This is a genomic window from Bartonella birtlesii IBS 325, from assembly GCF_000273375.1.
Taxonomy (GTDB): domain Bacteria; phylum Pseudomonadota; class Alphaproteobacteria; order Rhizobiales; family Rhizobiaceae; genus Bartonella; species Bartonella birtlesii.
This window is the reverse complement of sequence record NZ_CM001557.1, coordinates 1,185,144-1,242,814: the sequence shown is the minus strand read 5'-3', so window position 1 is coordinate 1,242,814 and position 57,671 is coordinate 1,185,144. Positions and strand designations below refer to the sequence as shown.

The 57,671-nt window shown below is 35.5% G+C and carries 37 protein-coding genes, 3 tRNA genes and 7 pseudogenes (1 of these 47 only partly in view); 21 read left to right on the top strand and 26 right to left on the bottom strand.

Going from position 1 to position 57,671, the window contains the following annotated elements:
• Nucleotides 1-1,089 precede the first annotated feature (1,089 nt).
• Nucleotides 1,090-2,346, bottom strand: a complete 1,257-nt coding sequence (locus QWU_RS06030) for an aspartate kinase (RefSeq protein WP_006589449.1) — start codon at nt 2,344-2,346, stop codon at nt 1,090-1,092.
• A 188-nt stretch (nt 2,347-2,534) separates the two neighbouring features.
• On the opposite strand from QWU_RS06030, the gene ubiG reads away from it, so the two are divergent.
• The gene (gene ubiG / locus QWU_RS06025) at nt 2,535-3,281 is read left to right on the top strand and encodes a bifunctional 2-polyprenyl-6-hydroxyphenol methylase/3-demethylubiquinol 3-O-methyltransferase UbiG (RefSeq protein WP_006589448.1); all 747 of its coding nucleotides are present in this window, start codon (nt 2,535-2,537) and stop codon (nt 3,279-3,281) included.
• A 7-nt stretch (nt 3,282-3,288) separates the two neighbouring features.
• Here ubiG and grxC read toward each other — a convergent pair whose 3' ends face one another.
• Together grxC and QWU_RS06015 are read right to left on the bottom strand one after the other, a co-directional pair.
• Nucleotides 3,289-3,552 carry a glutaredoxin 3 gene (gene grxC, locus QWU_RS06020; RefSeq protein ID WP_006589447.1) on the bottom strand — a complete coding sequence of 88 codons (264 nt, stop codon included), beginning with the start codon at nt 3,550-3,552 and terminating at the stop codon, nt 3,289-3,291.
• A gap of 48 nt (nt 3,553-3,600) precedes the next feature.
• The gene (locus tag QWU_RS06015) at nt 3,601-4,386 is read right to left on the bottom strand and encodes a ComF family protein (RefSeq protein WP_006589446.1); all 786 of its coding nucleotides are present in this window, start codon (nt 4,384-4,386) and stop codon (nt 3,601-3,603) included.
• A 183-nt stretch (nt 4,387-4,569) separates the two neighbouring features.
• On the opposite strand from QWU_RS06015, the gene QWU_RS06010 reads away from it, so the two are divergent.
• Complete coding sequence (locus QWU_RS06010) at nt 4,570-5,448, top strand: methyltransferase domain-containing protein (protein ID WP_006589445.1); 879 nt, start codon at nt 4,570-4,572, stop codon at nt 5,446-5,448.
• 11 nt (nt 5,449-5,459) lie between these two features.
• Here the strand turns inward: QWU_RS06010 and QWU_RS06005 are convergent, their stop codons facing one another.
• Entirely contained in the window at nt 5,460-6,815 is a 1,356-nt protein-coding gene (locus tag QWU_RS06005) for an L-cystine transporter (protein ID WP_006589444.1), read from the bottom strand.
• A 1,741-nt stretch (nt 6,816-8,556) separates the two neighbouring features.
• Nucleotides 8,557-8,706: pseudogene (locus tag QWU_RS09255) on the bottom strand (single-stranded DNA-binding protein); the annotation flags it as partial.
• Nucleotides 8,707-8,893: 187 nt separating this feature from the next.
• Between QWU_RS09255 and QWU_RS10360 the strand changes: the two are divergent.
• The 3 genes from QWU_RS10360 (at nt 8,894) to QWU_RS05975 (ending at nt 9,780) form a co-directional block, all read left to right on the top strand.
• A complete protein-coding gene (locus tag QWU_RS10360) occupies nt 8,894-9,121 on the top strand; it encodes a hypothetical protein (protein WP_017196389.1) in 228 nt (75 codons plus the stop codon).
• 133 nt (nt 9,122-9,254) lie between these two features.
• Nucleotides 9,255-9,327 (top strand) — tRNA-Thr (locus tag QWU_RS05985).
• A gap of 363 nt (nt 9,328-9,690) precedes the next feature.
• Nucleotides 9,691-9,780 (top strand) — tRNA-Ser (locus QWU_RS05975).
• A gap of 101 nt (nt 9,781-9,881) precedes the next feature.
• On the opposite strand, the pseudogene QWU_RS09780 reads toward QWU_RS05975, so the two are convergent.
• Nucleotides 9,882-10,251 (bottom strand): annotated as a pseudogene (locus QWU_RS09780) (XRE family transcriptional regulator).
• An 83-nt stretch (nt 10,252-10,334) separates the two neighbouring features.
• Between QWU_RS09780 and QWU_RS05965 the strand changes: the two are divergent.
• Nucleotides 10,335-10,607: a type II toxin-antitoxin system YafQ family toxin gene (locus tag QWU_RS05965; RefSeq protein ID WP_026017315.1), complete on the top strand. Its 273-nt coding sequence runs from the start codon at nt 10,335-10,337 to the stop codon at nt 10,605-10,607.
• Nucleotides 10,608-10,667: 60 nt separating this feature from the next.
• Here QWU_RS05965 and QWU_RS10355 read toward each other — a convergent pair whose 3' ends face one another.
• Nucleotides 10,668-10,886 (bottom strand): membrane protein, encoded by a 219-nt coding sequence (locus QWU_RS10355; protein WP_026017314.1) that lies wholly within the window; start codon nt 10,884-10,886, stop codon nt 10,668-10,670.
• 163 nt (nt 10,887-11,049) lie between these two features.
• Between QWU_RS10355 and QWU_RS05955 the strand changes: the two genes are divergently transcribed.
• The 5 genes and pseudogenes from QWU_RS05955 to QWU_RS05935 all read left to right on the top strand — a co-directional run bounded on the left by QWU_RS05955 (nt 11,050) and on the right by QWU_RS05935 (nt 17,798).
• Nucleotides 11,050-11,658, top strand: a complete 609-nt coding sequence (locus QWU_RS05955; RefSeq protein ID WP_017196384.1) for a fumarylacetoacetate hydrolase family protein — start codon at nt 11,050-11,052, stop codon at nt 11,656-11,658.
• A gap of 1,135 nt (nt 11,659-12,793) precedes the next feature.
• Nucleotides 12,794-13,021, top strand: a pseudogene (locus QWU_RS10350) (YqaJ viral recombinase family protein); the annotation flags it as partial.
• 182 nt (nt 13,022-13,203) lie between these two features.
• A pseudogene (locus QWU_RS10020) lies at nt 13,204-13,422 on the top strand (Arm DNA-binding domain-containing protein); the annotation flags it as partial.
• A 1,611-nt stretch (nt 13,423-15,033) separates the two neighbouring features.
• Nucleotides 15,034-16,248: an NADP-dependent isocitrate dehydrogenase gene (locus QWU_RS05940; RefSeq protein ID WP_006589436.1), complete on the top strand. Its 1,215-nt coding sequence runs from the start codon at nt 15,034-15,036 to the stop codon at nt 16,246-16,248.
• A gap of 122 nt (nt 16,249-16,370) precedes the next feature.
• The gene (locus QWU_RS05935; RefSeq protein WP_006589435.1) at nt 16,371-17,798 is read left to right on the top strand and encodes an MFS transporter; all 1,428 of its coding nucleotides are present in this window, start codon (nt 16,371-16,373) and stop codon (nt 17,796-17,798) included.
• Nucleotides 17,799-17,842: 44 nt separating this feature from the next.
• On the opposite strand, the gene QWU_RS10345 is transcribed toward QWU_RS05935, so the two are convergent.
• The 8 genes and pseudogenes from QWU_RS10345 to ssb all read right to left on the bottom strand — a co-directional run bounded on the left by QWU_RS10345 (nt 17,843) and on the right by ssb (nt 27,200).
• Nucleotides 17,843-18,007, bottom strand: coding sequence for a hypothetical protein (locus tag QWU_RS10345; RefSeq protein ID WP_240532145.1), 165 nt, complete (start codon nt 18,005-18,007; stop codon nt 17,843-17,845).
• Nucleotides 17,991-19,040 (bottom strand): MFS transporter, encoded by a 1,050-nt coding sequence (locus QWU_RS09250; RefSeq protein ID WP_240532144.1) that lies wholly within the window; start codon nt 19,038-19,040, stop codon nt 17,991-17,993. Before QWU_RS09250 ends, QWU_RS10345 begins: the two co-directional genes overlap by 17 nt.
• Before the next feature lie 711 nt (nt 19,041-19,751).
• Nucleotides 19,752-20,870, bottom strand: a complete 1,119-nt coding sequence (gene tgt / locus QWU_RS05925; protein ID WP_017196381.1) for a tRNA guanosine(34) transglycosylase Tgt — start codon at nt 20,868-20,870, stop codon at nt 19,752-19,754.
• A gap of 1,141 nt (nt 20,871-22,011) precedes the next feature.
• Nucleotides 22,012-22,524 carry a peptidylprolyl isomerase gene (locus tag QWU_RS05915; protein WP_006589432.1) on the bottom strand — a complete coding sequence of 171 codons (513 nt, stop codon included), beginning with the start codon at nt 22,522-22,524 and terminating at the stop codon, nt 22,012-22,014.
• A gap of 19 nt (nt 22,525-22,543) precedes the next feature.
• Nucleotides 22,544-23,137 (bottom strand): peptidylprolyl isomerase, encoded by a 594-nt coding sequence (locus tag QWU_RS05910; protein WP_017196379.1) that lies wholly within the window; start codon nt 23,135-23,137, stop codon nt 22,544-22,546.
• Nucleotides 23,127-23,644 (bottom strand): annotated as a pseudogene (gene coaD / locus QWU_RS09245) (pantetheine-phosphate adenylyltransferase). Before coaD ends, QWU_RS05910 begins: the two are co-directional and overlap by 11 nt.
• A gap of 24 nt (nt 23,645-23,668) precedes the next feature.
• Nucleotides 23,669-26,449: a DNA gyrase subunit A gene (gene gyrA, locus QWU_RS05900; protein WP_006589429.1), complete on the bottom strand. Its 2,781-nt coding sequence runs from the start codon at nt 26,447-26,449 to the stop codon at nt 23,669-23,671.
• A 232-nt stretch (nt 26,450-26,681) separates the two neighbouring features.
• Nucleotides 26,682-27,200 carry a single-stranded DNA-binding protein gene (ssb, locus tag QWU_RS05895; protein ID WP_017196378.1) on the bottom strand — a complete coding sequence of 173 codons (519 nt, stop codon included), beginning with the start codon at nt 27,198-27,200 and terminating at the stop codon, nt 26,682-26,684.
• A 337-nt stretch (nt 27,201-27,537) separates the two neighbouring features.
• On the opposite strand from ssb, the gene uvrA reads away from it, so the two are divergent.
• The 4 genes from uvrA (at nt 27,538) to QWU_RS05875 (ending at nt 33,250) form a co-directional block, all read left to right on the top strand.
• Nucleotides 27,538-30,453 carry an excinuclease ABC subunit UvrA gene (gene uvrA, locus QWU_RS05890; protein WP_006589427.1) on the top strand — a complete coding sequence of 972 codons (2,916 nt, stop codon included), beginning with the start codon at nt 27,538-27,540 and terminating at the stop codon, nt 30,451-30,453.
• A gap of 262 nt (nt 30,454-30,715) precedes the next feature.
• Entirely contained in the window at nt 30,716-31,054 is a 339-nt protein-coding gene (locus QWU_RS05885) for a P-II family nitrogen regulator (RefSeq protein ID WP_006589426.1), read from the top strand.
• 62 nt (nt 31,055-31,116) lie between these two features.
• Nucleotides 31,117-32,526 carry a type I glutamate--ammonia ligase gene (glnA, locus tag QWU_RS05880; protein ID WP_017196377.1) on the top strand — a complete coding sequence of 470 codons (1,410 nt, stop codon included), beginning with the start codon at nt 31,117-31,119 and terminating at the stop codon, nt 32,524-32,526.
• A 154-nt stretch (nt 32,527-32,680) separates the two neighbouring features.
• A complete protein-coding gene (locus QWU_RS05875) occupies nt 32,681-33,250 on the top strand; it encodes a hypothetical protein (protein ID WP_006589424.1) in 570 nt (189 codons plus the stop codon).
• Nucleotides 33,251-33,265: 15 nt separating this feature from the next.
• Here QWU_RS05875 and QWU_RS05870 read toward each other — a convergent pair whose 3' ends face one another.
• Nucleotides 33,266-34,048 carry an ATP12 family chaperone protein gene (locus QWU_RS05870; protein ID WP_017196376.1) on the bottom strand — a complete coding sequence of 261 codons (783 nt, stop codon included), beginning with the start codon at nt 34,046-34,048 and terminating at the stop codon, nt 33,266-33,268.
• A gap of 426 nt (nt 34,049-34,474) precedes the next feature.
• Between QWU_RS05870 and QWU_RS05865 the strand changes: the two genes are divergently transcribed.
• Nucleotides 34,475-35,407 (top strand): DMT family transporter, encoded by a 933-nt coding sequence (locus tag QWU_RS05865; protein WP_081486155.1) that lies wholly within the window; start codon nt 34,475-34,477, stop codon nt 35,405-35,407.
• 12 nt (nt 35,408-35,419) lie between these two features.
• Nucleotides 35,420-36,679: an ATP-grasp domain-containing protein gene (locus QWU_RS05860; RefSeq protein ID WP_006589421.1), complete on the top strand. Its 1,260-nt coding sequence runs from the start codon at nt 35,420-35,422 to the stop codon at nt 36,677-36,679.
• 1,041 nt (nt 36,680-37,720) lie between these two features.
• On the opposite strand, the gene QWU_RS05855 is transcribed toward QWU_RS05860, so the two are convergent.
• From QWU_RS05855 to QWU_RS05835, 3 genes are all read right to left on the bottom strand, one after another.
• On the bottom strand, nt 37,721-39,097 hold the full coding sequence (locus QWU_RS05855) for an amino acid permease (protein ID WP_006589420.1): 1,377 nt from the start codon (nt 39,095-39,097) through the stop codon (nt 37,721-37,723).
• Between the two features lie 1,167 nt (nt 39,098-40,264).
• Complete coding sequence (gene hutH / locus QWU_RS05840; protein WP_006589419.1) at nt 40,265-41,803, bottom strand: histidine ammonia-lyase; 1,539 nt, start codon at nt 41,801-41,803, stop codon at nt 40,265-40,267.
• A 658-nt stretch (nt 41,804-42,461) separates the two neighbouring features.
• A tRNA-Arg gene (locus QWU_RS05835) sits at nt 42,462-42,538 on the bottom strand.
• A gap of 253 nt (nt 42,539-42,791) precedes the next feature.
• Between QWU_RS05835 and QWU_RS05830 the strand changes: the two genes are divergently transcribed.
• Both QWU_RS05830 and QWU_RS05825 read left to right on the top strand, forming a co-directional pair.
• The gene (locus QWU_RS05830) at nt 42,792-43,565 is read left to right on the top strand and encodes an NAD kinase (RefSeq protein ID WP_006589418.1); all 774 of its coding nucleotides are present in this window, start codon (nt 42,792-42,794) and stop codon (nt 43,563-43,565) included.
• A gap of 121 nt (nt 43,566-43,686) precedes the next feature.
• Nucleotides 43,687-45,090: a DEAD/DEAH box helicase gene (locus QWU_RS05825; protein ID WP_006589417.1), complete on the top strand. Its 1,404-nt coding sequence runs from the start codon at nt 43,687-43,689 to the stop codon at nt 45,088-45,090.
• A 59-nt stretch (nt 45,091-45,149) separates the two neighbouring features.
• Here QWU_RS05825 and gltX (QWU_RS05820) read toward each other — a convergent pair whose 3' ends face one another.
• The 7 genes and pseudogenes from gltX (QWU_RS05820) to QWU_RS10480 all read right to left on the bottom strand — a co-directional run bounded on the left by gltX (QWU_RS05820) (nt 45,150) and on the right by QWU_RS10480 (nt 55,449).
• Entirely contained in the window at nt 45,150-46,529 is a 1,380-nt protein-coding gene (gltX, locus tag QWU_RS05820; RefSeq protein WP_006589416.1) for a glutamate--tRNA ligase, read from the bottom strand.
• Between the two features lie 11 nt (nt 46,530-46,540).
• Complete coding sequence (locus tag QWU_RS05815) at nt 46,541-48,202, bottom strand: NAD+ synthase (RefSeq protein WP_006589415.1); 1,662 nt, start codon at nt 48,200-48,202, stop codon at nt 46,541-46,543.
• Between the two features lie 126 nt (nt 48,203-48,328).
• Nucleotides 48,329-49,708 (bottom strand): class II 3-deoxy-7-phosphoheptulonate synthase, encoded by a 1,380-nt coding sequence (locus tag QWU_RS05810; RefSeq protein WP_006589414.1) that lies wholly within the window; start codon nt 49,706-49,708, stop codon nt 48,329-48,331.
• 73 nt (nt 49,709-49,781) lie between these two features.
• Nucleotides 49,782-51,173 carry a glutathione-disulfide reductase gene (gor, locus tag QWU_RS05805; RefSeq protein ID WP_017196373.1) on the bottom strand — a complete coding sequence of 464 codons (1,392 nt, stop codon included), beginning with the start codon at nt 51,171-51,173 and terminating at the stop codon, nt 49,782-49,784.
• 193 nt (nt 51,174-51,366) lie between these two features.
• The gene (locus QWU_RS05795; RefSeq protein WP_006589412.1) at nt 51,367-51,924 is read right to left on the bottom strand and encodes a DUF2059 domain-containing protein; all 558 of its coding nucleotides are present in this window, start codon (nt 51,922-51,924) and stop codon (nt 51,367-51,369) included.
• 73 nt (nt 51,925-51,997) lie between these two features.
• Nucleotides 51,998-52,734: pseudogene (gene rpiA / locus QWU_RS05790) on the bottom strand (ribose-5-phosphate isomerase RpiA).
• A 433-nt stretch (nt 52,735-53,167) separates the two neighbouring features.
• Nucleotides 53,168-55,449: pseudogene (locus QWU_RS10480) on the bottom strand (ComEC/Rec2 family competence protein).
• A gap of 114 nt (nt 55,450-55,563) precedes the next feature.
• Here QWU_RS10480 and gltX (QWU_RS05780) point away from each other — a divergent pair.
• Together gltX (QWU_RS05780) and gltA are read left to right on the top strand one after the other, a co-directional pair.
• Nucleotides 55,564-56,991 carry a glutamate--tRNA ligase gene (gltX, locus tag QWU_RS05780; RefSeq protein ID WP_006589409.1) on the top strand — a complete coding sequence of 476 codons (1,428 nt, stop codon included), beginning with the start codon at nt 55,564-55,566 and terminating at the stop codon, nt 56,989-56,991.
• Nucleotides 56,992-57,251: 260 nt separating this feature from the next.
• Nucleotides 57,252-57,671: the 5' portion of a citrate synthase gene (gene gltA, locus QWU_RS05775; RefSeq protein ID WP_006589408.1), read on the top strand. Its footprint extends 876 nt past the window's final position; the window shows 420 of its 1,296 coding nt (coding positions 1-420); its start codon is at nt 57,252-57,254; the stop codon falls past the right edge of the window.

Below are 57,671 nucleotides of genomic sequence, written 5' to 3'. Positions count from 1 at the left end.
AAAACATTAAGAATTTTCTTTTGTTGTTTCATTTATCAGAAGTCAAAATATCAAATTTCAAAAAAAGTATGTTGCGGTTTAATGATCACCAGTCGTCTAATTTAAATATTAGGCTATTTAACATAAATGGATATATTTTATTTCTCATTAAAACAAAACTTATCTATATAGTATCGTGTTTTATTATGGATTAAGGAAACCGAAGAGATTCCATCGATAACAATAAATCATTCATCTATTTCTGATAAAAAAGTTAAATCATTCCTTTTTTGCAATCTTTCAATAATAGCAGCAAACGGCAAATGAAGATAAAATATGATATAAGGCCTTGGAATAGATTGATTTAATCATACTCTTAAGAGAAAATCCTCGAGCATAGAAATAAGCAAAACTAGAATAAACATATCCATTACTGATTAATAAATTTTTTAGTGAAATTAAAGACGTTTTGATAATTTCAAGCGTATGCTTTCATCTATTTGTTGCTGCTAAGAGCGCTAAAAGCAATGGGTTAATTGGTTTTCCATATTAAGATACATTTCTTTCTCCATCCATAATTTACGTCATTTTGCATCTAAAATTTTCTTGTGTGCAGATAGATCATTTTATCTCTTGGCATCACAGGTAGATATTAAGAGCATCTCCCTTTCAACATAAAAGCTTGAAATTTTTATAAATTATTTACTGCTAGGATAACATTTTTAATTTTTAACCAACTAAAAAGCAAATTCTATAAGCTCTATGATGTTTTTTCTGAAGTATAATTCTCCTTTCAGAACATACAAAGATGCATTCTTCTTCTCTCCCAGACACTTACTTACAAACAATTTTCCTTTCCCTTTATCTTATATCTGAATGCTTTATAAGAAATATTTTGTATTGTCTCCGAAATAGTTTTTATCCCTATGCCAATCTTGCTTATAATACGCAAGCAAACAGTTTTTTTCTTCATTATAAGAAAATTTAAATGAGAGAATTTAACCGAATCAATGAATCTTATTTAAACTGAACGTATAAATTATGCTTATAAAGTAAATTATTCATACATATTAAAACTTTATGTTCTTGAAATTGAGAATTAAAAAATACTTAATTTTTATCCAATCCATAAACAGCATGTAATGTTCTAACCGCAAGTTCAGTATAAGCACTATCAATCAAAACAGAAATCTTAATCTCGGAAGTCGTGATTGCTTGAATATTAATACCTTTTTCAGCCAAAGCCTTAAAAGCCGTAGCAGCAACACCTGCATGGCTGCGCATTCCAATGCCAATAACAGATATTTTGGCAAGATCGCTTTCAAATTGGATAACATCAAATCCAATCTCTTTATGATTCTTCTCAAGCAGTGAAACGGCTTTATGGATATCTGCCGACGGAACAGTAAAAGTCATATCAGTTTTTGAACCATCTTCAGAAGTATTTTGCACAATCATATCAACATTAATGCGCTCTTCAGCCAAAGGGCCAAAGATAGCTGCAGAAATCCCAGGACGATCTGCAAGCCGACGCAACGAAATCTGTGCTTCATCCTTAGCAAAAGCAATACCAGTAACATTCTGTTGTTCCACAATTTCATCCTCATCGCAAATAAGTGTTCCAGAAGAGTTCATTGGATCCCCCATACTTAATGCATTGGGATCTTCAAAACTTGAACGCACAAAGGTACGGACTTTATGAACCATAGCCAATTCAACAGAACGAACCTGTAAAACTTTTGCTCCAAGAGAAGCCATTTCCAGCATTTCTTCAAAAGCAACTTTTGGTAAACGGCGTGCCTTAGGCTCTATGCGTGGATCAGTTGTATAAACACCATCCACATCTGTATAAATATCACAGCGATCAGCTTGTACAGCTGCCGCAATTGCAACAGCTGTTGTATCTGATCCACCACGCCCTAAAGTAGAAATCCGATTATCTGGAGCTACCCCTTGAAAGCCAGCAATAACTGCAACCTGGCCTTCTTGAAAGCGTTGTATCAAAAATGATCCATCAATATTTGTAATACGCGCATGACTATGTGCATTATCCGTATTAATAGGAATCTGCCAACCAAGCCATGAACGTGCATTCACCCCCATAGCTTGAAGTGTAAGAGCCAACAACCCTGCTGTTACCTGCTCACCAGAAGCAACTATCACATCATATTCGTAAGCATCTTTATGTATTGGTGAAGCATCACATGTCCACTGAACTAACTCATTGGTTTTACCAGCCATCGCAGATACTACAACGGCAACATCATGACCTGCATCCACTTCTCTTTTAACATGCCGCGCAACATTATGGATACATTCAATGTTTGCTACAGATGTTCCGCCAAATTTCATGACAATGCGCGCCATCAACAATACTCTTAACTTTTATATTTCTTATCAATGGGAATAGGATCCCACTATCGTATCAATAAACCACCTATCCACATACAGAATATCTATCATTTGTGCAAGTTTAGCTATATTTATATTAATTTCTCTTGACTTTAAGATAAAATCCACTTGACTTGAGCACTTAAAATTACAAGGAGAGCGATATGATAAATGAAAAACGTACCACCATTGATCAAAATGAAATTGATCATTTTTCACGTATCGCTGCCGAATGGTGGAATCCACAAGGAAAATTTCGCCCCCTTCATCAATTCAATCCAACACGTCTTGCTTATATTAGAGAAAAAATCTGTTCAGAATTTAATCGTGATCTTGTTTCACTTATGCCCTTCGAAAATCTTAGAATTCTTGATATTGGTTGTGGAGGTGGCCTGTTATGTGAACCAATGGCACGCCTTGGTGCTACGATTGTGGGAGCTGATGCGGCATACACAAATATTGAAGTCGCAAAAATCCATGCAGCACAAAATAACCTTTCAATCGATTACCGTGTCACAACTGCAGAAGAACTTGCCAATAACGGGGAACAATTTGATATTATTCTTAATATGGAAGTTGTTGAACATGTAGCTGATGTTAATCTCTTTATAAAAACCACAGCAAAAATGCTTAAACCACAAGGACTAATGTTTGTCTCGACCCTCAACCGCACATGGAAATCATGGGGGCTTGCTATTATAGGTGCTGAATACATCCTACGTTGGCTTCCAAAAGGAACCCATGATTATAAAAAGTTCCTAAAACCTCAGGAACTTAAAAACCTTTTATTCCAAAATACTCTCACTGTCATTGACGAGATTGGCATAACTTATAATCCATTAAATGACAGCTGGAATCGTTCAAAAGATATGAGCGTTAACTATCTTCTTCTTGCAAAAAACATGCGATAAACACATTCTATAATTTTTTTATATCTTGCAATAAAGAATTAAGCTTCCCCTCATCTTCTAAGGCATACAGATCATCGCAACCACCAACATGATAATCGCCTATAAAAATTTGTGGAAATGTATTACGCCCATTTGCTCGCTGCACCATTTCTTGGCGAAGAGAAGTTGATGCATCAATATCTGTATATTTTACCCCTTTTTTATCAAGTAAAACACGCGCTTTCGTGCAATAGGGACAATTAGGACGTGTATAAATTATGATCTTTTTCATTGTATTATTCTCCAATATTTTCAAAATAATTCCTACTCTAAGCTTCTCTCACGAAACAGGAAATGTAGAAGCCTCTTTTAATACACGAGAAAATGTTAATACATCAACTTGGCGTGCCCCTGCACGTTTTAATGTCGCAGCCGCTGCTGTAACTGTCGCACCAGTTGTGAAAACATCATCGATTAATAAAATAGAACGTCCCTTTAGATATTTTTTAATTTTATATGGTACTTCAAAGGCATTTGTGACATTCAGTTTTCGCTCCTTAGCAGATAAATTCACCTGCGGACGCGTATGTCGGCAACGCACAAGCCAACCAGGTTTAAAAATTTTTTTCTGCGCTTCTGCAACATAACGAGCAAGTTCCGCAGATTGATTGTAACGCCTCTTCAAAAAACGACGAAAATGCAAAGGAACGGAAATAATAACATCACAATCATCAATAATTTCGCGTCCAGCCGATATCATCCAATTTGCCATAAAAGATGCCAATTCTATATGATCACTATATTTCAACCGTGTTACGAGAGTTTGTGCCACCCCTTTATGAACAATAGCTGAGCGAACACGTGAAAAAGGATAAGAATTTGTAAGAGCTTCACCACTGAGAAAACCATCTCCCATATCACAAACAAAAGGGGTTCCCATAACAGGACAATAAGGTTTTGTAATAAATTGAAGGCCTTTCCAACATTCAGAACAAATCGTACCGCAGGCAGAAACTCTTTGCTTACATCCAGGACACATCGGCGGATATAAAATTGCTAGCAAGCGCTCAATGAACTTATTTAATATATTCCCGCCATTTAAAGCCACTTCTTGTAAAGATAACATCATGAATTCCGGCTTTTATAGTTTTCCTGTACAAAAAATCCTTTTATATTCTCTAACTTTAATTCCTTTAAAAACTCTTACTTCTTATAAATTTATTTTTTTTACATCATAAACTTGACAGAGCTTACGCAAAAATGAACTTTCTTAAAATATAAGCAGTACAAATCGAGAGATTTTAATAATATGTCGCATCTTTTCATTTTTGATCACAACCGCATTGAACAATTCCGTAAACGTGCTTTCAAAAAAGCAAAAGAAGGTTATGACTTTTTATTATCTCACATGGCTGAAGATCTCTATAAGCGCCTCAATACTGTTGATCGTCTCTTTACATTAGCTCTGGATTTACACAGCCATACAGATCTTGCTACACAAGCTCTCCTAAAATCTAGAAAAGTTTATTCCATAGAACGTGTTGAAACTGATATGCTTTATCAAAGTCATGATAAAAAATTTCATTTACGTTCTCGAGAATTTCTTGATTTTCCTCAAAATTATTGTGATCTTATTGTTTCACTTCTCTCGTTGCAGTTGACCAATGATACCCCTGGCGTTCTTAGTCAAATAAAAAATATCCTTAAACCAGATGGCTTATTTCTAGCTGTTATGGCAGGAGCTGGTACACTCACAGAGTTACGTGAATGTCTCCTACAAGCTGAAATTGAGATCTATGGTGGGGCAAGCCCTAGGATCTATCCTTTTGTCGATATTCGCGATGCAGGGATTCTTTTACAACGTGTTGGTTTTGCTTTCCCTGTAGCAGATATTGAAGATATCACAATACGCTACAATACAATGTTTGATCTCATGCACGATCTTAAAGCTATGGGCATGCAAAATGCGCTTATCAATCGCTCACGACGCCCTGTATCTAAGCGATTTTTTCTTCGTGCTGCTGAAATCTACGCACAACGATTTAGCGATCCCGATGGCCGTATTCGCGCACATTTTTCTTTCATTTGGCTCTCTGGTTGGGCTCCTCACCCAAATCAGCAAAAACCCATACAACCAGGATCAGCACAAATATCCCTTATAAAGGTTCTACAGTCGAAAACAATATAGTTTCATAAAAATTATTTTTCAAAAATACTTTTATCGGTTGTTCGTAATATCTGACTGGTTATGGTTCCAGCTAACATTGAATCACTTACATTTAAGGCTGTACGCCCCATATCAATGAGCGGTTCAATAGACATAAGTACAGCGACCAAAGAAACTGGAAGCCCCATAATGGGTAATACTATTAATGCCGCAAAAATAGCACCACCACCGACACCAGCGACACCAATAGAACTCAATGTTACAACACCAACAAGAGTAGCAATCCACATAGGATCAAGAGAATTAATCCCTACGGTTGGTGCTATCATAGCTGCAAGCATTGCTGGATAAAGGCCTGCACAACCATTTTGTCCAATTGTTGCTCCAAAAGAGGCTGCAAAACTCGCAATAGATTGTGGTATACCGATCCATTGTGTTTGTGCTTCAATATTCAAAGGAATACTTGCAGCACTTGAACGACTGCTAAAAGCAAATGTTAAAACCGGCAACACCTTTTTGAAAAAACGGAAGGGATTAATTCCTGATATACCGAGCAACACGCCATGAATTACAAACATAAGGATAATTCCAACATAGGAAGCGATGATAAAAACCAATAAATTTAAAATATCTGTAACATGCGAGGTTGCTCCTACTTTTGTCATAAGTGCATAAATACCATAAGGAGTTAAAGCAATCACAATACGAACTAACCGCATAATCCAAGATTGTGCCACTTGAATAAATAAAAGTGCTTTTTCGCCTTTTTCTGGATCATCTTTCTTTAAGACAAGAACTGCAGCTCCTAAAAAAGATGCAAAAATAACAACACTGATGATTGATGTACGCTTGGCTCCGGTTAACTCAGCAAAGGGATTTTTAGGAATCAAAGACAAAATCATTTTTGGGACGCTCATATCACCAAGTTGAGAAATACGATCCCCGAGAACAACAGAAACATTTTGTCCTTCATGTACCAAACCATTTGCCGTTAATTCAAAAACATTAACGACCAAAACACCAACCAACGCTGAAAGAGCAGTTGTAAAAAGCAATATTGAAATTGTCATTATACTCATTTTACCAACAGCATAAATAGAATGCAAATGAGCAACCGCTGAGACTATAGAGACAAAAACCAATGGCATAACAATCATTTGTAGTAATAAAATATAGCCATTACCAACAATGTTAAACCATTCAACGGATTTCAACAAAGTGGCCTCACCTTCTCCATAAATAACTTGTAAAATACTTCCAAAAATCAAGCCAAGGATAAGTCCTAGCATAACACGCAATGAGAGGCTCCATTTCATTCTCTTACTTTGGACAAGCCATAACAAAAAAATAACAAATAGAAATAAATTAATGAAGAAATTAAATGTCATTGTTTATGCTCACTTTTATGCCCACTATTGTTATGATTGGTATTAAATAATATGCACAATTAAAGATAAATGTGCGATATTTGAAAGTGAAATATAAAGCTTACAATGCTTTTACGAAATCATTATTTTTTAATTTATAGGCTAAAAGAGAAATTTTTGTCTACTAATCATAATTTAAAGAAGATAAAAAATTAAATGGGATGATTCTTCTTTTATCTATAAAATTTATGGATAAAAGATAATGTTTTTTATTATAATGTAACACTAAAAAACGATTGCAATATATGTTATTGTATAAACATTTTTAATATTTTTTCTGTTATTGTAATAAATAACATATTTATTAAATTATTATTTATAAATTTATTATAAATTTTTCTAAACTATTCTATTAATAATTTTTTATAATATACATTATTTATTTAAATAACTTATACATTTTTTGTTTGCATAGAATACTATTTTTATATAACAAAAAATATGAATATAAAAAAAATATTGAATTTATACAAACGTATTAAAATATATAGGAAGAGTTATTATATTACGATTTTGTTTATTCTATTTTATAAATGAATGCACGCTCTCACGAAATACAAAATAGACCTTCATTGTGTTGCGAATTCATACGTATATTTAAAAACAATACCTCTCAGTATTGCAGAGATTTAATGCAGCGTCGTACAAAACAGCAGCGCCGCCACTTCAATCACTACTAAGATTACATGACAAATGGAAACTTTATCAAGATTCGCAAGAGTTTCCCGCTGGTTATCCCGCAACAATATTAGTAGGAAAAGTGCCAAGATGTTGCAGATTTGCTAAGCTCTGCATAAAAGATGTGATCATCAAACCGCGTTTTGGTGAAAGAGGTAGAAATAAAATCAAGGTACGCGACGTTGGTGATCTAAAGTTTAAATATCAACAGATCGAGAAATCGTTAAGTAATCAGCAATTAATAGCGCAACATATGGTCTAGGGATTAGAGTCGGAGTTGGGCTATTAATTTTGGATGGCGAAGTATATGCTATAAGCCAACGTAGGCGGCTACGAAAAATCTCGATATTAAGAAGTACAAGTACAGCTAGAATAATACAGAACGACCAAAAGCTTGAAGAGATTGCAGCGATTCTCATTCGTCGATCAGGATTTATCGGGCTAGTTATGGTTGAATTCAAATGCGAATATAGTAACAATGTGAAGTATCTATTGGATGTAAACTAAAGGTATTGGGGCGGTATATTCACGCTCTAACATCTGAGATTAACTATCCTGCCCTGCATTTGCACTGTCTTAAGGGAGAAAGAATCGCGACGTCTGTCCCACCCGATCAGGTTGTTGAAAAGCGTTGCTTGCTTGGTGAATTGCGCCACTATGTTTAGAAACTCTTATCGCGTAAGGTTATTGCATCAAGCACCCCTCTTTTAAAAGCTAAGGCAAAATAGAGTTTGAGGATTTCGGAAAGGGAAGGTTCGGCGCTTTTTGGTACGCACAAATGATAGCATATTCACAAAAGGGAATTGAGCGGTAAATCAACTGGTACTGGTGCCACGACTAGGAGTATCTTCTTTGAACGTATGCCAGTAAGATACTGTCCATTGACTCTTTCACCGCACTGGATACAACCTTTTATGAAAGCAATATTGTGCAGACCAGAACAATCCTAAAAAACATCGATGAGTTCTTTATCCCTCTTTTTGTTTTTTTCACAACATCGCTTTCTGTTTAAAAAGGAATGCTATTCTGTTTTGTCTATCTTCTTATTTGTTGCCTTATCTGTATAGCTTTCGGATATTGCCATGCAAAAATTAACCACCTCACCCCCAGAAAGCATAGTTTTGCTTTCTGGATCAGCACCTAGATAACTAATTAAAATCACTTTATTAAGCATGCGCTTGATATTCTTTATGGGGAAATAACACGTCATAACCAAACAAATTTACAACTGATGATAGTGTAGACTGAGCCTAAAAGAGTATTAAATATTGATAAACATGGACTTGATTTCACTGATGTTGTTTACTTTGAGTGAAAATACGCTTTTATTAATGTAACATATTCAAATCGTATGAAAGCCATTGGAATGTTTTTCTGATGGCACAACAGTTGTTATTTTTGCACTTTTTGGTACTGAAGCGATATTAATTTTTGCTATGCAAATAAATAAAGAAAGAGAGGTTTTTGATGACTATCAAAAAAACTTTAAAGAAGCATCTTATTACACAAAAGAAGATTGGAAAGCTGTAAATTTACCATTACCCACAGCTAAAGGACTTGTATGTTTGAAATCAGCCAAAGAAGTTTAATGTCCAGTGTCGATTATAAATTAAAGAAGGTAATTATTTTTTCGTTTATGATAAAAGTTTTCAAAATATGTATAAAAACTAATAATTTTCTATTTTCCTTTTTGTAAGTTTGTGCTACTTGGTGCGTGGTTGTGCCCTTATAGCTCAGTTGGTAGAGCACCTGATTTGTAATCAGGGGGTCGGGAGTTCGAGTCTCTCTGGGGGCACCGTATTGCTTTATATTCCTATTAAGTTACTGATATTTTATATATTTTTTAAAATGAGAGACACCTAAATTAAAGAAAGAATAAGATTCTCACATATACCTAAAGCGCATCTTTTTTACCAATTTTCTCCAACAATTTTATAACTAAGAAATCAAAAATTATTATGACAAAAATTTTACAATAAGCATCCATTTAGCTTTTCTAGGAAAAAACTATACTTTAGTCTAAATTGTATAGAATAAAGAATTATATTTTAAAAAATTATCTCAACTGGGTATTCAAGAAATTTTATTAAAAACGTTTAGAAATTCATTTAAACGATTGACCTTTTGCAAGAACTTTGTAAAAAGGCATAGTTAGTTTGGAGGGGTGGCCGAGTGGTTTAAGGCACCGGTCTTGAAAACCGGCGTGCAGGAAACTGTACCGTGGGTTCGAATCCCACCCCCTCCGCCACAGCACTTTTATCATGTTGTAACTTATTGATTTTATGTGTGTTTTTTTAAGGTGCGGGATTCGTAAATAAAGGTTCGGGAATAGGATTCTCGAACATGCTTCTACAAAGTGCGTGCTTGTTTGCTAACTTTCTCTAATAATTTTTTAAATTCTGCTAAATCCTGTTGTGAAAGATTGTGTAAATTTCTAACAAACATGCCAACAATTTCACGACTCAACGGATTAGAAGGCTTTATTGTAAAACTCTTGAGGCAAACATCAGCCTCTTTTCTTAAGAGACATGCCATCTTTTGGTCTAAAGCGTAAAACTCTATGATCTTTTCCTCCAGTCCTAAAGGAACAGATCTTTTACCAATCTCTGCAGAAGATAAAAATGCTACCAGATATATCTAGTTTCTCAGTCATATCTAAGAGACGTTCTGAATGATCAATACGGAGTTTTCGTAAGGTTTTACCAAATGGTGTTAGCATCTAAAATCCTATTAAAAAAGAAGCTCTCACGTGATTCTAGCAGAAATTTTCAGGTTTTGGTTAGCTCCTTTTAAAAACGGGAAATTGTCTATACTCAGTCGTTTCGGCGTGATCTCAAACGTAAAAGCACAGGTAAATATGCTAATGCACTAGAAGAGGATTTGCTGCTTGTGATCAAAGCGTTAGCGGAAAATCAACCGCTAAAGGCACATTGGAGAGATCATGCACTAACAGATCAGTGGCGCAATTGTCGTGATTGTCACATAAAGCCCGATTTAGTTTTGATCTATCGAAAGCCAGATGCCAAAACACTAGAGCTTTTACGACTTGCTTCCCATTCTGAACTGCGTTTATAATTGGATCTTCAATTCATAGTAAAAAGAATTTTACGCATTTTTTTCTTTTATGACAGTTGTTCAGTTCTTTGAGAACCATTGTTTTAAATGAGCGAAGATATTATCTAACGCATCCATGAGGCGTGCGAAATCAAGGATCAACAAAAAGATAAAAAACGCTATCCATTTCATAAAGCGAGACATCATTTTCACACTTTGGTAGGTACGTATCATTTCCTGAAGCATTTCTTTTTCTGTGTCTGAAAGCTCTATGTGTTTTTCAGTTTTTTTTCTGGATATGTTGCCACCCACACAAGTACTCACCCTGCTTGTTTAATAGCCACTTTCTTATTAAAGCTTGGAAAGATAATGTTAATTGGCTATTATCAAAGTTAATTATTAACCCACATGATGCATATTTTCAGAAAATTCACATATCAATAGAGAAAGGGAATGATTTCCTATGGTTAATAATATTTACTGTGTTGGACGCAATTATGTGGAACACGCATATGAACTTAACAATATTGTCGAAGATGAACCCATTATATTTAGTAAGCCAAACAGTTCACTCGTGTTAGGAAATCGAATTTATCTACCTGATTTTTCTAAAGAAATACATTTCGAAACTGAAATTGTACTCAGAATCTCAAAGGATACTTTTATGGTCACTGAGATAGAAGCTGAAGAATGTTACGATGCAGTGACAGTGGGGCTTGATTTAACCGCTAGAGATTTACAAACAAAATTAAAAGAAAAAAAGCTTCCTTGGTTTTTGTCTAAAGGATTTAAAGGGGCTGCATACGTCTCTGATTTTATAAACAAGGAAAAAATAAATAATCCAATAACTTTTGCGATAAAATTAAATGGTGAAATGAGGCAATTTGGCAATACGAGAGATATGATTTTTAGCTTTGGGAAAATAATATCATTCTTAAGTAGCTACATTCAGCTAAAACGTAATGATATTATATATACAGGGACTCCACAGGGAGTAGGAAAACTTTCTAAGTTTGATAAAATAGAATTATATCTCGAAGATAAATTAGTTTCAAAGTTAGAAGTAAAATGAATCATCAAACACTTACCTTTTGTATCGTTTCATTTTTTTAGTTATTTCACCTAGCCCGAACCTGGCCCTTATCATCGATAAGGCAACGAGACTGGGGAAAAAAGAATACGTTTGCGAACGTTTTATGACTGTGTACAGCAACATATGTGCATGGGATATTTTCCATATTAAGTGTCTTAGAACTCATTCTCAACAACAAAATGCTATTTTTTAGTAAAATTCATGGGAAGCTATTATTTATTATATATAAGCTTTAAATCAATTAAATCTGGAATACACAACTTAAATTTAAAAGAATAAAATCAAATAATAAAAAGTATTCTATAAGTAAAAAAATTTTTATAAGCTATATGGATATTTTTTAATATAAATACTAATAATAAAATTATAGATATTTTATATAGAATAATTTCCAAAATTATTTGCTTTTGGCATTGTTATTAAAAAAGTTTTTATTTATAATAATAAATCACTTCAGTATATTTACATGGTTTACTTTAATAACTATTTTTATACCATTTGCTATTCCTATTAAAAAAACACAACGAATAAAAATCTATATTAATATAGCAACGAGAACAGTTTTATTTCTATTTTCTATTTTCTTTTTTCATTTTTTTATAACTTTATCAACAAATCGATAATAGGTTTATTTATATATTTGCTATTAATATAGATATTTTAAGTTTTTTTAAAACTTATACTACCACCAATTTTTTTATTTTTGTGTGAAGTAAAACAATTGCTGATTTCATTAAACACAGCACAGTTATGGCTTAAGTATAGCCAAAAGGATATCTTTGTTGTTTTCAACACCCACATCATTCAAACAATAGAGGGGAAAGAAAAAGTCGTATCGGCTGCAAAATTACTACTAAAAGCATAGAGCTAATACCTCAAGAATTAAAAAGACAAAGCAGCGTGCATTAAAGGAAATAAGAATAACAAATTTACCCTCGGCCACTATGGCAAATAAATATGATTTTTTTATAAAAATTTTCGACCAACAATCATCAAAACATGTATCAACCATAACTTCTCTGATGAAAAATTTGTTGCTTTTATCTCTGTTATATACGTCTCAAATATATTAAAGACCCTAGCTATACCATATTGCCTACAGGAAAATATGAAATTCATTTATGACACCAATGTCACAAGATGCGGCTTTGAACCTCATCCTACAATGAAAATGGCTGTACAAGCCCTGATGATCTCATTGGTGAGGATGGATTCATCGAAATCAAATACTTGAGATCAGTAAACCATATATGCTTTTGTATAAATAGCGAAATCAAACTAAAATGTTAACGTGCAGATGCAATTCCAAATGGCTTGTACAAGACGAAAATGGTGTGATTTCTAAGCTAAGCAACACATTGATTTATAATGATAAGTTGTCCTTCTCAACTTGAATCATAACTCCGAATATAGTAAGATTTTCTCATTTCAAATCTGTGTATGTTGAATCAATTAAAATCACTTGCTTGCACATCACAAGCGGGGCTGGCGTGTGAGTAAAAACTATAGAAAAAAGGAGTAAAAATGGCTCTTATGAATCGTTTTAATGCAAGGGCTGTCGTAACATTGAGAGCTGGAAAATATAATGATAGTGGTACTCAATGGCTTTATCGTTATGCCATTCATGGTCGACGCCGTGAAATGAACTTAGGTGCCTTAAGATATGTCTCTTAAAAAAAAGCGCGTGAATTAGCAAATCAATGGCGTTCTGTTTTGCATGAGGGACGTGCCCCTATTAATGACCCACAGTTTATGGGAACATTATTTCACTTGAGATGAAAGTCAAACGTGTTTAGCGTGATGAGAAACAAATTGAACACATCAATCAAGCTGTTGAAACCTTTTCAGTAGAAATAGAATGAGAGATAAAATAACTCTCAACAAAAGCTGCTTAACTTTATCGCATTCGCGCATTACGAAACTTTAGAAATGTTAAAAAAGGTGATCTAAGTGGCTTTATAGCAAAAGAAGATAACTTGAGTCATTATGGAAACTGTTGAGTTTGTCATAATACTTAAGTTTGTGGTTTTGTTTATGGCAATGCTCATATTTTTGGGAATATTAATATTCAAGATCAAGTATATGTTTTCGATAATGTAGATATTTCTGGAAATTTTGAAATTCGTAAAAAAACTATAATCACCTCCAAAAATGAATATTTACTAAACTACATAAGCCGTTTTAACAACACAAAACAGCTTTCAATAAATACGCGATTCACACCACGAGTGAATTACATTTCAATGTAAGAAAAAAAGATATAGCGCCCCGTTATCATAAAGCAATCAACTATTGCACGCGCTTTACGAGCAGCAAAAAACAAGAGTGTGAACTCATAGAATTAAGCTTACAGGTAAACTCCTCATCTATCTTGAACAGAAGATCAAACGGTATCTCTTTAATACGAAGAGCGCAGATTGTAAAAAAACTTGCCCTTGAAGAGATAAAAAACTCCCAAAAAATTAGAGATAGAGGCAAAACAACTTAATAAAATTAATAACCATCAAATCCCTTACATTATACATAAATGTTTTATTTACCCTCTGTTTGTCCCTTGGGCGCACTATGCTCCATATCTCTACAAAGTGCATAATTTGCAAAATATTTTTAATTTTTCTATGAAATCTGATAAATCTCCTCTTAAGATAAAATTTTAATAAATATGCAAACGCTTTCATATTGCAACAAGCAAGAAGGCTTGATTATAAAAATTTCATATCGGTATTTGCTTTTTTTATGCTGCAGCTGTCTTTTGATCTAAAGTGTACAATTCCATAACTTTTTCTTCTATTCCTATAATCCTACAGAAACAGATTTTTTGCTAGTCTCTACAGAACGATAGAAGCACTAGTAAAATGCTTACTAAACATATCTAAAACACATTCTGAGTAATCAATATAAATTTGTGTAAAGATTTTATATAAATGATGTAAAGACTTTAAAATTCTTTGTTCTGAAAAAAATATTTATCTGAATCTAATAGACATTTTGAGATTTTTTCTTGATTTTTCAAATTAGAACATCTTTTATTGAAATAGACAATATAGAAAACTCATAATTTTACTTAGTTAACACAGTAATACAAAAAATTATAGATAAAGTAAAATTATTATCAAATAATGGAATAAAATTATTCTTTAAACTCAATATGTATAACTTCTATATTCACAATAAATATCTATTTAAAAGGTGATTTTCTCGATAAAACTCATCTCCTATGCATAGGGATCTTATGAGTATCATGTTTGAATAGCTCTTTATCACCCTTGTTTTTACTTTTCATCACAAACTTAAAAGTGTTATAAAATTAAAAGTGTTATAAAATAATATAACTTAAATGAAAAAGGACTTCTAATGGCAAAAATCAAAGTGGAAACCCCCGTTGTTGAAATCGATGGGGATGAAATGACTCGTATCATTTGGAAATATATTAAAGACAAATTAATTTACCCTTATCTCGACATTGATCTCAAATACTATGATCTTTCTATCGAAAATCGAGATGCAACGAATGACCAGGTAACTGTTGATTCTGCCAATGCCATCAAAAAATATGGGGTTGGTATAAAATGTGCGACTATAACACCTGATGAAGCGCGCGTTAAAGAGTTCAACTTAAAGAAAATGTGGAAATCTCCCAATGGTACGATTCGTAATATTTTAGGCGGAGTCATTTTTCGTGAACCTATTATCTGCAACAACGTTCCGCGTCTTGTTCCAAACTGGAGAAAACCAATTATCATCGGACGCCATGCTTTCGGCGATCAATATAAGGCAACCGATTTTAAATTTCCTAGCAAAGGAAAGTTAAGTATTAGATTTGTCGGTGATGATAATCAAATTATTGAACACGATGTTTTTGATGCCCCAAGTGCTGGGGTTGCCATGGCCATGTATAACCTTGATGAATCTATTCGTGACTTTGCTAGAGCATCTTTTAATTACGGACTACAGCGGAATTTACCAGTTTATCTTTCAACAAAAAACACTATCCTGAAGACTTATGATGGTCGTTTTAAAGATATCTTTCAAGAAATATTTGATGCAGAATTTAAAGCTGAATTTGAAAATCGTAAATTATATTATGAGCACCGTCTTATTGATGATATGGTTGCTTCTGCACTTAAGTGGTCAGGTGGCTATGTTTGGGCATGTAAAAACTATGATGGTGATGTTCAGTCTGACATCGTTGCTCAAGGTTTTGGTTCTCTTGGACTCATGACTTCTGTTCTCATGACACCAAACGGAAAAATTGTTGAAGCAGAAGCTGCGCACGGTACAGTAACACGCCATTATCGCCAGTATCAAAGGAATGAAGAAACATCAACAAATTCTATTGCTTCTATCTTTGCGTGGACACGTGGATTAGCACACCGCGCCAAACTTGATGATAATGAGAAATTAAAAAACTTTGCTATAACATTGGAAAAAGTTTGTATTGAAACCGTTGAAGAAGGTTTTATGACCAAAGATCTTGCTCTCTTGATTGGACCTAAACAAAAATGGCTTTCCACAACAGGTTTTCTTGAAAAAATTGATGAAAATCTCAAAAAAGCAATGAGTCATTAAATCATTAGCTTCATTTAAATTCCAAAGCTCTACGAAAGGAGAGCTTTGAATCTTCTCTTGGCAAATTTAAACAACTGCCTTATAAATAGGAAGTGTTAATTTTTTACTGAATAGCAAAAACAGTGGGAAAACAAGGCTGGTCTGCGCTTTTATGGGGCAAGAATAGTATTCGCTTTTTGACATTTACAGGCGGTGTTGTGTTGCACGCCACAAATGTTTATATTGTTATTACCATTTTGCCCTCTCTTATGAGTGAGATGAGCGGTGAATTTTATTATTCTTGGGTAGCAACTGTTTTTATTATAGCATCACTCCTTGGTACTTCACTTGCAACAAAAATATTGGGAAAAACAGGACCTCGCAAGGCTTATATCATCTCTGGGTTGATTTTTACTATTGGGACTTTTATCTGCAGCATCGCCTCAACTATGCCATTATTTTTAATAGGACGCTTTGTGCAAGGGTTTGGAAGCGGTTCTTTACTCTCTCTATCTTATTCTATGATACGTATCGTTTTCCATCCATCAGTATGGTCTCACGCATTAAGTACTATCTCTGGAATGTGGGGAATATCAACCCTGTTAGGACCAGCTATCGGTGGTATTTCCATATATTATGGAGTATGGAGAGCATCTTTTTGGAGTATTGGAGCATTAGCTATAATCTTTTTGCTTGTAGCTTTTCAAGTCTTACCAAAAGAAAATAAAAACTGTGTTCCAACATCACCACTCCCTCTTGCACAACTTCTCATACTTAGTTTGTCGCTTCTTATCATTTCTATTGGAGGGGCTATGGATACGACAGCTACAAAGATCAGCGGAATAGTAATGGGATTAAGTCTTCTCTTTGTTATAGCAAAAATCGAATCGTCTACGCCTCATCCTATGTTACCGCGTAACTCTTTTTCTTTCTCTTCTGAATTTTTTCCTGTCTACGCATTGATACTTATTATGACTATAGTTGTGTACAGTATAGAGCTTTATTTTCCACTTTTTCTTCAAAAACTTCATGGACAATCCCCACTGATTGCTGGCTATATAGCATCACTCATGAGTCTGGGTTGGACATGTGGTTCTCTATTAAGTGCTGGCGTATCCACAAAAAAAGTTCGCAGACTCATTATATATTCTCCTATATTAAGTTTTTTGGGCATAAGCGTTCTGTTATGGCTCATTCCGACAGAAATTTCTACATCTGGACATATCTTTATCATTTGCCTTTCATTATTTGCTATCGGGATTAGCGCTGGCATAGCATGGCCGCATTTGCTTAAACGAATATTACAATGCGCAAACGATGAAGACGCTCTCCGTGCAAGCGAATCTCTTACCTCTGTACAACTATTTTCAGCCGCATTAAGCGCAGCATTTGCAGGAACAATTACCAATCTTGCTGGTCTCTTTGAACCTGGAGGAATAATAGGAATGATCTTAGCGGCAAAAACTCTTCTTGCAGCACTCATCGGTCTTTTATTTTATTTCGGTATTCCATTTGCTCTGCGTGTTTCCTATAGCATATCTAAAAATCCAACGGGACAATCAAAACACTAAATAAACAAAAAAGATTATTTTCTCTCAATAAATAAAGAAAAATATCAATTATGCTTTTCCATATACCATGAAAAGCAAAAAATCAGTGCCCCACAGAGGGCTAGAACACTTCCAACAACAGCGGTATATTCATAACTATAGCCCAACTTTAAAACCCAGGCTCCAGCTCCTGCGCCAAGAGCATTAGCAATATTAAAAGCAGATTGCATTAATGCCCCTGCCAGAATTTGGCCATGAAGTGCAATATCCATGATTTTTGTTTGAATAGAAGGCATAGCTGCAAAAGAAGTACCAACAAGAAAACATCCCAATACTGCCGTTAACGGAGAATAGGATAAAAAGAAAAAAGAAAAAAACAAATGTACTCCAAAGCATAGAAAAAAATATCAACGGCGAAATACCAATTTTAACAGCAAGTTTAGGGCCCATAAGATTTCCTACCACCATCCCCAATCCAACTAACGGCATAATAAATGGCACCAAGTCAAGTGAAATCCCAGAAATATGCATTAATGTTGACTTAATATAAGTGAAAATAGAAAATAATCCTGAGGCTCCAATCGAAACCATCAATAAGAGAAACCACATTTGTTTTTTCTTTAATGTACAAAGTTCGCGTAGAGGACTTGTTTTCGAAATATTCAAGCCTGAAGGCAAAAACTTCCAAATAAACAAACAACATAATAAAGAAATAGTACCTACAAGGATAAACGCAATCTGCCAACCAATAAGTTGACCAATCCAAGTTGCACTTGGTACTCCCAAAACCGTTGCTATGGTTAAACCAAGCATAACATAGCCAACAGCTTTAGAACGTTCATGCATTTTCACCATTGAAGCTGCAACCATAGTTGCAAGCCCAAAATAGATGCCATGAGGAAAACCACTAAGAAAGCGCAACACTACCAATATACTAAAGTTAGAAAAAAGTGAGCTGGCAATATTTGCCAATGCATAAAAAAACATTAATCCTATCAAAACAGATTTACGTGAAAATTGAGCAGTTGCAACAGCTAAAAGAGGCGCTCCAATCACAACACCCAATGCATAAGCAGCAACATATTGACCAGCTGTAGGGATATCAACATAGGAGCTGCGCGCCATCTCCGGCTGTAGCCCCATTGCAACAAACTCTGCAATACCAATAGCAAAACTTCCCACTGCAAGAGCGAAAATTGCCAAACACCGTGTACGAAAATCAATCTCTGATGCAAGAAGAGGTTTTCTATGAGATTTTTTCATTGTCATCAATTCTATATCGTGACACTTCAATCATAAATTATCCGTAATATGTGGCACAAAAAACTAAAAAACTTCTTATATCAACCTTTTAAAATTTCCAACATATCATTTAAAAATTCTTCACAATGAAAGACACAATAGCTTTAGTTTTCTTATTATGACATATTGAGATATATATTTATAAATAAAATTTGCTTTTCAACGATAAAGAAAGGACAATATTTTGTAAACAAAACAAGTTTTTAACCATAAAAATATTGTTACAAGCAAGATAAGTCTAAAAATTTAAAATATTAACCATTTACATTTTTTAACTTTTAATTCAGTCTCAATTCCCTGAATCTTTTCCCTCGAAGCAGTGTGTTTTTTATTTTATCTTTTACAAAAAAACAAAAATATCTTATGAAAATGCGATTTTCATACTTCTTTAAGAATTCGCTAACGCCTCATTAACATTGTTACTCTAAACAGTCATTAGAAACAGAAACAAACTGTTTTCCTCCGGATCAGGTAGCGCGTACCGGAGTAACAGTTTCTGTTTTGTCTGGTAATTACAGGAAGAATGTCTATTGATATAAGCTGTGCATCGATTTTTTACAGTAACGTAGTTTTATATTTTTGAAAAATATCTCATCTTATCATTTATGCAAAACTCTTTAATGCACAAAAAATGAAGCAAAAAAGATAAGTACTATGTATGATAATTAGTGTTTAACGTCCTTGCGCCCATAGAGCACGAGTTTCAGTACAAAAATCAGCATATCTTCCCTCTTCAATAGCATCACGAATCCCTTGCATAAGTTGTTGGTAATAAAAAAGATTATTCCAAGTCAATAACATACCACCAAGAGACTCATCGGATTTGATTAAATGATGCAAATAAGCGCAACTATAATCATTTGCTGCTGGGCAAAGCGATTGTGAATCAAGAGGATAACGATCTTCTGCATAACGTGCATTACGCAAATTAATTCTTCCAAAACGTGTAAAAGCTAAACCATGACGTCCCGCACGAGTTGGCATAACACAATCAAACATATCAATACCACGCGCGACACTCTGTAAAATATCATCAGGTGTTCCCACGCCCATGAGATAACGTGGCTTATCCTCTGGTAGAATCGGACAAGTTGCATCTAAAACAGTGGTCATAACATTCTGTGGTTCACCAACCGCAAGCCCTCCAATAGCATAACCTTTCAAATCCATTTCTTTTAATGCTTGGGCAGAACGTTCACGCAATTTTATATTATCGCCACCTTGAACAATACCAAAAAGTGCTTTTTCTGGCTGATTACCAAAAGCTATTTTGCAACGCTTTGCCCAACGTAATGAACGTTCCATGGCAGCTTCTATTTCTTTTTCACTGGCTGGTAACGCAATACATTGATCCAATTGCATTTGGATATCAGCATTAAGAAGCCCCTGAATTTCGATAGAACGCTCTGGACTCATTTCATAATAGGCTCCATTAATGTAAGAGCGAAACAACACACTTTTTTCGGTAATTTTACGGATTCCAGCAAGCGACATAACCTGAAATCCACCAGAATCTGTTAAGATAGGTCCAGACCAGCGTGAAAATTCATGTAAGCCACCTAAACGCGCAACACGCTCGGCTCCTGGCCGTAACATTAAATGATAAGTATTGCCCAAAATGATATCTGCTCCAAGAGAACGTATCTGATCCATATACATAGCTTTAACGGTTCCTGCCGTCCCAACCGGCATAAAGGCCGGTGTACGAACACACCCACGCCCTGTTATAATTTCGCCACGACGCGCATAGCCATCTTGAGCAATTTTTCTATAATGAAATGTTTTTATCATCACTCTCGTCTTTTTGCTTCTATAAATTCATATCGCTATAGAAAGAAAAGCTACACCTCTCTTACGAGCAAGATAAATTTTGTGGATTGATTCCAAACTATTGTCACTAACATAAAAAAATGAAACAAAATAAAGAAATTTTGCTATCAAGTGATGATCAAAATCAACGTAATAAGCTCATTTCTAAAAAATGACCTGACAATATAACATCTCAAGATATCTACATTTACGTACCATAGATTTAAAGAATTGCGAGACTATTTTACAAAAAAATAACCTTATTTTATATACTTTCAATAATGATAACACTTAGCGAATTTTGTATGGAATAAAGGAAAGCTTTAAATACCAAATACAGTCTTAGATAAGTTTTACTTTCATAGATAAAAAATTTACATCTATATCTATAAATATCACCAGCCAAAAATTGTCCAGTAACCTCCAAAAAACATGCAAACTGGTAGCAAATGCTTTGTTACTTTTTTGTGAATAAATAAAACTCTACATTTTCATCATCAACATTTCAATGCATTTTGATAATAATATAAGAATGAAAGAAGCACATTGTAGTAAACATCAATGGAATATTATATTCTTATATCTCTATAATTTTTTATGCCTTACCCCATCAAAAATCTTCTAAAAAATGTAGAGACAAGAAACTTCTCTTGTCATTTTCAAGAAACACAAAACGCAACCATCCTTGTATCCAAACAAACGTCTGCAATGCAAAATAGAGTACCCGATAATTGCTTCTTAAATTCTACCTTACATTAAAAAGATAGTGAATTCAAAGCAATGCAGCTAAATATAAAAAAGCGATAAAAAGCACGAATTCCTAATTTATGATTGCATAATTTATCATTAAACCAGATCATAGTATTGGAATTACAAGCGAGAAGTACTACGTGAATGCTAAATTTTAAACATTCTCTTTTGCCAACAAATGATATTTATAAATAAGGAGCAAATAATGTGCCATAATTTCATTACACATAAAAATTACAAAATTTAATACAGAAAATATACAAAAACTGAATGTTTTATAAAAACCATAACCACTACTCTTCATTGCACCCAAACAACAATGAAAGAAAAATATTTCCACTTAGTGATCTTACAATAATTTTAACTGATATAATTATTTTATATCCGCAGCAATAACAGCTCTAATAATTGTATCAGGATCTGTAACAGGCTCACCGCGCTTAATTTGATCAATATTTTCCATACCTTCAATAACTTGCCCCCATATGGAATATTGACGATCAAGCCAAGGAGCATCGGCAAAGCAAATGAAAAATTGTGAATTAGCAGAATTTGGATGCTGACTACGCGCCATAGAAACTGTACCACGCTTATGAGAAAGATTTGAAAACTCTGCTGTTAAATTTGGCTTCTCTGCCCCCCCCATACCTGCACGCGATAAATTAAACTTTTCACCATCCTTTTTACCAAATTGTACATCACCAGTTTGAGCCATAAAACCATCAATAACACGATGAAAAATAACGTTGTCATAAGCTCCCTCACGCACGAGCTCTTTAATACGTGCAACATGACCTGGTGCTAAATCAGCCAAAAGTTCAATAACAACTGTACCCTTCGTTGTTTCAAGGATTAAGGTATTTTCTAAATTTTTAATTTCGGCCATACGGTTAAACTCCTTTGATTTATCTATCAGCTTGCAAAGTGGCAGCATGAATAACATCAGGATTTGTTACAGATCCATTATTACTTGTGGTGCCTTTTTTAATTTTATCAACAACATCCATTCCTTTTATGACTTCTCCAACAACAGTATATTGATTATTTAAAAAAGTAGCATCATCAAAACAAATGAAGAATTGAGAATTAGCCGAATTTGGATCTTGTGAGCGTGCCATCCCAACAGTACCACGCTTAAATGGCTGTTCTGAAAATTCTGCTGGGATATTAGGATAATGTGAGCCTCCCATCCCAACATGTTTAGGATCAAAATCTACACTGTCCTTTTTTCCAAATTTGACATCACCAGTCTGTGCCATAAAACCTGGAATAACACGATGAAAAACAACATTGTTATAAGCACCCTCCTTGGTTAATCTTTTGATTTGTGCAACATGCTTTGGTGCCAAATCAGGACGAAGACGAATAACCACATCACCATTTTTGAGAGATAAAATAAGAACATTAGAGTTATCAGTTGGCTTTGAATCATTCGCGACAGCACTCAATGGAAAAAAACAAAAAACACATATCAAAACAGCAAAAACTCTAAGATACATCATTATTCTCTCCTGAAGACTGAAATTTTAAACGCAAAGCTCTAGCAATATTTGTAGGTACAAAAGGAGTTACATCTCCCTCCATAAAAGCAATCTGCCGTACTAATGTAGAAGTTATTACGCGTCCAGAAACACTTGCTGGCAAAAAAATAGTTTGCAAATCAGGAGCCATGAGGCTGTTCATGCCCGCCACTTGCATTTCATAATCAAGATCAGTGCTATCACGTAAACCACGAATAAGAAGCGAAGCACCAATTTCACGAGCCTTATTAATCAAAAGCGAATCAAATGAAATAACCTGTAACCGATCTGGACCTACACTTAATAAGTCTTTCCCTACCTGAGTAATTAACTCAACACGCTCTTCAAAACTAAAAAGCGGTTTTTTTTAGCCTGTATCCCTATAGCGACAACAACCTTATCAGCTAAAATGAAGCTGCGCTGTAAAATATCAAGATGACCATTGGTAAAAGGATCGAAGGAACCTGCATAAAGAGCAATTCTCACCATTTCATTGCACACCCTTCAAAATTATTTTTCTTCTCTTACATCAATTGTATCAGAATGTTTTCCCGCCTGATCATCTACTTGATTATCATCCTCTTCAGATTCAGAAATACGCTCAACCGATACGACCTTTTCACCTTTAGCTGTATTGAAAATTGTTACCCCCTTAGTTGAACGACCCACTATACGAATACCATCAACAGGCACACGAATAAGCTGTCCTCCATCTGATACTAACATAATCTGATCTTGCGTTTTTACTGGAAACGCCGCTACTAATTTACCAATTTCAGCGGTTTTAGATGGATCTGTTGCACGAATTCCTTTTCCGCCACGTCCAGAAATGCGGAATTCATATGAGGAAGACCTTTTTCCATAACCAAACTCACTCACGGTTAACAGCATCTGTTCGCATGCCTGAAGTTCTGCATAGCGCTCCTCTGTCAACTCTGTCTCAACTCCTGCTTCTTCTTCATAAAGACTTACAATATCCTCTGTATCAGTGCCATCAGCACGCCGTTCATTAATCATACGTTTAATATAAGCAGAACGTTCAATTGATGTAGCTTCAACATGTTCTAAAAGCGTCATCGAAATGACTTTATCACCCTCAGCCAAATTAATACCACGAACCCCAACTGAATTACGCCCTACAAAAACACGAACCTCAACAACTGGAAAACGAATACATTGTCCATTAGCAGTCGTTAGCACAACATCATCATGTTCTGTACAAGTTTCAACAGAAAGAATTTCATCACCTTCTTCATCAAGTTTCATAGCAATTTTGCCATTACGATTAACCTGAACAAAATCTGATAATTTATTACGACGCACAGTGCCACGCGTCGTTGCGAACATAACATCCAATGCACTCCAACTTGACTCATCCTCTGGTAAGGGCATAATTGTTGTTATGCGCTCACCTTGCTGTAAGGGCAGAAGATTAATCAGAGCTCGCCCACGCGATTGAGGCGTACCAAGTGGTAAACGCCAAACTTTTTCCTTATAGACAATTCCACGCGACGAAAAGAAAAGAACTGGTGTATGCGTATTCGCCACGAATAAACGCGTTACAAAATCCTCATCTTTTGTAGACATACCAGAACGTCCCTTACCACCACGGCGTTGTGCACGGTATGTACTGAGAGGTACGCGCTTAATATAGCCACTATGACTTACCGTTACCACCATATCCTCTGGCGCAATCAAATCTTCGCTCTCCATCTCAGCGCTACCAAAACCAAATACAGTGCGCCTGGGCGTTGCAAACTCCTCACGAAGAGCTTTTAGCTCATCCTTAACAATACTCATGATACGTAAACGTGATGCCAAAATACCAAGATAATCGGTAATATCCATTCCGATTTTATTCAATTCATCAGCAATTTCATCACGCCCAAGTGCTGTCAACCTTTGCAAGCGCAATTCCAAAATAGCACGTGCCTGCTCTTCAGAGAGATTATAAGTATTATCCTCATGAATAATATGACGCGGATCATCAATAAGTTTAATTAAAGGTGCTACATCCACAGCTGGCCAGCGTCGCTCCATTAATTGCGCACGTGCTGTCTGTGGATCAGGTGCTTGACGAATAAGTGCTATAATTTCATCAATATTAGCAACAGCAAGAGCAAGACCAACTAAAACATGGGCACGCTCACGCGCTTTACGTAAAAGATATTTTGTTCGCCGACTCACAACCTCTTCTCGGAAAGAAACAAACGCACGAAGCATATCAAGCAACGCCATCTGTTCAGGTTTCCCTCCATTCAATGCAACCATATTACAACCAAAAGAAGTTTGTAGTGGCGTATAACGATACAATTGATTCAAAATAACTTCCGCGACCACATCTTTTTTTAGCTCAATAACGACGCGATATCCATCACGGTCAGACTCATCACGCAAATCAGAGATTCCTTCGATACGTTTATCGCGCACCAATTCGGCCATTTTCTCAATCATCGTTGCTTTATTAACTTGATAAGGTATTTCACTCACAATAATCGCTTGCCGACCATTGCGAATTTCTTCAATATCAACTTTAGCACGCAGAATAATTGAACCACGCCCAGTTTCATAAGCCGAACGGACACCGGAATGGCCAAGAATAATACCACCTGTAGGAAAATCAGGCCCTGGAATGATTTCAACAATCTTATCAAGTGTAATATTGGGATCATCAATCAAAGCGATACAACCATCAACAACTTCACCAAGATTATGAGGTGGAATATTGGTTGCCATTCCTACAGCGATACCACCTGATCCATTAACCAAAAGATTAGGAAAACGCGCTGGTAAAACAACTGGTTCACGCTCACGCCCATCATAATTATCCTGAAAATCAACCGTCTCTTTATCAATATCAGCCAATAGCTGTTCCGAAACTTTTTCTAAACGACATTCTGTATAACGCATTGCTGCTGGTGGATCACCATCAACAGAACCAAAATTTCCTTGACCATCAATCAATGGATTTCGTAAAGAAAAATCCTGTGCCATACGCACCAAAGCATCATAGATTGAAGCATCTCCATGGGGATGAAACTTTCCCATAACTTCACCAACAACCCCAGCAGACTTACGATAAGGCTTATTAAAAGAAAGCCCCATTTCATTCATAGCATGAAGAATACGCCGATGAACAGGTTTAAGACCATCGCGGACATCTGGAAGAGCACGCGAAACAATTACGCTCATCGCATAATCAAGATAAGAGCGTTGCATTTCATCAATAATACTGATTGGTTCAATACCGGTCAGCACATCACGTTCTGGGTGTGGAGTAAGATCGGTCACAGTTTCAAGACTTTCAAAAAAGAATCACTTTGCTTAGTTTATATCGAAAAATGCAAAAAAATACCAATTTCTCTGCTATAATAGGAGAGAAATTTAACAATAACTTTCAACGTGTTATTTGCTCACTGTTAAAATAACAGATAAAATACTCAAAACTTAAAATTTTTTAAACTTTAAGAACCTTATAAAGAAACAATAAAAATATGATAATAATATTGTAGCTTAAGAGCTCTTAAAAAGGTACGTCATCATCTAATTTATGTGAAAAACTTTCTTCTGCTTGGCTATTATTTTGACCAAAAGCATCTCTTTGATGAGAGGCACTACCGCCAAAACCACCACCGCCGTAATTGCTACCCGCCTGATTTACCCCCTGTATTTGCTCCCCACCAGTTCCCCCACGTCCATCAAGCATTTGCAATTCACCACGGTATTTTTGCAAAACAACCTCTGTTGTATAACGATCATTGCCATTTTGATCTTGCCATTTTCGTGTTTGCAACTGACCTTCAATGTAGATTTTGCTACCTTTTTTTAAATATTGCTCGACAACTTTGACAAGATTTTCATTAAAAATAACGATATTATGCCACTCCGTGCGCTCTTTTCGTTCATTTGTATTACGATCACGCCAACTTTCTGAAGTAGCAATACGTAAATTTGCTACTTGGTCACCAGAATTCAAACGGCGTATCTCAGGATCTGCGCCAAGATTACCAATCAAAATAACTTTATTAAGGCTACCAGCCATCGCATAAACTCCAAAATTTTAATTCGCAAATAATTTTTTGTTGTATAGCGGTCATTACTGTCTTGACCTTGTCCTTTGCATATCTGCAATTGACCTTCAATATGGATTTTGCTATCCTTTCTAAGATATCACATCGTGTAATTATAACAAAAGATGCTGACAACGCATAGTTTATTTCATCATCAAAGAATAAAAAGCTGTTTTCTCCATTTTATTTTTCACATAACCTTACATTCTTTTTTTATCCGTTAAAATAATGAAAAACGTTGTAATTCTAAAAAACAGTTTTATGCTATTTTAAATGCTCAGTTTTTGTCACATACGCCAAGGATAAAATATGGCTCTTCAAAAATATATCTCTATTCGCGGTGCACGTGAGCATAATCTTAAAAATATTGATCTCGATCTGCCTCGTGACAAACTCATTGTTATCACGGGGCTTTCTGGCTCAGGAAAGTCTTCTTTAGCTTTTGATACAATCTACGCTGAAGGTCAACGCCGTTATGTTGAAAGCCTCTCTGCTTATGCGCGCCAATTTCTGGAAGTGATGCAAAAACCAGATGTTGATCGCATAGACGGCCTTTCTCCAGCCATCTCCATTGAACAAAAAACAACCAGCCGCAACCCACGCTCAACGGTCGGTACCGTCACTGAAATCCATGACTACATGCGCCTTCTCTTTGCACGCATCGGTGTTCCTCATTCCCCCGTTACAGGACGCCCCATTGAAAGCCAAAGTGTAAGCCAAATGGTTGATCAAATTATGTCTTTACCAGAAGGTACACGGATTTTTATTATGGCCCCTCTGGTACGAGGACGAAAAGGAGAATATAAAAAAGAGCTGACAGAACTTTTAAAAAAGGGGTTCCAGCGCGCTAAAGTGGATGGGAAATTCTATGAGATTCCTGAGATTCCCCCTCTTGATAAAAAATATAAACATGACATAGACGTGGTAATAGATCGTATTGTCGTAAACAATGACATTGTCTCTCGCTTAGCAGACAGTATAGAGACCTGTTTACAGCTGACAAATGGGCTTGCAGTTGCTGAAATGGCAGACCAACCTTTAGCACAAAAAGAAACCACAAAAGAGTCTGCTTATAAATCAAAAAATGAAACGCACAAACGGCTTGTTTTTTCAGAAAGGTTTGCTTGCCCAATCTCGGGATTTTCTATTCCTGAAATTGAGCCACGACTCTTTTCATTCAATAACCCTTTTGGCGCTTGCCCTCTCTGCGACGGACTTGGCATTAAAAAGACAATAGACCCCCAAAAAATTGTACCCAATAAAAAACTTACCTTAAAAGATGGCGCAATTGCCCCTTGGTCTAAATTATCTTCACCTTATTATAATCAAACCTTAGAAGCTCTAGGCAAAGTTTACGGATTTAAACGCACAGACAAATGGTGTAATCTCTCCGATAAAGCGCAACATGCTATTCTTTACGGCACAAAAGGTAAAGAAATCCCTCTTATTTACAGAAACGATTCCAGGTTGCATAATAAAATCCATTACTTTGAAGGAATCATCCCCAATATGGAGCAGCGATGGAAAGAAGCAGATTCTGCCTACTCGCGTGAAGAAATCGAGAATTATATGTCTTCTTCTCCCTGTCCGGCTTGTTATGGTTATCGCTTAAGACCAGAAGCATTAGCTGTCAAAATTCATGGCATGCATATTGGTCAAATATCAGAGCTTTCTATCCTAAAAGCCGATGATTGGTTTGCCAATATTCATCAATATCTCACCGAAAAACAACAAAATATTGCAATCCGTATTTTAAAAGAAATTCGTGAACGCCTTGCTTTTTTAAATCATGTAGGACTTGAATATCTTACCTTGTCTCGACATTCAGGCACCCTTTCGGGGGGAGAAAGTCAGCGCATTCGGTTGGCATCCCAGATTGGCTCTGGTCTGACAGGTGTTCTCTATATTTTAGATGAGCCTTCCATTGGTTTGCACCAACGTGATAACGAACGCCTTTTGCAAATGCTGCACCATCTACGTGATCTTGGCAATACAGTTATTGTTGTTGAACATGATGAAGATGCCATTCGCACAGCAGACCATGTAGTTGATATGGGACCTGCTGCAGGTGTTCATGGTGGAGAAATTATAGCACAAGGCACACCGCAAGAAATTATAGAAAATCCATCCTCTCTCACGGGCCAATATCTTTCAGGAAAAATGGCTATTAAAGTGCCTATTCAACGGCGCAAAATATCAAAATCAAAGACACTTAAAATCATTGGTGCCCGTGGAAATAACCTAAAAAATATTAGTGTGAATATCCCTCTTGGAACTTTCACGTGCATCACAGGTGTTTCCGGTGGGGGAAAATCAACATTTCTTATTGAAACACTTTTCAAAGCTGCCTCACATCATATCATGGGCAGCCATCATAGCCCCGCAATCTATGATAAAATTGAAGGATTAGAATTTCTCGATAAAGTCATTGATATAAACCAATCACCGATTGGACGTACTCCACGCTCTAATCCTGCAACCTATACAGGCGCATTTACCCCGATCCGTGAATGGTTTGCCGAACTTCTAGAATCAAAAGCTCGCGGTTATCAAGCAGGACGTTTTTCATTTAATGTTAAAGGAGGGCGCTGCGAAGCATGTCAAGGTGATGGAGTTATCAAAATTGAAATGCACTTTTTACCTGATGTTTATGTTACTTGCGATGTCTGCCAAGGAAAACGCTATAATCGAGAAACATTAGAAGTAAAATTTAAAGGACAGTCCATAGCCGATATTTTGGATATGACAATCGAAAAGGCTGAAGAATTTTTTCAAGCTATTCCTACCATTCACAACAAATTAAAAACACTCATGAAGGTTGGTCTTGGCTACATCAAAGTAGGACAACAAGCTACGACACTTTCTGGTGGTGAAGCCCAACGGGTGAAACTTGCTAAAGAACTTTCACGCAAAACAACAGGGCGTACACTCTACATTTTAGATGAGCCAACCACAGGTTTACATTTCCACGATATTTCTAAACTACTTGAGGTTTTGCATGAACTTGTCGAGCAAGGAAATACAGTTCTCATCATTGAACATAATCTTGAAGTCATAAAAACTGCAGACTGGATTATTGATCTAGGACCAGAAGGGGGAGATCGTGGTGGTGAAATTGTTGCTGTTGGGCGTCCTGAAGATATTGTTAATGTTTCCACTTCTTATACAGGAAAATTTCTGAAAGAAATTTTGCTGCGCCGACCTTTATATAATTCCAATTTTTAAAGATATTTTTATTATAAAATGGGAATATGATAGAGTTTAAGAAAACCAAGCATCTCTTACTATATTATTTGCAAACTGCGAGATGTCTTTCAAGGAGCAACAGCACTTTGACTTATGCAACAAGAAATTTTTTTCCACAAAATACCTTAAGTGACATAATGTATGACTTTTTGTGTAAAAAGTATCTGTTGGACATCTCACAGTTGCCAATATAATGTGGTGCAGTCTAAAAAGACAAATCAGCGTTGGAGATAATTTCAGCATGAAAAAAATTGAAGCCATTATAAAACCTTTCAAACTTGATGAAGTAAAAGAAGCGCTTCAAAAAATTGGCTTAGATGGCATCACAGTAACAGAAGCAAAAGGCTTTGGTCGTCAAAAAGAACATACAGAGCTTTATCGTGGTGCTCAATATATTGTTGATTTTCTACCTAAAGTAAAGATTGAAATTGTTGTTGCTGATGAAAAGTTAGAACAAGCCGTTAACACAATACGTAAAGCAGCTCAAACAAAACATATTGGAGATGGAAAAATATTTGTTTTTTCTATTGATGATGCCATTCGTATTGGCACTGACGAATCTGGAATCGATGCCCTTTAATAAATAACAACAAAATTTTTTACCTTTTTTATCTACATCAATCCCACATAAGGAAATTGAATATGACAACCCCATCAGATATTATCAAACAGATTGCAAACAACGAAATCCGTTTTGTTGATTTACGTTTTACTGATCCACGAGGAAAGTTGCACCACATCACAATGGATATCGCAGAAATTAGCGAAGATACATTTAACGATGGTGTTATGTTTGATGGTTCTTCAATCGCCGGATGGAAAACGATTCATGAATCTGACATGGCATTGATGCCAGATCCAGAAACAGTGCATATTGATCCTTTTTTTGCACAATCTACTTTGGTTATATTTTGTGATGTACTCGATCCTGTTTCTGGGGAGTTTTACCGTAGAGATCCTCGTTCTATCGCTAAGAGAGCTGAAATGTATATGAAATCTTTAGGAATCGGTGATACGATCAATATAGGTCCAGAAGCGGAATTTTTCATCTTTGATGATGTCCGCTATAAAACTGATCCTTACAACACAGGATTCAAGCTGGATTCAAGTGAACTTCCAACCAATGATGATACAGAATATGAGATGGGCAATCTTAGCCATCGCCCACGCATGAAGGGCGGTTATCTTCCTGTTCCCCCTATCGATTCTTGCCAAGACATGCGCTCTGAAATGCTTACAGCACTCAAAGATATGGGAGTTCGCGTTGAAAAACATCATCACGAAGTGGCAGCAAGCCAGCATGAATTAGGTATTCGCTTTGATACTCTTGTTCGTGAAGCCGATAAAATGCAAATTTTTAAATATGTCGTGCATCAAATAGCAAACAGCTATGGGAAAACAGCAACTTTCATGCCAAAACCAGTTTTTGGTGACAATGGCTCAGGTATGCATGTTCATATATCGATTTGGAAAGATGGAAAACCAATGTTTGCGGGAAATGAATATGCAGGACTATCGGAAACTTGCTTATTCTTTATCGGTGGTATTATTAAGCATGCAAAAGCACTCAACGCCTTCACTAATCCATCCACCAATTCCTATAAGCGTTTAGTGCCCGGTTATGAAGCACCCGTTCTTCTTGCTTATTCTGCACGCAACCGTTCTGCATCTTGCCGTATTCCCATGAGTGCTTCACCAGATTCAAAACGTGTAGAAGTTCGTTTCCCAGACCCAACAGCAAATCCGTATTTGGCGTTTGCAGCACTCTTAATGGCTGGTCTTGATGGCATCAAAAACAAAATTCATCCTGGACACGCTATGGATAAAGATCTTTATGACCTCCCCTCACAAGAGCGTAAAGAAATCCCTACAGTCTCCGGAAGTCTGCGCGAAGCACTTGAAGCACTTGATAAAGATCGTAGTTTTCTTAAATCTGGAGACGTTTTTGATGATGATCAAATTAATTCTTTTATTCAAATAAAAATGCAAGAAGTTTTACGCTATGAAACAACCCCCCATCCTGTCGAATTCGATATGTACTATTCTGCCTAAAAAGTCATGAATTTACTTTTTTGATTTTAAAACAGAGCTAAAATCTCCATTTTTGTGGATATACCTCACATTAAAGAGCACAAGTAGCTTTTTGCCAGTATCTTTTTCCTTTATAATTTTGCGGAATCTATCTAACTAATCCACAAGGTTTCTAATGCTGCGAATTTGTTTTCTATTTTCCATTCTTTTATGCATTGCTTCTACCCTATTGACAACTCAAGCTTCTACAATTTCTAATCAGAAATTAGTAGACCTTGAACAAGCAGCTTTCGCTTACAGTAAAGCGATTCAAAATGCCGATGCAGATGCTATCTTGAACGCTATTCCTCCACAAATTATCAACAACTTAACTGCAAAAAAGAAATTCAGTAAGTCGCAATTCCAACAAATCATGAAAAGCCAAATAGAACGATTGGTAGAAAATTATAAAATTGAGAATATTCACATCGACCAAAAGCAAAAACGTGAGGGCAAGCTTGATAATGATATCCCTTATTTCATTATACCTGTAAAGTTCGTCACAAAAACAAGTACTGGGGAAAAGTGCTCTATTCAAACTGAGATTATTGCTCTTCTTGATAATAATAAGTGGTATTTTATCCGTGGAAACGATGAGGCAATTTTAAACATCGCCAATGAAGCATTTCCTGGTCTTGAAAAAGTAAAAGTTAATTCCCAAAAAATTACGAAATACCACGATTGGGAAAAAGGTGCGCGTAAATAAAAGAAAGCTTAATTCTTACAAACAGGTTATTATAACTGTAGCAGCAGCATTAAATTCAACTCTTTTATGAGTACGATGTGCCATTGCCTCTTTGTCAGTGCTCCATTGTTCTATCATCCAATCTTCATCTAAATGGGCAATAGACCAAGCGTGATCTACACTTATTTTTTCTGCCATAACAGCGAGCGCAATAAGAGCTGACCCTGTTAAAGTTGTCATTGTATGAAGTGCAGCAAGTATATAAGGAGATTCAACTTTACGAAGATAATTGCTTACCGCTTGGAGTGCTTCACGTGATTGTTCAACATGCATAAGTCCTTCTGTTATATGAAAACGTGCACCAAGTTTTTCTTCTGCCCAATTCAATAAAGGATCCCACTGTTCACATTGTCGTTGTACCAACTCTTTTGGTGTTTGAGCGCGATAAAAGATCATATCACAAGCAACAAAACGCAACAAATCTTCAAAAACAACTTGCATATCATCAGCGATGCCATCAATAACGGTGTTAACAAGACGTGTCATCGGCATCTTTGCTGGATCAATAACTCGTTTTTGGTTTGTAAATTCCTGTGCAATAAATTTAGCAAACGCTTCCGTTGGCAAGAGAAAATGGCGCTTTGCTGGTGTCTTGATTGGACATCCATCCAATAAGAGGGAAAAGCCTCCCTTCTCACAAGCGATTGTTACTTCTCTATAAAATCGTTTTGGTAATGGTTGGCATGAAAGATTTTGAGTCTTCTGAACAGAGCTATTTTTATTCAAGAACCTATCAAAATGATTCAAAATTTCACGCATATTGTTCCACTTTTGATATTAAAAAAATGATTTTTTCAAAGATTTATATATCTAATTAAGATTTAAATTGATTTCTTTTTCTATTCTAAAAAAGGAAAAAGATTCTATCAATCTAAATCTGATTTTAAAATATACCCTTTTTTTTACAAACAAGACAATGATCTTGTACATATATTTGGTAACAGCTATTAAAATAATTTTTTAAAAAGAATTTGTTTTTCTTATATCTTGTTTTTTGAAATATTGGGGCGTAACAAAATATTGAGATAGCAAATACAAAAACACTTGATGCATTCGATAATAACGCTTATTTGGCAGATACTAAGGTTATATCCAAAGTAATTGTAGAAAACCGTAAATTTAGTAATCACAATTTAATTTTTCAACATCATATTGTGCACCGTGCATTATTGGGAGATTAAATCGTTGAGTTTTTTTAAAGGACGGTTATTATTCTTTACTTTTACTATTCTGGCGTTGTTTTCCATAAGTTGGTTATTATCTAAGAATTTGGTTAACAGTATACCGGTAATGCATGCAGTTGGACTTAGGTTATGTGCTACTGCTGCAGCTTTGTGGTTGATCGTAGTATTTCGTGAAAAAGCCGCTTTAAGATCATTACCGTTGCTTGCAATGATGCCTTCTTTTTTAATTCTATCAGTATTAGGATTCTCGCTGTATTTTGTATGCAGCTTTGGCGCTTTAAAATCGCTCAAAGCTAGTGATTTAACTATGGTGCTCGCCACTATTCCAGGTATTACCTATATATTGGGTGCACTGACTCATGGCCTTGAGTTCTCATGGCTGAAGCTTGGCGGGGTGATAATTGTTAGTGTAGCAGCTGTAGCATTCAATATAAACAGTGTAGAGGATGGATATTATAGCTTGATAGGGATAGGTCTTGCTTTAATAGCAGCACTTTCTTACTCTATTTATGGCTTGTTATCTAAACGTTATCTTAAAAATTTACCTTTGCTAACCGCATTGGCTTGGATTACTACAATTTCTGCAGCATCATTTATGCCATTATTCATTTTTGATTCTGCTCCACTATTACATATTAAGTTAGAAGATATATTTAAGATATTGATTTTAGGAGCCTTTTTATCTACACCAGGTTACGTATTGTACCAAAAAGTTTTAGCCGAAGGAGGCGTATTATACGCCAATACTATCGGCGTATTAGCTCCTTTTGCAGTAGTGGCATGTGAATGGATAATTGGTTCTAGAACTTCTCTAAGTACTATCAAAATAATTGCTATGATTGTAGTTGTTATAGGGATGATACTCTTATTTATAGATGCATCAAAAGTATCTGGATGGCAACTGAAACACCGTTCCAAAAATTCTAAATTATAAGGAAAAAATAAAATGAAAAAATTGGCGTTAGTTTGTCAGCGTAATGCAAAACTACCCTTTATATTTGAAGCTGCGAAAGCAGCTAACATCGAATTAGTAATGATTTATGATATCGCTGAAAATGCACCTATTCAGCTACCTGCGGCAGTAACTTCAACTTGGCAGCTTCCTGTTTTTGATCATCCAGACTTAGCTCTAGACGTTTTTGCGGCCGGAGTGAAAGAACGCAATATTGGTGGGGTTATGACTCTTTGCGAAGAAGCCATTATATGGACAGCTTTAGCTGCAAAAAAAATCAATACTCCCAGTATTGAGCCAGAAGTAGCGGCATTAACTCGGAACAAATATCTAATGCGTCAAGCTTTTGTTAAAGCAGGGCTTAGAACACCAAGATTTTTTTATATAGATAATCCAGAAGATCTATCACAAGCCCATGCTTTGGGTTGGCCGCTGGTCATTAAACCCGTTTTTGGAGCTGGTAGTATAGGCGTAATGTTAGCTAAAAATTCTGAAGAATTTCCTGATCTCATCAAAGCGGTATGGAATGTTCAGCATAAAGATATGACACGTTTCAACTATGAAAATAAATCTGTAGGTTTAGTAGTAGAACAGTATTTACCAGGAAAAGAGTTTGTTGTGGAATGCTTTGTCGATACAGCAGGTGTGCACGTTTTGGCTGTTGGAGATAAGGGACAACCTGAAGGACCATGGTTTGAAGAAACAATTTATCGTCAACGCTGTGATATAGATGATCCTTTAATTATTGCTTTATGTAAGGCTGCATGCTCTGGAGTGAAAGCTCTTGGTATAAATATGGGTGCAGCCCATGTAGAGTTACGCCTAGATGCCAATAATGTACCCTATATAATTGAGATCGGCGCTCGTATAGGTGGATCTGGTGTCTCCCATTTTATTGTGGAGCAAGGTACAGAGATTTCATTTGCAAAACTCTGTATGAATGCCGCTTTAGCTGAATCAAACCCAGACCTTCCTAATGTACTCTCAGCTAAAAAAGTGGCTGCAAATTATATTATTCCTCTTCGTGGTCATGGACAATTTTGTGGATTTTCAGGTTTGGATAAGGTTGTACAGCACCCACTAACTGCTAGAACTATCATTTTCTTTGAAATTGATCATATTTCGCCACCTCCACCAGCATTCGGTGGATATCCTGGTTTTATTTTTTCTGTTCATACCTCAGATCAAGAAGCGCGCGATTACCATAAGTGGCTTGATAATACCTTAAATATTATATGGAAAACTCATATTTAAGTGACCTGATGGAAATATTGCTACTTCTCCTTAATTTTGACATCAATCTTATCAAAATGATCAGAGCGACAATGTAATTGCCTAAAATTTTGCAAAGAATTTCCTTTTTAAGGTCATATTTTAAAACTTAATAATTGAGAAAGCTACGATCTACTTTTACATGACATTGCAATAGAATTTCCTCACCATCTCTATAATTCAAAAAATAATGAGACTTTTAGCCGTTTTTTTAGGTATAACAAACCTCCTCACCGAACTAAAGAAAGAAAAAAATCTTAGCACCCCCAATCTAAGTTAAGACTATACACTCTGTTTTATAAATAAGACAATAGTCTTATTCTTATATTCAGTAACAGCTGTTAGCATATTTAAAAATTGAATATATTAAGCTTTGCGATAAAAATGCATTAATATTTCTGCCTTAAATGACGATATTTTATTCCACAATAGATAAATTGGCTTTCTTGCCCCAGTAAAATCTACACCAAGTTTTTTTCATCCAAATACCTTCTCTAAAGAAAATTTAAAGATGTTTCATGTATCAAATCCAACTATCCTTAATAAAGCTAGACCACTCAATCGTCTTAAAATTTGTTTCATTTTTGCTCTCTTAATTTTTTTAATAAATTAATGCAGAAGTAAATATATCGTAATTCCCTATACGTTCTAACTTGAATTTCCATAATAATTATAGGTACTACAATCATGGTGGAGTTAGACTCTCCATCTCTCTCATGAGAATTGTTAGCAGATATCAAAAATAGAGTAGATTGAAGCATAGCTTATAAGAAGTAGAGGATTGTAAGTAATTCTTGCATCAATGGGATATAGGTGATTAAAGAAGGATAGCTTTAGCTTTCTCTGTTTTGTAGCTGTTACCGTTTTATATAGTTTAGCTGCTGTTATTGGCTATAATTATCATATCGCTTTAAAACAACATGATTATTAGGAAATTTATTTTTAATTTCTAGAAAGCAATTATAAGACGTATTTTTTCTTGAAAGCATCAGCTATTTTCCCAAGTTAAATCTTATCTATATTTTAGTGTACCTCGCTTTTCTTGAAATTGTAAAGTTTAAGTGCATAGAAACAAACAACAAGCCCAATAAGCCAAATAAGTCCTACAATTAGAATTGGCCGTGTATTATCGAAAAACCACAATATAATAAAGATAAAAGCCATAAATAAAATAGAAAAAATCGGTCCAATGGGCCAAAATGGAATTGGAAATCTTAAACTATTCTGTACTTCTTTAGACATTTTTAGCCGCATAAAAATTTGTGAAAGTAAAATCATCATCCAAACGAAAACCGTTGCAAACGTTGCCATTGACGCAATAAGAAAAAATAGCCCTTCATGGTAAAAATAATTAAGAATAACACCAAAAAGAAAAATTATGAAGATTAGTAAAATAACAAGAATTGGTACACCATTTTTTGATAAATATTGAAATTTTTTTAAAACATAACCTTCTTGAGATAACCCATGTATCATGCGACAAGCGCCATACATTCCACTATTCATTGCTGAAATAGCCGCTGTAACAACAACAATATTTAGGATGTTTGCTGCATATGAAATTCCAAGGTTTTCAAAAATTGAAACAAAAGGACTATCCATAAGACCAATTTTATTCCAAGGATAAAGAGACATTAGAATAGCCAATGTCATAATATAAAATAGCAAAATACGAACTGGGGTAGAATTAATTGCTTTTGAAATTGTTTGATAAGGATTTTGTACTTCCATTACTGCCATCCCTATGATTTCTATGCCACCAAAAGCAAAGACAACAACACTAAAACAAGCCAAAAAACCAAACCAACCATTAGGAAAAATACCACCATTTTCCCACAAATTGTAAATAGTAACAGTAGAAGAATTTACACTTGTATCCCAACCAAATAAAATAATCACTATCCCTAAAATAATCATCGCAACTATAGCAATAATTTTAATGGAAGATAACCAAAACTCTAGTTCACCATATACTTCTACTGCGGCTAAATTAATTCCTGTAATGATCAGTGTAATACTAAGTGCCCATATCCAAGGCGCGACATTAGGATACCAAAATCCCATATAAGTTGCAAAAGCTGTGATATCAGCCAAACCAACAAGAATCATCTCGAATACATATGTCCACCCTGTTAAAAAGCCAGCTAACGGCGATATGTAATTTGCAGCATAACGGGCAAAAGAACCGGGCAGTGGATCATGAATAATCATCTCTCCTAAAGCGCGCATAACCATAAAAATAGCTAAACCAGCAATACAATAAGCAATCAAAACACTTGGCCCTGCAAGCTTAATCGCTTGTGCCGATCCATAAAAGAGACCTGTACCAATAGCAGAACCAAGAGCTAAAAAAATAACTTGACGCTTATTCATACCCCGTTTCAATTCATTTGCTACCATTTTTTTCTTCTTCACTGAAATCTTGAAAAATCTATATAACAACATCAGCTCTATGATAAATAAAGCCTCACATTTCTTTCATGAATATATTTCAAAAGGCATCAAAAACCAGCCAGTCCAATACTTTGCCCTAAACAATAAAAAATACTTTTGTTGTAAATTATTCAGATTTTATAACCTACAATTTTGTATCATTTTATTGAAATAAGGTAATAATAAATTTTTTGACAATTGTCATTTAATTCATTTTGTATTCTCTAATTTTTTACAGAAAAAATGAGCCTTAGTAGAGCATCAGCCCTTAGATTTTTATTTTGGTATACCAAAATAAAAATCTAAAAGTCTATAAAAGGCGAATTCAATTTCAATATGCGTACATTAAACTTTTTTTGTTATTTTAAGCAAATTCTCTTTGTACCCATAACCAAAGTTCGCAAGCTTTCAAAAACCTGATAAAATGCACCCACAACCTGCCTTTTAAGAACTCGAGCTGCCTTAAATTCAAGCTTTTTAATAAAAAAATATTGTGGTAAAAGCAATGTTTTTGACTTTTGGTCCGATAACAGATCTTCCTGCTCCTCTAAAAGTTTAGTCTGAAATAGCAATAAGATCTCTGTTTATCGTAGAAATAAGAAGATCTTTCTCTTGTAACATTACAATAATGAAAATCTCTTCTAGAAAGCTACTTCTCCTAAAATTTGCATAAACCTCAAAAATTTGTGAAAAAAAGAATTTCTGTAAAAATGCATAATCCAGCACCTTTAAACATTTCTTTTCTCTTTATTTACTTAAAATACCAAAAATGAACTAGATGACTTATAAAGCATTAAGAAGTAATAATAATAGATAAATAAATTTTTTATTTTTACTTTATATAATAATTATAAAAATATAATATTATAATATATAACTTTTAGCTATTATCTAAATTAGAATAAAAATCATAATATAAACCGTAAAATAGGAACTTTAACTTTATAGTTTTTGTAAAATTAGAGCACGAAAAACATAATAAGAGAGATAATTGACTATAAGTACAAAACATATCTCATTAAATAAATATATATTTACTTAATAAGTCAAATATAGTGCTAATCTGCTAAATTTTATATGAAAACGTTTCAGAATTCAATATTCTCTCCTTTCTCACTAATCTCAAAATAAATATTATTGAAAACTTAATGAAGGAAAAATTTTTCCTGGTAAAATAGATAATAACTGCCCTTCACGCACGAGGATATGCCCTTTATGAAGATCTGGAGCCATGTAACGATCTTCTTTAAGAGTATCAATATTTTTGCGTAAATACTCCATAACAGACTGCAAGGAAGGGCTTGTTTTTAAAGGAGCGCGATATTCAATTCCTTGTGCTGCAACAAGCGTTTCAATACCGATAATAGTAAAAAGATTTTCACTCATTGCCAAAAGTCGACGAGCACCATGGCATGCCATTGAAACGTGATCTTCTTGATTTGCTGAAGTTGGTGTTGAATCAACAGAAGCAGGATGCGCCATCTGTTTATTTTCCGACATTAAAGCAGCCGCAGTTACTTCAGCAATCATAAAACCTGAATTAAGACCAGCATTATGTGCTAAAAAAGCTGGCAACCCATAAGAAACTGCTGGATCAACCATAAGAGCAATACGTCTTTGAGAAATGGAACCTATTTCACATACAGCAAGAGCAATTTGATCAGCAGCAAAGGCGACAGGTTCAGCATGAAAATTTCCACCTGATACAACCTCTCCATTACTCAAAATCAATGGATTATCTGTAACTGCATTCGCCTCAATAATAAGTGTTTTTGCTGCTGCGATAAGAATATCAAAACATGCCCCCATAACTTGTGGTTGACAACGTATACAGTAAGGATCTTGTACACGAACATCACCATGTAAATGCGCAGCTCGAATTTCTGAATTTTTTAAAAGCTTTTTTAGTGTTTGCGATACAACAATTTGACCATAATGACCTCGTAAAATATGAATATCGGGATGAAAGGGTGCTGTTGATCCCATAATAGCATCTACTGTCAATGCTCCAGCAAGAAGTCCACCACACAATGCTCGATAACTACGGAAAAGGCCGGCAAGAGCAAGGGCAGTTGATGTTTGAGTGCCATTGATAAGAGCAAGCCCCTCTTTTGCCTCCAAAACAATAGGAGATAATCCAGCTCTCTCTAGAGCAGCAGCTCCACTCATACGAATATTTTGAAAAAATGCTTCTCCCTTTCCCATCATAACAGCAGCCATATGAGCAAGTGGAGCAAGATCACCTGATGCACCAACAGATCCCTTTTCAGGAATTACAGGAATAATTCCTCTTAAAAGCATATTTTCTAGTAAATGTACTAACTCTAAACGAACACCAGAAGCCCCTCGCCCTAAAGAAAGAAGCTTTAAAGTCATTATCAAACGCACAATATTTTCAGATAACGGTTCTCCTACACCACAACAATGTGATAAAATAAGATTTCTCTGTAAAATAGCGACATCGCTTGCATCAATTTTAATTGAAGCCAATTTACCAAAACCAGTATTGATGCCATAAACAGGTTCACTTCCAGCAGAAATTTCAGCAATGCGTTCTGCTCCCTTTCTGATAGCAGCATGTGTATCACTGTGAAGTTTGCTTACCTCACCATTGAAATAAACTGCCTCAAGTTCGCTAAGTGTTACCTCACCTGGTTTTAGTAGAATAGTCATAACTTTCTTTCATTTAATTAAAATATAATATTTAGCGCTATTGATCTTAATTTATAAGATAAAAAACGCTATAGTAACTCTTTAGAGAAAATTAAAATCAATCAGAAAAATGAACTCTGCTCATTCTTACCTTCATTATAAACAACAAAATCAACCACTTGCCTTTTTAATAAATCATTTTATGAGAAAAGCCTTTTACCCATGTTTTCTCAACTCAAGACAATATTCGATTTTTTATTATTTGCAGAATCCATTTGTATTTTTGCATCATAAATCCCCCCTTCTTGATAAGAAATAAGTTTAGTAAATTCAGATATTTTAAATACCAAAAGCAAAAAATTACTCTCGATTAAGCATAATACAAATAGTATCTTAATTATAATTTACTACGTTTCAAAAAAAATACCAATATAAAATACATATATTAATACAATAGATATAAACAGTTAAGAAAAGATAGATATTAGAAATTATATCATTTTGAATATAAGATCATAAAATTATCCCTAACCACATGTATAAGAACACTTATAAGTTCTTTCTGTATCAATGTTATTGCGATACAAAAGAGCAGATAAAATCAATTTTAATAAAACAGCTCCATCTTTATTGCAAATAATATAATTATAAAAATGACATAAAATAGTATTGAAAAGCTTGGTGCACCCGACAGAATTCGAATCTGTGACCTCTGCCTTCGGAGGGCAGCGCTCTATCCTGCTGAGCTACGGGTGCTTATAATTTAAACAGTTGCCTTTTAACTGATCATACCCTCAGCTTCAATGATGAATTACCATTCTTTAAAAAAATACGCTTTCATAGCTTATATTACTGTGCAACTTTTCGCCCTATCATTCTATGATATATTACTTTAACCAGATTAGTTTTTGTACATAATGCTTTTTTTCATAGAAACGCTTTTATATACAGCTTCAAAATTTTTTCTAAATAGGCTAAAATAAGTTGTGAATATCAGGATAATTTTTTAATGATTACATTACCAAATCGCTTTCATTTTATTTCTGCAGAAACTGAAGAAGCTCTCAAAGCGACTCATAAATTAATTTCTGTTTATGGTCATTCTTCCCTGAAAGAAGCAGATGTTGTTATTGCAATCGGTGGCGATGGAACAATGTTACAAACAGTGCGAGATGTTATGAACACTGGAAAACCTATTTATGGTATGAATCAAGGCTCTGTAGGATTTCTTATGAATGAATTTCATGAAAAGAAATTGCCAAGTCGTATTGCTGCCGCGCATAAAAAAGAAATTCATCCCTTACGCATGATTGCAGAAGCTGTATGTCAAGGAACTATTGAAGCACTCGCAATCAATGAAGTTTCTCTCTTTCGTCAATCTTATCAAGCAGCAAAAATTCGCATTAGCATTGATGGTAATGTACGTATGGAACAATTAAGTTGCGATGGTGTCCTTGTTGCAACACCAGCAGGATCTACCGCATATAATTTATCAGTACAAGGACCTATTCTTCCCCTCATGGCTCCACTTATGGCACTTACCCCTGTTAGTCCCTTTCGTCCAAGACGCTGGCATGGAGCATTACTTCCCAATACAGCAACAGTACGCTTTGATATGCTCGAATCTGATAAACGCCCTGTCAATGCTGCCGCAGACAATGTTGAAGTTAAATCTGTCCATTCAGTGACTATTTCAACAGCAACAGAATTAACAGCCTCAATTCTTTTTGACTCTAATCATTCATGGGATGAGCGAATTTTATCAGAACAATTTCGCTATTAATTATTGTATTATGCTTTCTATGCGTATATGGCTGTTATAGTTGACTTTTTTGTGAAGTCACTTTACCCCTCTAAAATGGTTTAGAAAGCGAAATTAAAATCGCAGAGCAATTGATAAAAAAATGATACCACCTTTAAATAGTTTCGATGATTTAGGTCTTTCTGCAAAGGTTATTAAAGCTGTAAAATCAGCTGGATATACAGCTCCAACGCCTATTCAAAGTGGAACAATTCCTCATGTATTACAAAAAAAAGATGTTTTGGGAATTGCTCAAACAGGAACGGGAAAAACAGCTTCTTTCGTTTTGCCTATGCTCACACTCCTTGAAACAGGTCGTGCAAGAGCACGAATGCCCCGTACTCTTATACTAGAACCAACACGAGAACTTGCAGCGCAAGTTGAAGAAAATTTTGATAAGTACGGAATAAATCATCGTTTAAATGTTGCTCTTTTGATCGGCGGTGTGTCTTTTGAACAGCAAGATCGTAAGCTTGAAAGAGGGGCTGATGTTCTTATAGCAACACCAGGACGCCTTCTTGATCATTTTGAACGCGGTAAATTACTCCTAATGGGAGTTGAAATTCTTGTGATTGATGAAGCTGATCGCATGTTGGATATGGGATTTATTCCTGATATTGAACGTATTTGTAAACTCACTCCTTTTACGCGTCAAACTTTGTTCTTTTCTGCAACAATGGCGCCAGAAATCAGCAAACTAACAAAGCAATTTTTACATTCTCCAGTGTCTGTTGAAGTTACAAAAGCTTCCTCAACAGCTACCACAATTACACAGTGGCTTGTCAAATCTGGAAATAAGTCATGGGATAAAAGAGCTGTTTTGCGAGAACTTATCCACAATGAAGGTGATGAATTCAAAAATGCGATTATTTTTTGTAATCGAAAAAGAGATATTTCTGAACTCTTTAGATCACTCGTAAGGCATAATTTTAGTGTAGGCGCACTTCACGGAGATATGGATCAATATTCGCGCACGAACACGCTAACTGATTTTAAAAATAATAAACTTAAACTTCTCGTGGCTTCTGATGTTGCTGCTCGTGGACTCGACATTCCAGCAGTAAGCCATGTTTTCAACTATGATGTTCCAACACATGCTGAAGACTATATTCATCGCATTGGACGGACAGGACGTGCAAACCGTAGCGGAAAAGCTTTTACCATCGTCACAAAAGCTGACCAAAAATATGTCCATGCCATTGAAGAAATAAGCAACGAAAAAATTAAATGGCTGAATGGAGATCTCTCTACTTTAACACCTGATGACCAAGAAGATGATATCATTTTTAAAAAAAAGTTTCCAAAATCATTTAAAAAGATTGATTCCCCAAAGCACATTGTTCAAACTAAAAGCATCTTAAAAAATGATAAAGTGGATTATATTCAAACTGCAAATCATAAAACAAAACCACTTGAACAAAATCACTCTCGAAAAAATAAAGAGGCTTCTCCGCTTGGATTTGGCAATGATATCCCAGCATTTATGCTGATAAAAATTCGTAATTAAACCGAAAATTTGCTATTTTTGAGAGTAAAAATAAATAAAGCACTTTAGAAACATTGCTTTTAGTTGTTTTGTGCAGCCAATCTTTCAATAACTTTTTCACGCCCTAAAAGTTGCAAAAGTTTTCCCATTTCAGGTCCATGATCTATTCCTGTAAGTGCTTGACGTAATGGCATAAATAAAGCTTTTCCTCTACGATCCGTTTTTTCTTTTAATGCTGTCGTCCAAACTTTCCAACTTTCTTCATTTAATGCACCTGTAGGCAAAACATTGAGTGACTGACACACAAATGCACGATCTTCAAGCGCTACTGTCTCAAAGCTCTGTTCATCATGAATAATTTTCCACCACAAGACAGCATCATTGACTTTGTCAATATTGCTTCTTATTGCATTCCAAAAATATTCTGCTTTTTCTCCCTTAATAGAAAGATTTTCAAGCCGCGTTTTTACTTCTGCATAGGTTAATTCATGAACAAGATGACTGTTCAAAACAAAAAGATCCGCTATGTCAAATTTTGCAACCGATCTTGATGTATCTTGTAGACTAAAATGCTCTAAAAGAGCAGCTTGATGAGGACAGGGACGAACATTTTGCGACGTTCCAATCAAAACAGCAAGACACTGGATAGCCATCGATTCAAATCCTTCCGCTCGTAGAGAGCGAATAGAAAGATCATTATTACGTTTTGAAAGCCCTTTTCCAAAAACTGTTGTCAATAAATTGATATGACCAAAAATTGGCAATTTTGCACCGAGAGCTTGGAAAAGAGCAATCTGAGCACCTGTATTTGTAATGTGATCATCCCCACGAATAATATGTGTAATGGCCATATCTATATCATCAACCACAGAAGGCAGTGTATAAAGATAACTCCCATCTTCACGAATGAGAACAGGATCTGAAAGAGAGGCTAAATCAATCGTCTGCTTTCCTTTTACTGCATCATTCCAGCAAGCTTCTGTTCGCTTTGTTTGCAAAGGATCATTTTCAAAATTAGGAAGAAGAAAACGCCAATAAGGTTTACGACCTTGTGATTCAAAATTTTGTTTTTCTTCTGCTGTTAATTTCAATGCAGCACGATCATAAATAGGGGGTAATTTGCGAGAAAGTTGGATCTTTCGACGTCTATCTAATTCTTCCGCTGTTTCATAACAAGGATAAAGAAGGCCACATTGTTTGAGCATTTCTGCAACTTCATCATATCGATTAAAGCGTTTAGATTGGTAATAAATTTCATTCGGTTGAATACCAAGCCACTCAAGGTCAACGGCAATAGCATCAATATATTCCTGTTTAGAGCGTTCAATATCTGTATCATCGTAACGCAAGATAAATGCTCCCTTATATGCTTGCGCATAAAGCCAGTTGAAGAGAGCAATACGGGTATTGCCAATATGAATATAACCTGTTGGAGAGGGTGCAAAGCGAACTTTTACCATAAAAATAATACTCAATTCTTATCGTGAAAACGATTGACTATAGGATAACGGCGATCGCGTCCGAAATTTTTATAACTAATTTTTACACCAGGTGCAGATTGTCGCCTTTTATATTCAGCACCATAAAGAAGATGCTCAATTTTTTCAACCGTTTCGCGTATATAGCCACGTTTAACAATATCACCAATACTCATGTCATCCTCTACAAGAGATTGCAAGATATCATCTAAGATAGGATAAGGAGGAAGAGAATCTTCATCTCTTTGATTTTCTCTAAGCTCTGCAGAAGGTGCTTTTGCTATAATATTAGTGGGGATTACAATTTTCTCTGGACCTTTAAAATCATGCAAGTGATTTTTATTGCGCCATTCAGCTAATGCATAGACCTGTGTTTTATAAATATCCTTAAGAGGATTAAAACCTCCATTCATATCACCGTAAAGTGTTGCATATCCCACAGCCATTTCTGATTTATTACCTGTTGTTACAACCATGAAACCCAATTTATTTGAAAGCGCCATCAAGAGAGTACCACGTATGCGACTTTGAAGATTTTCTTCCGTCACGTCAGATGGCAATCCTAAAAAAAGAGGCGATGTTACATTCAAAAAAGCCTTAACAACTTGCTCTATCGGTATCACTTCATAACGACATCCTAAAAGATGCGCACATTCTTTAGCATCTTGCAATGATTCTTGTGAAGTATAATGATAAGGCATCATTACGGTATGAACCCTTTGCGCACCAAGAGCATCCACCGCCATTGCTGTACAAAGAGCTGAATCAATTCCTCCTGAAAGACCAAGAATAACATCCTTAAAGTGATTTTTATTAACGTAATCTCTCAAACCTAAAACACAAGCTTGATAATCAGCAGCTAAATCTGTTAAAAGTTTTTCATTTGGCCCACAAATACATTGCCATCCTGTTATTTTTTTTTGCCAATGACTTACAGAAACATGGCTTTCAAAATGTTTCATTTGAAATGCCATTTTTCCTTTTCCATTTAACGCAAAAGATCCTCCATCAAAAACCAGCTCATCTTGCCCTCCCACCTGATTAGCATAAATAATCGGCATGCCAGATTGAAGTGCATGCGCACGAACAACTTCTATCCGTTTGAGTGTTTTATTACGATAATAAGGAGATCCATTAAGAACCAGAATCATCTCAGCCCCTTTATTGCCAAGTTCTACACACAAAGAGGGATCATTCCAAATATCTTCACAAATCACTATTCCCAATTTTATCCCATGATAATCAATCGGCTCAGGACGGGGGCCGGGAGAAAATAATCGCTTTTCATCAAATTCAGCATAATTAGGTAAATCAAATTTTAAATTTTCAGCAATTATCTTTCCTTCATCAAGAAGCACAGCAGCATTATAAATATTATTATTACGCCTTAAAGGAAGACCAATAATAATTCCTGGTCCGCCAATCGTTATCTTTGTTAACTTTTTAACAGCATCTTCACATGTTTTTGTAAATGCGGATTTTAGAACAAGATCTTCCGGTGGATAAGCACTTATAAAAAGCTCCGTAAATAAAACAAGATCGGCTTTTTCTGCTTTGGCTTTCTGATGTGCTATTAAAGCAAGAGAAAGATTCCCTTCTATATCACCAACTACAGGATTTAATTGGGCAACTGCTACCCGAAAATCATTTTTCATAAGCCTTTATATCATTCCATCCGTTTGGTGACCATAACTCTGTTATAATTATTAGAAATATTTTTTGCAAAAGAGCTTATTTCTCTGACAAATAGCTAAAATAAAAAACATTATGCTACTTTTTGTCTAACCATTTGCAGCAAATGTCAATGAATCAGTATGACGATTTTTTTTGAGAAGTTCTGCAACAAGAAAAGCTAATTCTAGTGCTTGATCTGCATTTAATCGAGGATCACACTGCGTATGATAACGGTCAGATAAATCTTCTACAGAAATAGCATGTGCCCCACCTGTACATTCAGTTACATCACGACCGGTCATTTCAATATGAATCCCTCCTGGATAAGTTCCTTCTCCATAATGTACAAAAAAGAATTTCTCTACTTCTTTTAAAACATAATCAAAGGGACGTGTTTTATAGCCATTTACAGTCACTGTATTACCATGCATTGGATCACATGACCATATAACTTTGCGCTTTTCGCGCTCAACTGCACGGATCAGTTTAGGTAAATAATGTTCTACCTTATTATAACCAAAACGTGTAATGAGTGTTAACCGTCCAAATTCATTTTCAGGATTTAAAATATCAATCAATCTCAAAAGCTCATCGGGCTCAATGGAAGGACCACACTTCAACCCAAGTGGATTTTTGATACCGCGGCAATATTCAACGTGAGCATGATCAATCTGACGTGTACGATCACCAATCCATAACATATGACCAGACGTTGCATACCAATCTCCAGAAGTCGAATCAATCCGCGTCAAAGCCTCTTCATAGCCAAGCAAAAGAGCTTCATGACTGGTATAAAAAGATGTTTCACGTAACGAAAAATTTGTTTTAGATGTAATCCCTATAGAACGCATAAAATCAATTGCTTCAGAAATACGCTCTGCCAACAACTCATAACGCTCGCCCTGCGGGCTGTTAGAAACAAAACTCAACATCCATGCATGAACATTTTCTAAATCTGCGTACCCCCCTTGCGAAAAAGCACGCAATAGATTCAATGTTGCTGCTGATTGGCGATAAGCCATAGACATTCGCTGTGGATCAGGGGTACGAGAATTTGCCTTAAATTCAATGTCATTAATAATGTCTCCCCGATAAGAAGGAAGCTCGACACCCTCTTTGTTTTCCATATCTGAAGAGCGGGGTTTTGCAAATTGACCAGCAATACGACCGATTTTAACAACAGGCTTAGAACCACCAAAAGTTAAAACAATTGCCATTTGCAAAAAAACACGAAAAAAATCACGGATATTGTCAGCCTCATGTTCTGCAAAGCTTTCTGCACAATCTCCACCTTGTAATAAAAAAGCTTGACCTTGTGCAACAATAGCTAGCTCATTTTTCAGATCACGTGCCTCTCCGGCAAAAACCAAAGGAGGATAACTCCGTAGTTTTCGTTCAACATCTGCTAACATAGATTTATCTGGATAAGCCGGAATTTGTTTAACTGGCTTTGTTCTCCAAGAATTAGGCATCCATTCTTTTATCATTTACACTCTCTCCAGAGTTTAAAGCACATAGCTTACCGTACTAAATTTCCGCTTACCACATAATATGTGCTATTTAATTTTCTATTTTCCTCCCATTTTCATATATATAACTTGGTTTATACATCGTTACTAGTTCCTCTGCTACCGTTGGATGCACTGCCATGGTTTCGTCAAAGATATCTTTTGTTAATTTTCCCTTAAGAGCTATACCAATAAGCTGTGCCATCTCGCCAGCATTTTCTCCTAAAATATGTGCTCCCACAACAATACGGCTTTCACCATCAACAATAAGCTTCATAAATATTTTTTCTAAATTTCCGGAAAGAACATTGCGTATAGGACGAAAAACTGTGCGATAAATCTCCACACGCTTATAACGATGAAGTGCATCTTCTTCTGAAAGGCCGACTGTTCCAATCTCGGGCTGTGAAAAAACTGCTGTTGTGATCAAATCATAATCAGGTATTGTGGGTATATTTTCAAATACAGTTTTAACAAAACACATTGCATCATGAATCGCAACAGGTGTCAATTGAATATGGCCTGTTACATCACCAACAGCCCAAATGTGAGGAATATTGGTTGTCATTTTTTTATCAACAACAATTGCACCAGAGGTATTCACTTTAACACCTGCCCGCTCAAGACCTAACCCTGTTGTATTTGGTACACGCCCCGTAGCCAACATAATCTGTTCGGCACTCACTGTTTGACCACCCGATAAAACGACATCATAATAATCGCCTCTCGCTTGTACCTCGGAAACTGTTACCCCATAAATAATAGAAATCCCTTTTTCACTCATTGCATCATGAAGTAATTTCCGCAATTCATAGTCAAAGCTACGAAGAATTAAATCACCACGATGAAGAAGTGTTGTTTTTACACCTAATTCATGGAAAATATTAGCAAATTCAACGCCAATATATCCACCACCAACAATGACGATTGATTTTGGAAGCTTTTCAAGATCAAAGATTTCATTGGAAGTAAGGCATAAATCACTACCGCTTATCTCAGTATTTGGTGCAATTTTTGCCCCCGTCGCTATTAAAATTTTTTCCGCCCTTACCCGTTCGCCTGTTGCTGAGAGCTCTAATGTATGCGCATCAATAAAAATAGCTCGGCTTTTATAAATATGTACATTGTTATTTTCTAATCCTTTACGGAATAGTCCTTCTAATCTTGATATTTCTTCATTTTTAGCCGCAACCAATTTTTCCCAATTAAAAACCGGATCCGCATATTTCCATCCAAAACCAACACTTTTGCGAAACTCTTTCGCGTATTGTGAGGCATAAACATATAATTTCTTAGGAACACAACCGCGAATAACACAAGTCCCCCCTATACGATATTCTTCTGCTATAGCAACACGCTTACCAAGCCCTCCCGCAAGACGTGCGGCACGCACTCCGCCTGAACCACTTCCAATAACAAATAAATCAAAATCAAAAGATCCCACGAGCTATTCCTTCTTATATATCTGCAACAATAGGCTATGGTGATTTATTATCAAGTAAAAGTTTTTTATTTTCAATCGCCATTTTTCTACAAAGCAACATTTTAAAAAGATCAACTTTTATTAAAAAATGGCGGATTTCCCGCCATTTTTTAATAAATGAAAAATTAGGCATTATTACAATATATTCATCAAACTATTTTTGATTTTCTGAAGAGTTTGATTTTACAGGCGCAACAGAATTATCCAAATTAAGTGTTTCAGACATCTCTTTTTTCACATTTTTTATAAGATCCTGCATAACAGCAGAGCGCCATGTATCAAATGTAGAATATGCATCACGCGCGAGATTTGGAACTTCTGTCAAAAATTTCTTACCGGTATCAGAATTATAAAATGCTGTGATTGTATCGAGTTCTTTTTGTGTAAAATATTTTGCATACACATGAGCAATTTCTTTTTCTAAATCAGAGCGTCGTTTAGCCAAAGCGAGCGCCTGTTTATCAACAATATTAGAAATAGCTGTTGCCAAATTTGGATCATCACCTATAAGTTCATCTTTTAAATCACGTGCAGCATTTGGTAAAAAACTATCGAATTGATCCGTTGCACGAATGGCACTGATAGTCTTTTTAGCTGAATCTAAATGCTGATCACTGACACCTTGTGCATGAGACATTCCAATATTCATAACCAAAACAGTAATTACACCAAAAAATACAACAAAACGCTGAAAAGAAAATATTTTTTTCATTGAACAATTACCCCGATAACTAATTATAAATTCAAATTTATTATTTTATTCAAAATCTTCCAGATACTTTTTATTATGCTAACATATCGTCATGTAAACTGTCTTCTTTAAAATCAAATGGTTCTAAAACTTTTATTTGTCCATCAGCCATAGCGACAATTGCACGTGAAGCTAATCCCAAAAAAAGACCATGCTCTACAACACCTGGAATTGCAAGAAGCGCATCCGATAATGACTTTGGCTGCAAAATGCACCCCCAAAACGCATCAAAAATAAAGTGGCCGCCATCTGTTTTAAAAGGAACTTCTCCATTCATCCGCAGTACAACTTCTCCTAAAAGTCCTAAACCATTAGCTACTCTTTCTATGGCTTTGCGTGTAGTATGTAGACCAAATGAATTAACTTCAATGGGTAATGCAAAAGCACCAAGTCTTTTTACCACCTTTGTTTCATCTGCAATGATAAGCATTGCACGAGATGCTGATGCTACAATTTTTTCATGTAACAATGCTCCACCTCCCCCTTTAATAAGAGACATCTGTGGACCAATTTCGTCTGCTCCATCAATATCAAGATCGAGTTCAGGTATTTGCTCTAAGGTCTCGGTAGGAACCCCAAATTTGCGACAGAGCTGTTCAGAATACCGTGAAGTCGTAACACCTGTCACACACAGACCATCTGCAACACGCTCACCAAGCAGGCGAATAAATTCATTTACTGTCGAACCAGATCCGATACCAAGCCGCATACCATCTTCAATAAATTCAAGTGCCTTTAAAGCGGCCATTTTTTTAACTGCTGAACATCCATGAATACTTTACCTTTTGACCAATCAGTGACCGTTATTACAGCGTATAACAATAAAGTAGCCGATTATCTCAATCTGTTATAAATTGACTCATTACCTTGTTGATTGAAAAAGAAGTGTTAGTGATTACAAGATATATCAATTAAGAGTAAAATAGAATAATTAACGATTTTCTCTTATAAGAAAATTTATTGATATTTTTATATCAACAAGCTTTTTCGATTTATCTTGCACTATCGATAAGCTCAGAACATAAAAATCTTCTGCAAAAAATTATAAATTGTTCAGATATCAAAAATATCACCCGTTGTAAGAAAATTGCAAACAGTTTTATAATTTTAATGAAATTGAGAAGTGCGCGATAAAAAAAGCATTATAATAAGATAGACCTCTTATTTTTTCTCTTGCTGTTTGAACACGAAAAAAATAAAAAAACTATAGATTATGCAATTTTTGTGAATATCCCCTGTGCATATTCCACGGTCTATAAAACCCCATTGAAGACCAAATGATATCACCATTTTTTGTCATCATAACACTCCCTCGTGATAACAATTCCTGGGGAGTAAATATTATTTTTGCCTTCTTGTTACATGTTTTATTATCTATTGCAAATGTCTTAATCATAATGTCTGCTGTTACGCATTGATCTGTTTCTCCTTGCAAGACAATTACTCTTAATCCCTTTTTTACTGAGGACGCACATAGATGATGATCACAAATGAACTGTGCATGAAATGGCGGACCATATTTTGTCAACTTGATTGTCTCATCCAGGTGGAATAATTTCTTCCATATGGATGTAGTAAACTTGGAAATATGGTAACGATCAATATATAATTTCTTTTCATCGATAATCCCCACAAACTTCATATTATCTGCTATAATGAGCTGTACAGGTGAGCGTACCAAACAAGTAACAAAACCAGCCAAAATAAAAAAACTAAAAAAGAATCTGATGGATGTTTTGCAAAAAACTAACCCAACCAAACCTATACTGAATAAAGTCAACGCAGATAACGGTATAAATCCAGGATTTAAAGCAGGAGAAATGAAGCTTATAGCCTGTGCAATCTTTATTACAAGATCAATACCAAAACCCATAATTTGAAGCGGCAGCCATTCAAGCCCCCAAAACATTGCAAGGGTCGCAATTAATCCAAAAGGTATGATTAAGATTGATACTATAGGCAAAGCCAAAGCATTGCTGATGATACTCAAGAATGCAATATTGGAAAAATGATAAGCCGCATAAATTCCACTGGCAGTTCCTGCCACAAATGAAGATGCTCCTATCGAAAATATCGATAAAAAAGCAAAATGAATGACTCCAGCTCCAACATAGGATGGTGTTCTTTTTTTGTTCTATAAGATAATTTTTTACTCCACCAATCAAAAAAAGCAATTAAAGCAGCAGTAGCAGAAAAGGACATTTGAAAGCTAGGACCTAATATCTCATGGGGTGTAATAGCGAGTGTTATTAAACCAGCAATAGAGAAATTACGCATTGTTAGAGCAGAACGATTACATAAAACAGCTACCAACATAACTGCGATCATCACAAAACTTCTTTGGGCTGATACAGCTACGCCAGAAAGTAGTAAATAAAAGGCTGTCATCATTAATGCAGCAACAGCAGCAAATTTTTTAGTAGAATAATAGGATGAGAAAACAGAAAAAAGTGCTAAAAAACTACGGATGCTGACAAGAACTATGCTGCTCAACAAAGCCATATGTAAACCTGATATTGATAAAATATGCGCCAATCCAGCTGCACGCAATTCTTCATTTGTCTTATTTGAAATACCAGCTCGCTGTGCCGTTATAAGAGCAGCTGCAACATTACCCTTTTCTCCTTTAATTGCTTTACGAATTCTTTGTGTCATATTGGTCCGTAAATTTTCAATTTTCTGTAAAACCCTCTCTAATATTCTATCAGGCTGCAAAACTGATATTTTACTTGGTTTTCCTAAATAAACTCCCTGTGCACCAATTCTTTTGAAATAATTATGGAAACTAAAATCATACCCCCCTGGATATACTGGTCCAGATAAAGCACGAATTTTAACTTTTCCATATAACCCATCACCAATTGCCAATCCATAAGGCAAACGTCTTGCCGATAAACGGACACGATGAGGGCTATGGCGTAATATTGGATTTTTTGTGCTTAACACATCTAAAACTAAGCGAAATTGTCCTCTTTTCCCTGTCTCAACAGAAACAATTCTTCCCGTTAACGTAGTAATAATATCACGGCTTAACATTGGTGTTGCTATACGCCACGTTTCTATTTTTGCAGCCAAAGCTCCCAATAGAACACAAAACAAAAATCCTGCGATACTCCACACTCGCCGATAAAGTCGTGAAATATATAATATTCCAACAAAGATACTAATCAACACGCCAAATTGCCCCCAACTTGGCTCACGCTCTAAACTAAAATAAAAAATAATTCCTATGGAAAAAAACACTAAAATTAAAGAAAAAAGAATCCCAAAAGAGATTTCTTTGTTGATACAATCTACCAGCCACTTCCCCAAAAAAGTTATTTTTTCCTTTAAAGGTGTAAATAAAAAAATCTTTTGGTTATTGAGACTGTTATTATCTGCATCACAAGGAGTATAAGAATTCTTTTTCCATATTAGACGTAACTTCTTTATCTTTAAAAAAGACCTGATGGATAAACCATCCTTAGATTTATTTTGATTAAACATCCGCAAATCCCCACTTTACTTGCAATGTGGCTATTGCACCCCCTATCACCTATGCTAACATAATCTTTCTATAAAGTCCTATAAATAACATCTTAATTTTAAAGGAAGAGATTCGTGTCCGTTATTACCCGCTTTGCTCCTTCACCAACAGGATTCCTTCATATTGGAGGTGCCCGTACGGCCCTCTTTAATTGGCTTTATGCAAAACATACTGGTGGGAAAATGCTTCTACGGATAGAAGATACAGATCGAGAGCGTTCAACAGAAGCAGCTGTAAAAGCCATTATAGATGGCCTACACTGGATGGGACTTAGCTACGACGGCGCTCCTATTTCACAATTCAAACGAGTAGAACGTCATCGACAAGTCGCTGAACAGTTAGTAAAAGATGGAAAAGCTTATTATTGTTATGCCTCTCCTGAAGAATTGGCTGAAATGCGTGAAAATGCGCGTGCGCAAGGTCGTCCACCACGTTATGATGGACGTTGGCGAGATCGTGATATTTCTCAAGCTCCCAACGGTGTTAAACCTGTTATTCGCATAAAAGCACCACAAGATGGGGAAACTGTTGTGCACGACCGCGTTCAAGGTGATGTTTGCTTTCCTAATAAAGATCTGGATGACTTTATTATTTTGCGTTCCGATGGTTCGCCCACCTATATGCATGCTGTTGTTGTTGATGATCACGATATGGGAATCACACATATTATACGGGGTGATGATCATCTCACAAATGCAGCTCGCCAAACAATCATCTTCAATGCAATGGGATGGGATATTCCTGTTATGGCACATATTCCACTTATCCATGGTGAAAATGGTGCAAAATTATCAAAGCGACATGGCGCACTAGGTGTCGATGCTTATCGAACAATGGGATACCTTCCTGCTGCCTTGCGAAATTATTTAGTTCGTCTGGGATGGAGTCATGGTGATGATGAATTGATGTCAATAGAAGATATGATTTCTTGGTTTGATATTAATGATATTAATAAAGGAGCAGCTCGTTTTGATCTCAAAAAGCTTGATGCCATCAATGGGCATTATATACGTATGAGCAATGATCAAGACCTTTTTGATGCTGCTCTTAATATTTTACCAGAAATTGAAGGTGGCTTACAAATAATGAAAAGTCTTGATGAAAAACGCCGTGTTCAATTTCTAAAAGCTATACCGAATTTGAAAGAACGTTCAAAAACATTGTGTGAGCTTATTGACAATGCTTCCTTCATTTTTACGCAACGGCCTTTACTTCTCGATGAAAAAGCACAAACCCTCTTAGACAAAAATGGGCTAGCAATCTTAAAAGATATTTACCTTGCCCTGAAAACATGCTCCCATTGGGATGTAAAAAGCTTGGATGAAACTCTTCGATATTATACAGAAAGACAAAATCTCAAATTTGGGGCTGTTGCCCAACCTCTTCGCGCAGCTCTTACAGGTCGTTCAACATCACCTGGAGTTTTTGATGTACTTGTTTTATTGGGACAAGATGAATCTCTCAATCGTATTAATGATCAGCTGCTTACAGCTGCGTGTTAGTAGCATGTATATAACTTATCAGTATAATAAAGCAACATATACAAATGCCTCTATAAAAAATAAAAATTAGCTCTTTCTTAAATCGTTGAAAGAGATATTTGGTAAAATTATAAATAAAAATATTTTTTAGATTGCAAGAACCAACTTTTAAGGTAAATCTACCCTTCAATATAAGTAGGAAAAGCTTCAACTATACATCCCGCACTCAGATGAAGCGGCATCTTGATTTTTAGAAGCAAAGGATCTGAAAGGAACACCTAATGTTTGAGAATAAAGCACACATTACTGTGAATGATAAAAATATAGAACTTCCTGTGCGCAAGGGTACGAGTGGACCTGATGTCATTGAAATTGCTTCTCTCTATAAAGAAACAGACACTTTTACTTATGATCCTGGTTTTACCTCAACGGCTTCTTGTGAATCAAAAATTACTTATATTGATGGTGATAAAGGACTATTGCTTTATCGAGGTTATCCTATTGATCAATTGGCTGAAAAAGGAGACTTTCTCGAAAGCTGTTATCTTTTACTTTACGGTGAACTCCCAACACAACAAGAGAAGAATGATTTTGATCGTTGTATTATGCAGCATACAATGGTACATGAGCAGTTTGCGCGTTTTTTTCATGGTTTTCGCCGCGACTCGCATCCTATGGCCGTTATGGTTGCATGCCTTGGA

Coding starts and splice junctions, on each gene's coding strand:
- QWU_RS06030 (WP_006589449.1), bottom strand. CDS start 2,346: ATGGCGCGCATTGTCATGAAATTTGGCGGAACATCTGTAGCAAACATT.
- ubiG (WP_006589448.1), top strand. CDS start 2,535: ATGATAAATGAAAAACGTACCACCATTGATCAAAATGAAATTGATCAT.
- grxC (WP_006589447.1), bottom strand. CDS start 3,552: ATGAAAAAGATCATAATTTATACACGTCCTAATTGTCCCTATTGCACG.
- QWU_RS06015 (WP_006589446.1), bottom strand. CDS start 4,386: ATGTTATCTTTACAAGAAGTGGCTTTAAATGGCGGGAATATATTAAAT.
- QWU_RS06010 (WP_006589445.1), top strand. CDS start 4,570: ATGTCGCATCTTTTCATTTTTGATCACAACCGCATTGAACAATTCCGT.
- QWU_RS06005 (WP_006589444.1), bottom strand. CDS start 6,815: ATGACATTTAATTTCTTCATTAATTTATTTCTATTTGTTATTTTTTTG.
- QWU_RS05955 (WP_017196384.1), top strand. CDS start 11,050: ATGGTTAATAATATTTACTGTGTTGGACGCAATTATGTGGAACACGCA.
- QWU_RS05940 (WP_006589436.1), top strand. CDS start 15,034: ATGGCAAAAATCAAAGTGGAAACCCCCGTTGTTGAAATCGATGGGGAT.
- QWU_RS10345 (WP_240532145.1), bottom strand. CDS start 18,007: ATGCAATCTGCTTTTAATATTGCTAATGCTCTTGGCGCAGGAGCTGGA.
- QWU_RS09250 (WP_240532144.1), bottom strand. CDS start 19,040: ATGAAAAAATCTCATAGAAAACCTCTTCTTGCATCAGAGATTGATTTT.
- tgt (WP_017196381.1), bottom strand. CDS start 20,870: ATGATAAAAACATTTCATTATAGAAAAATTGCTCAAGATGGCTATGCG.
- QWU_RS05915 (WP_006589432.1), bottom strand. CDS start 22,524: ATGGCCGAAATTAAAAATTTAGAAAATACCTTAATCCTTGAAACAACG.
- QWU_RS05910 (WP_017196379.1), bottom strand. CDS start 23,137: ATGTATCTTAGAGTTTTTGCTGTTTTGATATGTGTTTTTTGTTTTTTT.
- ssb (WP_017196378.1), bottom strand. CDS start 27,200: ATGGCTGGTAGCCTTAATAAAGTTATTTTGATTGGTAATCTTGGCGCA.
- uvrA (WP_006589427.1), top strand. CDS start 27,538: ATGGCTCTTCAAAAATATATCTCTATTCGCGGTGCACGTGAGCATAAT.
- QWU_RS05885 (WP_006589426.1), top strand. CDS start 30,716: ATGAAAAAAATTGAAGCCATTATAAAACCTTTCAAACTTGATGAAGTA.
- glnA (WP_017196377.1), top strand. CDS start 31,117: ATGACAACCCCATCAGATATTATCAAACAGATTGCAAACAACGAAATC.
- QWU_RS05875 (WP_006589424.1), top strand. CDS start 32,681: ATGCTGCGAATTTGTTTTCTATTTTCCATTCTTTTATGCATTGCTTCT.
- QWU_RS05870 (WP_017196376.1), bottom strand. CDS start 34,048: ATGCGTGAAATTTTGAATCATTTTGATAGGTTCTTGAATAAAAATAGC.
- QWU_RS05860 (WP_006589421.1), top strand. CDS start 35,420: ATGAAAAAATTGGCGTTAGTTTGTCAGCGTAATGCAAAACTACCCTTT.
- QWU_RS05855 (WP_006589420.1), bottom strand. CDS start 39,097: ATGGTAGCAAATGAATTGAAACGGGGTATGAATAAGCGTCAAGTTATT.
- hutH (WP_006589419.1), bottom strand. CDS start 41,803: ATGACTATTCTACTAAAACCAGGTGAGGTAACACTTAGCGAACTTGAG.
- QWU_RS05830 (WP_006589418.1), top strand. CDS start 42,792: ATGATTACATTACCAAATCGCTTTCATTTTATTTCTGCAGAAACTGAA.
- QWU_RS05825 (WP_006589417.1), top strand. CDS start 43,687: ATGATACCACCTTTAAATAGTTTCGATGATTTAGGTCTTTCTGCAAAG.
- gltX (WP_006589416.1), bottom strand. CDS start 46,529: ATGGTAAAAGTTCGCTTTGCACCCTCTCCAACAGGTTATATTCATATT.
- QWU_RS05815 (WP_006589415.1), bottom strand. CDS start 48,202: ATGAAAAATGATTTTCGGGTAGCAGTTGCCCAATTAAATCCTGTAGTT.
- QWU_RS05810 (WP_006589414.1), bottom strand. CDS start 49,708: ATGATAAAAGAATGGATGCCTAATTCTTGGAGAACAAAGCCAGTTAAA.
- QWU_RS05795 (WP_006589412.1), bottom strand. CDS start 51,924: ATGAAAAAAATATTTTCTTTTCAGCGTTTTGTTGTATTTTTTGGTGTA.